Source organism: Spirillospora sp. NPDC052242 (assembly GCF_040679555.1).
Taxonomy (GTDB): Bacteria; Actinomycetota; Actinomycetes; order Streptosporangiales; family Streptosporangiaceae; genus Spirillospora.
Genome location: NZ_JBFAUZ010000010.1, coordinates 1 through 55,669, shown reverse-complemented (window position 1 = coordinate 55,669; position 55,669 = coordinate 1). Strand labels below are relative to the sequence as shown.

Sequence of the window (55,669 nt, the reverse complement as noted above, 5' to 3'; positions counted from 1 at the left end):
GCCCCGGCCAGGCGGCGCAGGGCGTCGTGGCGCGCGACCCAGGAGACGCATCGGCTCGCCGTCCAGAACGCCCGCCGGAAGGGTCTGCCGGACGACTCCAGGGCTCGGTCGAGTGTGGCGAGGTGCGACCGTTCGAGCGGGCCGGCGACCTCCCACCGGAGGTGGGTGTCGGCGCCCCTCAGGGTGCGGTCGATGTGCGTCCGGATCTCGCCTTCCAGCTCGATGGCGAGCCGGTCGAGGCTCTTCGGCAGCGGCCAGGCGGACGGACGGCCGGGGGGTTCGTCGCGGCGGGGCCGGTGGGCCGGCGGGACGGTCATGGCGGCCGTGGCCGGGGACGCCACCCAGTGGAAGCGGGGCGGGTCGTGCCCGATCCGCCGGTACAGCTCGGAGATGGCCGCTTCGGCGGCCGGTCGGTCGGCGGGCTCGGTGGAGAGGAGGCGGCCCAGCCATTCGTCGCGGACTTCGGCGGCGTCACGCCGCGGGACGGCGCTCACCGCATCGGGGCGGTGCGCCCCTTTCCGTGGATCATGCCCGGATGCTGGCAGACCGGCGCGCCCGCTGTCCAGCGGGTTTCGCGGTAGGGGGTCAGCGCTGCTGGTGCGGCGGCGGCTGCTGCTGGTGCGGCTGCTGCTGCTGGTGCATCGGGGCGGGGACGTGCCCGGCGGGCTGCTGCCAGCCGCCCGGGGGCACCTGCGGCGCGGCGGCACGGGTGCCGGACGACAGCTGGAAGCCGAGGCCGATGAGGACGAACGTCAGCCCGGCGACGATGAAGTTCAGGCACGTGGCGAGCTGGATCTGGATCTCGGCCTTGTCCCCGTCGGGCTCGTCGCCCCGCGCGCCGGCGACGAGGGTGCCGAACAGGGCGAAGGCGATGAGGACGACCCCGATGCCGGCGCAGACCACGAAGAGGGGGCTGATCTTCTTTCCAGGCATTCCCGAACAATAGCGACTCGTCCCCGTACGCACCGTCAGGGCGCCTGTTTCGGACGGTCCGATTCACCGGCTCGCGCGCCCGGCCCGGGGCGCGGCGGCGCCGGACGGGCCGGTGCCCCGCCGGGGGCGTTTGCGAGCGTCCGGTTCGGGGATGCGGCGCCCATGCGCCGACCTCATCGTCTGATCATGGACAACACCCTCCTTCTGCTCGCCGAGGGGTACGCGTGGCTGCCCGGCCTCTTCCGGGGCACCGACCGGCCGGCCGTCCGCACCCGGCTGCTGGGCAAGCCGACGGTCGCGCTGCGCGGGCCGGACGCCGTGCGGTTCTTCTACGACGACGACCACGTGCGGCGGCGCATGGCCCTGCCGGAACCCGTGCTCAGCACGCTGTTCGGGCACGGGGGCGTCCAGACGCTCGACGGGCACGCGCATCGTGTCCGAAAAGAGCTGTTCGTATCGCTCCTGGAGGACCCGGAGGGCGTCGAGGGGCTCGTCGCGCACGTCCGGGCCGCATGGGACGAGCTGGTGCGGTCCTGGGAGGAGCGTTCGCGCGCCGTGGTGTTCGACGAGGCGAGCCGGGTGCTCGCGCGGGGCGTGTGCCGGTGGGCGGGCATGCCGCTGAACGACGACGCCGCCGACCACCTCGCCCGCGACGTCACGGCCATGGTCGACGGGTTCGCGACGCCCGGCCCCCGGCACTGGCGGGCGCGGGCGGCGCGGCGGCGGCAGGAGGCGTGGGTCGCGGGCCTGGTGAGCGAGGCGCGGGCGCGGTCGTCCGGGGAGGGCGGCGGCCCGCCGGCGCGGTCGGCGATCGCCGTGGTGGCCCGGCACCGGGACGCGGACGGGCGGCTCCTCGACCCCCGCACGGCCGCGATCGAGCTGCTGAACATCGTCCGTCCGACGGTCGCGGTCGCCTGGTTCGTCACGTTCGCGGCGCACGCGCTGCACCGGTGGCCGGAGCACCGGGAGCGGCTGGCGTCCGGGGACGACGCGTTCGCGACGGCCTTCGCGCACGAGGTGCGGCGGTTCTACCCGTTCGCCCCGTTCGTCGGGGGCGCGGCGGTGCGCGGCACGCGGTGGCGCGGGGAGACGATCCGGGGCGGGGCGCTCGTCCTGCTCGACCTGTTCGGGCAGAACCACGACCCGGCGCTGTGGGACGAGCCGTACCGGTTCGACCCCGACCGGTTCGCCGGCGCCGAGATCGACCCGGACGTCCTCGTCCCGCAGGGCGGCGGCGACCCCCGCACCGGCCACCGCTGCCCCGGCGAGACGATCACCGTCGAGGTGCTGAAGTGCCTCGGCGTCCGGCTGGCGCGCCTGCAGTACCACGTGCCGCCGCAGGACCTCGCCGTCCCGCTGCGGCGCGTCCCGACCCGGCCCCGCAGCGGGTTCGTCATCGCGGGGGTGCACACGGCCCCGGCCCCGCGCGGAACGGGCGCTCACCGTGCGTCATGAACAACTGTTTGACCTGCGGAATCTAGGTTAGAAGGGGTGAAAGCTCTCCAATTCCGAAGGGGGAAGTCATGGCGGAACGGAGAGAGACCTCGGCGCACGCGGCTCCGGGGGGCCGCGAGCTCGAACAGGACGAGTTCCACGTGTGGGAGGACCGGACGCGGGTGTTCCTGCAGCCGGTCGCCGCACCGTCCATCCTCGGACTGTTCGGGTTCGCGGGCGCGACCATGATGGTCGGCGCCTGGCAGGCCGACTGGTACGGCAATCCGACCACGCCGCTGGTGCTGTTCCCGTTCGTCCTCATGTTCGGGGGGCTCGCGCAGTTCCTGGCGGGAATGTGGTCGTACCGGGCGCAGGACGGCCTGGCCACGGCCATGCACGGCATGTGGGGCGCGTTCTGGCTGGCGTGGGGGCTGATGTGGCTCATGGTCTCCGCGGGCGTGTTCCCCGTCGAACTCGTTCCCGCCTTCGGTGAGTCGAACGCGGCGTTCGCGTTCTGGTTCGTCCCGCTGGCCGTCATCACCGGCTTCGGCGCGTTCGCCGCGCTCGGCCGGAACATGATGCTGACGCTGCTGCTGGCGGCGCTGGCCGTGGGCGCGGGGTTCACCGCGGCGGGGTTCTTCGCCGGATCGACCTGGCCGCTGCGCATCGGCGGCTGGCTGTTCGTGGTGTCCGCGGCGATCGCGGTCTACACGGCGGCGGCGATGATGATGGAGAACACCGTCGGGCGGACCGTCATGCCGCTCTTCAAGACCCGCCGGGGCAAGTACGTCCCGGAGGGCCCCGGACCCAGCAGGCCGCTGGAGTACCGGTACGGCCAGCCGGGCGTCAAGATCGGCCAGTGACCCGGCCCGACTCCATGCCGCTCCTTCCCGGTTGCGGCATGGAGTCCCCTTTGTCGGGTTTACCGTCCCCCTCCCCTATCCTGGGCCGCACATGACCCACGAGGCCCAAGGGGAGCGGTATGCCGATCAAGGTCCGGCGGACGGCACGGCGTGCGTGGCGGCGGGTCGCCCGGGCCTACCTGCAGGCCTGCGCCCGGGACGACGCGGCCGGCCGCGGCGTCCAGGTGCCGAGCGGCGTGTGGGTCTGCGAGCGCTGCGAGCACGCGGTGCTCGAACTCGCGGCGTTCCGCGAGCACCTGCGCGTCGTCCACTCCCTGTGACGCGCGCCGACGCCGCGCGCGGCAACGGTGATCGGCAGCGCGCCCCTACCGTCGGGACGGCGGTCTGTGCCAGGATTTGATCACGATTTCATGGTCATTTCTCATCATTTCTTGAGACTCATCGCATAGAACCGGATACATGCGCTTCACACGTCGAAGGTTCCTGGTCCTGGGCGGCGCCGTCGGGCTCACCGGCGGGGCGGCACTGGTCAGCGGCACGGCCCCCCTCCGCGGGGCCGAGGCCCCCGCGGCCCCCGCGACCGGTCCGTACGTGACCATGCCCGAACTGCGGCCCCCGCAGATGAGCGCGCGCCGCGGCGGCGTCCCCGAGAAGGGGCTGGTGTTCCTCGGCCCGTTCCGCGGCACCGCGCACGCCGACGGGCTGATCGTCGACGACGAGGGCGAGCCCGTCTGGGTCAACACGTCCCTGCAGACCATCACGGACCTTCGCGTGCAGACCTTTGAAGGGCGGCCCGTCCTCACCTACTGGGAGGGCGAGCGCCGCACCGGCGGCTACGGCTGGGGCAAGGGCGTCGTCCTCGACGACGCCTACCAGAAGATCGCCGAGGTGCGGGCGGGCGGCGGCGAAGGCGTCCAGGTCGACCTGCACGAGTTCCAGCTCACCGACCGCGGCACCGCGCTGATCGTCGCGTACCCGCTGGTCCGCGCCGACATGCGCGCCATCGGCGGGCCGCGGGACGGGCACGTCTTCGACAACCGCGTCCAGGAGATCGACGTCCGGACCGGCCGGGTGCTGTTCGACTGGAGCGCCCTCGAGCACATCGACATCGCCGAGACCGTCACGCCCCTCGCCGACAACGCCGACGGGACGGACGGCAAGCCGTTCGACCCCGTGCACGTCAACTCCGTCGAGGCCGACGGCGACGCCCTCCTGCTCTCCGCCCGCAACACCAGCGCCCTCTACCGGATCGACCGCCGGACGGGCGCGATCCGCTGGCGGCTCGGCGGCACCCACGGCGACTTCGAACTCGGCGAGGGCGTCGAGTTCAAGTGGCAGCACGACGCCCGCCGCCGCCCCGACGGGACGATCACGCTGTTCGACAACGCGATCACCGAGGCCGAGACCGGCTCGTCCCGCGGCATCATCCTCAAGGTCGACGAGCGCGCCCGCCGCGCCGACCTCGTGTGGGAGTACACCGACGGCGTCACGTTCGCCCACTACATGGCGAACATGCAGATCCTCCCCGGCGGCAACGTGTTCCTCGGCTACGGCTCGACCGCCTCCGCCATCGAGTACACCCCGTCCGGCGAGGTCGTCTTCGAGCTCGAGACCGGCCAGTCGTCCTACCGCGCGTACCGCCAAGCGTGGACCGCCCAGCCCGGGACGCCGCCGCTACTGGCGTCCCGCTCCACGGCGAGCGGCATGCGCCTGTACGCGAGCTGGAACGGCGCCACCGAGGTCGCGGCCTGGCGGTTCCTCACCGGGCCCGACTCGTCCCGGCTGTCGGCCGCGGCGACCGTCCGCCGCACCGGTTTCGAGACGTCCGCGCACGTCAAGCGGGCCGCGACCGCCGTCGCCGTCGCGCTCGACGCGGACGGCGCCGAACTCGCCCGCTCGATCCCGCTCAACACCCGCAACAAGGCCGCCTCGGCCTGACGGCGGCCGGTTCAGGCGCCGAACCCGGGGATGCGCGGGCGCAGCGACGCGGGCGGCTCACCGATCCCGCCCGACGCGAACCGCACGACCACACCGCCCTCCGCCTCGCCCGCCAGCTGCATCGCGAGAACCCCCGTCTGCTTCTCGGGAGCGGGCGGGGCCCCGCCGGACACGCACATGGAGCCGCCGCCGAACTCGTGGAAGGTGAGCGTGCAGCCGCCCTGGAGGTCGCCCGAAGACTCTCCCCCGCCTTCCGTCACGGTCGTGAAGCTCAGCCCGGACGGCCGGACCTCCGTCACCGACACCGCGGCGATCGTCCCGTGACCGCCCACGGCGATCTCGACCGGGCCGGTCACGAGGATCTCGCAGTTCCCGTCGGCGCAGGCCGCGACGCTCGTCCCGTCCGCCGCGGTCGCGGGCGCGGCCTCCGGCGTCCCGCCGCCGCAGCCGCCCGCCGCCGGGACGACGAGCAGGGCCGCGGCCACGAGCGGCAGCGCGCGCGGATTCCGTGGCCGTACCGGCGATGTCCGCTCAGTCATGCCGCACTGCCCTCCTTTTCGACGGGCGGCCAGCGTAACGAGGTCCCCCCGGGAGGGGTCCCGCGCTCGCGGAAACGTGCACCATTTCGGCATTATTCGGCGGTTGGCCGGTCATGGACAATCAATGTCGCGTTTCCCTTTCGCCCGTTCCACGGTGCCAAGATCGCCGTATGCGGCGCGGTCTTCTGATCCTCATCGGCGGCGCGGTGCTGGTCTGGGCGACCCTCCGCTGGGGCTGGATTCCCGTCCTCGTGGCGGCCGCCGTCCTCGGCGGGCTCGTCCTGGCCCGCAGGCGCGCCCGGCCGCCGCGGGGCCACCCGGGCGACGGCATCGGCGTCCGTCCCGTGGCTGGCCGGCTGAATCCCCCGGCCCCGGGTGCGTGACCCGCGACCCTATTCGCAGAACCCCGGCATCGGGCCGTCAGTGTCGGCGAGCATCGCGTGCGCTGCTCTCCAGGGCGCCGGCGTTGAGGGCCCGCAGCCGGTCGAGCTCGCGGCGGTCGCGCTTGGTGGGACGTCCCGCGCCGCGCTCGCGCCGGGCGATCGGTATGAGCGCCTCGCGCGGCGGCGGAGGCGGGCTCTTGTCGGTCAGGCACTCGGCCGCGACGGGCGCGCCGACCCGCTTGCGGATGACCTTCCGCACCACCACGATCCGCTCCCGCCCCTCGAGCCGAAGCCGGATCTCGTCCCCCTCCTTCACGGACGTCGCGGCCTTCGCACGCTCGTCGTTCACCCGAACGTGCCCCGCTTTACACGCCGCCGTGGCCTGCGACCGCGTCTTGACCAGCCGCACCGACCACAACCAGAGGTCGACCCGCACCGACCCGCCTTCTGCCATGGTGACGACTGTAGCCAAGCGCCCACCCCACCGGTCACCCCATTTTCACCCCCCGCCGACCGCGCGGAACACCCCCACCGACCCACCTGACAACCTCCCCGCGCTCCCGAGCGCGGACAGCAGCTACCAACCGCTGGGGGCAGGTGTGGGGTGGGGTGGGGCCGGTCGTCCGGGTGGACGGCCGGCCCCGGGTGGGTGTCAGCGGGTTCGGGTGCGGAGGCCGTGGCCGTAGCGGAACAGGGGGTCGTAGTCGCGGTCGCCGATGTTGACGGGCTCCTGGGCCTCGCTGCGGGGCCAGGAGACGGGGAGCTTGCCGGTGAAGGGCTCGCGGCCGAACAGGACGTCCGCGACGCCGGCGCCCTCGCTGCCGGGCAGCCAGGACATGACGAACGCGTCCATCTTCGGCAGGAGGTCGGTGACGATCTGGGGGCGGCCCGCGACGTCCAGGACGACGCAGGTGTCGATGGCGGCGCAGACCTTCTCGACGTTCGCACGGTCGGCGGCCGAGAGGTTCAGCGTGTGGCCGTTGCCGACGTCGCCGACGCCCTCGGCGTACGGGGTCTCGCCGACCACGACGACGCCCACGTCGGCGCCGTCCGTGGGGGCGGACGCGTCGGCGCTGTAGGTGACGTCGTCCGCGTACTGCTCGATGCCCTCCAGGATGGTGGTGCCGGGGATGATGTCGCCGGACTGCCCCTGCCACGTGACGGTCCAGCCGCCCGCCTGGTTGCCGATGTCGTCGGCGTTCACCCCGGCGACGTAGATGTCGTCGCGGCGGTCGAGGGGCAGCGCCCGGTCGTCGTTCTTCAGCAGCACCTGGGATTTCGCGACGGCCTCGCGGGCGACGGCGCGGTGCTCGCGGGAGCCGATATCGGACGCGTTGGAACGGTCGGTGTACGGGCGTTCGAACAGTCCGAGCTCGAACTTCGCGGTGAGGATGCGGCCCACGGCGTCGTCGATGCGGGACACCGGGACGCGGCCCGCCTCGACCTCGGCGATGAGCGTCTCCACGAACTGCGGGGCGCTGTAGGGCTCCATGAACATGTCGACGCCCGCGTTGACGGCCGTGCGGACCTGCGTCGGGAAGTCGCCCGGGATCTGGTGGATCGCCTCCCAGTCGCTGATCAGGAAGCCCTCGAAGTCCATCCGGCCCTTGAGGACGTCGGTGAGGAGCTCCTTGTGCGCGTGCATCTTCAGCGGGTTCCCGGTGCCGTCCTCGGTCCAGTCGACGCTGGAGAAGGACGGCATGATGCTGCCGACGTCGTGCTTCTTGATGGCCCGGACGTACGGGACCAGGTTCGTCTTCCAGAACGTCTTCCGGTCGGTGACCGTGACGCCCTGGTCGATCGTGTAGGTGCCGGTGGTGGACGACCCGAACCTCGTGTCGCCGTCGCCCGCGTAGTGCTTCACGGTGGCGAGGACGTGCTCGGGGTCGTCGAGGTCGCGGGACGGGCGGCGGCCCTGGTAGCCCTCGACGGCGGTGGTCATGCGGGTGACGAGTTCGGGGTCCTCGCCGAAGCTCTCGTACGTGCGCCCCCAGCGGACGTCCCGGGTCACGCAGACGCACGGGGCGAACGTCCACTGCGGGCCGGTCGCGCGGGTCTCCTCGGCGGTGATCTCGGCGGCCCGCTGGACGAGGCGGGGGTCGCGGGTGGCGCCGAGGCCGATGTTGTGCGGGAAGACGGTGGCGCCGACGAGGTTGTTGTGGCCGTGCACCGAGTCGACCCCGTACAGCAGCGGGATCTTCAGCCGAGTGCCGAGGGCGCGGGACTGGAACCCGTCGACCATGTCGGCCCAGCCGTCGGGGGTGTTCGCGGCGGGGGTGGAGCCGCCGCCCGACAGGACGGAGCCGAGGCCCAGCCGCGTGACCATCTCGGGGTCGCCGGCGACGGCGCCGCGTTCGGCCTGCGTCATCTGGCCGACCTTCTCCGCGAGGGTCATCCGGCCGAGCAGGTCGTCGACGCGCTTCTCGACGGGCAGGCGGGGGTTGAGGTAGGGGGCGGTCCGCTCCTGGGCCACCGCGGGCTGTGCCGCGATGGCGGACGGCACGGCGGCGGTGACCGCCAGCGCGATCATGATCCGCCCGATCCGGGGGGCGGGTCCGAGGGGGTGTCGCAAGTCGTCCCTCCGTGGGTCGCTTCGGCGACGCCGCGCGGCCCGGCGGACCGCGCGGCCGGCGACCGGGGGGCACGGCTCGCCCGGACGGCCGTGCACCCCTCACCGGCTCTGCGTCACCGCGAAGGTCCCCCGACGGAGATCATCTGTCAAGAAGGGAGGCGGGTGCGGAGCGCGGGACGGCGTGGCCGGAGTCGGCCGCCGCCGTCCCGGGCCGGGTCAGCTCTTCCGGCCGCCGCCGGTGTGCCGCCCGCCCGCGGTGTCGCGGGACCGGCCGGCCTCGCCCTCGCGGGTCACCTCGACGCGCTCCTTGCGCAGCTCGCTGCGGACGGTCTGCTCGTCCTGCACCTGCTCGGTGCGGACTCGCACCCGCTCGACCGGCACGGCCTGCTTGGTCACGACGGGCCGCTCCTCGTAGAGGACGATCTCCTTGTCGTCCTCGGTGATCGTCACGCGGGTGCCCGGCTGCACGTCGGTGATCGGCTCGCGGTCGATCTTGATCTCGTCGTGCGTGCACGGCACCGTGCGCTCGACCGTCTCGGTCTCGATCCACTTGCGGACCCGGACCCGTCCGGCCTCGTGCCGCTCGGTGCCGACGTGGATCTGCTCCTCGCACCGGACGATCTCCGTCAGCCCGCCCTCGGCGGCCGTCTCGGCCTCCGTGCGGGTGCGCTGCTCGGGCATCGTGCGTCCGGCGGCCGCGTCGGGCGCCGTCCGCCCGGCCTGCTCGCCGCGCTTCGTCCGGTCGGGGCGGACGGCCATGCCCGCCGCCCCGGCGGTGCCCGCGGCGCCCGCGGTGCCGGTCGTCCCGGACGGTCCGGCCGGTGCGGCGCGCCCTTCGGCGCGGCCGGTGTCGGCCGTCCGGCCCCGCTCGCCCGTCCGGTCCTGCTCGCCGGCCTGACCGCCGGTGCGGCCGCCGGCCGGGGGCCGCACGCCGTAGTGCCGGTACAGGTCGACGATCTGGGCGTGCGACAGGTGCTCGTCGGCGTCGACGTTCGGGGCGCCCTTGATGGTCTCCTTGTCGTAGGGGACCTGGAGCATGTCCGCGTCCTTGTGCGAGCCCGTCAGCGGGACGAAGCTCTCCCGCATCCCGAACCAGCCGGTGTGCACGGTGATCCACTCCGGGGCGCCGGAGTCGTCGTTGAGGTAGACCTGCTTGATCGTGCCGACCTTGGTCCCGTTGGTGTCGGAGACGCTCATTCCCATGAGCTCCCGCACCTGTGTCTGCGTCTGCACGTTGAACACCTCCGCTTCCGCGTCCGCGTCCGGCCGGCGGGCGGGACGGCCCTGCCGGTGCGGCGGCGCGCCCGGCGCGCGTCACTCGGCCGCGGCGATTCCGAAGTCGGGCGCCGGCGCCGGACCCCGGTGCCCTTCGTTGTAGTTGATCCCGGGTTGCCGGATTTCACCACGGGGGTAACCGCATGGGACGCCGGTAAACCTGTTGACGTAACTCTCGGTGACTATCTACCAGATTCTTACCTGCCGCTCTCTGGCGAGCACCCCGCCGCGATCTACGCTGCGTCACCGAGAATGAATCCCACAAAAGGGACGAACAGCCATTTATTGGTGGCGAAAAATCCCCGGATGGAGATCATTTTATGAAGCCGCAGTTTCCCTTTTCACGTGTCACGCAAGACTGTCGAGGGGAGCGCCCGGTGATCGGAGCGCGAGGACGCCTGCGACACATCGGAGATCAGCTATGGACGACTTCTCACCCGCGCCCCGCCGGCGACGGGCGACACCGACGTTCGGGCGGGGCGCGGCCCGCACCGGCGGCGGGCACGGCCGCCCGCGCGGCACCGGCCCCGCCGTCCGGCGCCCGCGCGCCGCGCTGGTCGCGGGAGCGCTGTCGGCCGCCGCCGTCGCCGCCGCGGGCCTGGCGGGCGCCGCGGCCGCGACCGCCGCCGCCCCGCCCACGTGGTGCGCCGAGAAGGGCCCGCTCGCCGCCCGGACGATGCCGAACACCATCGACATCGCCGAGTGCGACCTGCGCGGGCGCGTGGTGACCGGCGCGGGCGGGCTCACCGCGACCGTCCCCCGGGACGGCACCTCGGTGGCCGCGCACTCGATGCGCACCGACGGCGCCGCCGAGCTGCGCATCGAGGTCGACGACCGGGCCGGGCAGATCATCATCAGCACCGGCAGCGTGCGGAGCCCGCAGGGCCGCCCCCGCGACGTCCGGGCCCCGCTGGAGGCGTGCAAGGACGGCCGGTACCGTGCGCAGCCGAGCAAATGGCCGAAGGGCGCGACCGTCGAGTGGCGGTACCACGCGGGCGGCACCGGACGGCCGAACACCACCATCGCGAAGGGCGTCTCCAACGCCGTCGACGCGCACACCGACTGCCGCAGCGACGGGCAGTTCAACCCGCCGCCGAACGTGTACGAGAAGTACCTCGGGGAGGCCGCGCAGCCGCCGAACCTGACGGACGCGGCGGCCTGCGGGCGGCGGGACGGCGTCAACACCTTCGGCTGGCTCGCGATGGCCGGGGCCGAGGGCAACGTGCTCGCCGCGACGTGCTCGTGGTTCGCCGGGCCGACCACCGTCGAGACGGACATGGCCCTGCAGGCGCGGGGCCGCGAATGGTGGTCGGGCGAGGGCGCCTGCCCGCAGGGCGCGTTCGACACGACGGCGGTCGCGACGCACGAGACCGGGCACGTGCTCGGCCTCTCGCACGTCGAGGGCACCGGCCGCTCGAACCTCACGATGGCGCCGAGCGTCGGCCCGTGCGACGACGGGCCGTCCACGCTCGGCAAGGGCGACTACGACGGGCTGATCGCGCTCTACGGCGCCCGCTGAGCGCCGCCCGCCGGGCCCGTCAGCCCTTGGGGGCGAGTCGCCCGACGACGATGAGGCGGCGCTCGTCCGTCCCCTTCGGGTGGCAGGTGATCAGCGTGACGTACGCGCCGTCCGGCGGGCTCCACGGCCGGTACGGGACGGGCTCGAGCGCGTCGCGGTCGTCGGGCATCGTGATGCGCTTGTCCTGCACCCGGTAGGTGTACGTGCGGCCGCCCGCGCGCAGCTCGATCGCGTCGCCGGTCTTCAGCCTGTCGAGGTCGAGGAACGGGCGCAGGTGGGTGGTCCGGTGCCCGAGCAGGACGGTGTTGCCCTGCTCGCCGGGAAGCGCCGTCCCCGGGTAGTGCCCGACGCCGTGCTGCAGCACGGGCTCCGACACGCCCTCCAGCACCTTCGCCTTCACCGCGATGCGGTCGATGGCGATGCTCCCGATCTGCTCGCCGCCGCGTGCACGGCCGACCGCGGCCGTCCCGGGCTCCGCGGCGGTGCTCCCGGTGCCGGGAGCCCCCGGACCGGCGGGTTCGGCCCGGCCCGGGTCGAGTTCGAGCACGGACGTCACCGACGACACGGCCGCGACCGGGCCGGCGAGCGCGCCGGGACGGGCGGGACCGGCGGACGCCCGCGCGCCGGGGGCACCGGCGGCGGTGGACACGGCGGCGGTGGACACGGCTGCGGTGGACACGGCGAGGACGGCCGCCACCGGGACGGCCGCGGGGATCAGCTTGCGCACGGACATGTCGTCTCGTTCCTCTCGCTACGGCGGGCGGCGGCACGGCCGCCGCGTCCGGTGACGGCACGGAGGGGACGGCACGTCTGCCGTCCCCTCCGGGCGATCGATCGATCGTTCCGATCCGCGGACGCCGCGACGCGACCTGGCCGCCCGACGCCCCGCGGTGGCGTCCGGTCGCCCGGTCCGCCGCCGCACCGGCCGCGGATCGTCAGCTCCGGGTCGTTCCCGGACCGGCCGGCGCGGAGCCGCACCGCACCGTCCCGTCCGTTCCGGACCCGGTCACTCGGGTCTCGCTCAGTTCGTCGCCGGCGAGTTGATCTCGACGGGCATCTCGTCGAGCGGCAGGCGCGGGCCGACCTCGCCCGGCTGCACGCCGACGGCCTCGGTGACCGGCGCCGTCTTCTTCAGCGAGCCGACGAGGTTCCGGACGGTCTCGGCCACGCGGTTCCGGTTGGCGGCCTTGGCCGGCTTGGCGGCGCGCTGGTTCGCGGCCGGCTGCGCGACGGGCTCGGCGACCCGGGTGACGGCGCCCTTGGCGACCGACTCCAGCGTGGTGGTGACCTGACCGGTGATCTGCTCCGGCCCCGGGGCGGCGGCGGTCCGGGCGGCGCCGCCCTTGCGCAGGGTCGGCGGCAGGTCGTGGTCGTCGCCGTCACCGACGGACGCGCCGCCCTTGCAGAACGCCTCGGACACGCCCAGCACCGCGACCGAGTTGCCGCACACGTTGATCGGGACGCTGATCGGCGCGTAGACCTGGTTGCCGCCGAGGATGGAGAAGTTGCCCGAGGTCTTCATGTCGGGCTTGCCCGACCGCTCGACCTCGGCGCCGCCCTTGCAGTGCGCCCGGGACAGGCCGAGCACCGCGACGGAGTTGCCGCACACGTTGATCGGCGCCGAGATGGGCGCGTACACCTGGTTGCCGCCCAGGATCGAGAAGTTCCCGGCGGTCTCCATGTCGGCGCCCTTGTCCGAGCCGCCGTGGCCGTACCCGCCGTCCCAGCGGTCCGCGGACGAGGCGCGGTAGCCGTAGTCGTGGTGGCCGTGCCCCTTGTCGTGGCCGTGGCCCTTGTCGTGGCCGTGGCCCTTGCCGTGGCCGTGGCCCTTGCCGTGGCCGTGGCCCTTGCCGTGGCCGTGCCCCTTGCCCTTGCCGTGGCCCTTGTCGTGGTGGCCGCCCTTGCCGTTGTCGAACTCGACCTCGGCGCCGCCCTTGCAGTACGCCTGGGAGAGCCCGAGGACGGCGACGGAGTTGCCGCACACGTTGACCGGGATGCTGATCGGCGCCTTCACCTGGTTGCCGCCGCCGATGGAGAAGTTCCCGGAGGTCTCCATGCCGCCGCCGCGCCCGTGGCCGTACCCGCCGTGGCGCCCGTTCTCGAACTCGACCTCGGCGCCGCCCTTGGAGGCGGCCTGCGACGCGCCGAGGATCGCGACGGAGTTGCCGCTGACCTCGACCGGGATGGAGATCGGCAGGTAGACCTGGTTGCCGCCGAGAATGGAGAAGTTCCCGGCCGTCCGCATGTCGGCGTGGGCGACCGCCCCGGTGGCGCCGAAGCTCGCGCCGACGGCGACCGCGCCCGCGGCGACGAGCGCGGCGCGGCTGGTGTTCTTGGTCCAGTTGCGCATTTGTTGCTCCTGTCTTTTTCGGCGATTCGATGAATCGGTGGATCGGCTGCACGACATCTTCCGGATGTGCGCAGTGCGCAACGGCCGGACGAGGCCGATGCTCATTCGGATTCGCTTTCTTCGCCCGTCCCGATGGATCGGGCGCCATGAGGAAAGCGGTGTGGACGGTGATTTCTCGGGCGGCCGGGAACGGCCGCGGAGGCCCAGCGGCGGGACGCACTCACCGGTGCGCGGCCGCCGGGGCGGGGAATCGCTAGTCGGGGACGACGGCCGGGCGGCCCGGCGCGGCGATGTCGGTCAGGGACGTGCGGCGGAAGGCGCGCAGGTCCATGCCGAGGGGCGCGGCCGGGTCGACCGCGGTGGCCAGGTCGGCGAACGGCGCGAACGGGTGCCCGCCGGGGGCGGATCCGCCCCGCGGGTTGCCGTCCTGGCCGGGCAGCACGGGCGGCGTGTCGGCCGGGCCGTGCCCGCCCCGGCACCCGGCGCAGCCGCCGGGCTCGGGCAGGTCGTCGGCGTCGACGGCGCCGGCGAACTGCGCGGGGACGGCCTTGCCGTCGCCCACGTGGACGGCCTTGCCGGTGTACGCCGGCTTCTCGGGCTCGCCCTGCTCGTCGTGCTCGGCGCCGTCCTGTGCAGCGGCGGGCGCGTCGCCCGCGGGCCGCGGCGGCGCCGCGGGGTCGGTGACCCCGCGGACGATCTCGGTGAGGGTCGGCCGTCCGGTCTCGCCGCCGTCGCGGACCCGCACCTGCGGGACGCCCGCGGCGTCGCCGAGCTCGCGCACGGCGCGGACGGCGGCGTTCTTGTCGCGGACGATGTCGCGCCCGCGCTCGGCCAGGTACCCGACCGGACGCTCGCGCACCTCGTCCACGTCGTCGGCGACGACCTCGGCCGTCTCCCGGGGCGACCAGTCGCGCTGCAGCTTGAAGTGCCGCAGCGTGGCCAGCCCGGGCTCGTATCGCGCGGCCGGGCCCGCGGCGGGGCCGGAGGCCGGGCCGTCGGCGGGACCGGCGTGCGGGCCGTTGATCGGGCGGGAAGGCCGGGCGGGGCCGTCCTGGACGGCGGGGCCGGCCGGGCCGGCGAGCGGGCCGGCGAGGTCGTGCGGGGCGGCGCTCCGCGGCGTCCCGTCGTCGGCCATCGCGGCGTCGTTCAGCGCCGCCAGCACGATCCAGCCCGCGAGCGCGAACCCGGCGACCGCGACCAGCCGGGCGACCGAACGCACGACGTGGGCATGCCGACCGCGGAGGCCGTCGGCCTCGCGCCGGATCGGTGCCGCGTCCACGTCCGGATTCCCCCTTCGCCCGCGCATCCCGGTTCCCGTTCGGGACCGGTTCCTGATCGGTCGAGAGCGACGGTAGCACTTTCCGGCGCGCGATCACGGGACGATTTCAATTTCCGCCCAGCGTGTCTCTCGGCGAATCCCGGAAGCCGCGCCCGCCTTTTCCGGCCCGACACCTTCCCGGGGCCGGCACACCATTACTCCGTTATTAGTCCGATTCTGGGGGATATGTCGAGACTCGTTCTTCGGGACATGTATGCCGACCGGTATCGGGCTGCGTTAGATTCGGCGGACCCGGCCGTCCCGGCGAGGAGTCCCACGATGACCGACCCCGCTTCCCCCGTCGCGCCCGCGGGCGACGCCGCGCGCGCGTTCCGCCGGGGCGTGCGGCGCCTCCCGGGCGTCCCGGCTCCGCGCCCGCGCCGCCGGACCGTCCGCCGGGTGCCCGAGGCGCGGCTCGTCGCGGCGCCCCGCACCCGTCCGTCCGCGTGGACGCTCTACGCCCGCTGGGAGTGGCGGCGGGCCGACCGCCGCTCCTGACCGCCGCCCCGCCGTGCGCCCGTCCGCCGGACGGCCGATGCCGGCGCGCCCTCGTGCGGGTGCGCCGGCATCGGCGTTCGGCCGGGTCGTTCGGCGGGGTCGGGCCGCCGTCAGGTGCGGAGCGCGTCCGGGCCGGGGACGGCGCCCGGACGGCGGAGCGGCGTGCGGCCGCGCGGGGTGGTGCGGATGATGTGCCCGGAGATGCGGCGCGCGGCGAAGCCCGAGCCGTGCACGAACCGCATCACCGGCCCGAACGTCGCGGCGGCCGCGAGGCCCGCGAAGTACAGGCCCGGCATGGACGACTCGAAGTCGCGGGACAGCACGGGCGACCCGAGCCGGGACTTCACGCGGGCGCGCAGGTCGGACGAGAGCACGGTGAGGCGCGCGAGGTCCGGGACGAAGCCGGTCGCGCAGATGACGTGCTCGACCTCGACGACGTCGCGGCGGCCGTGCCGGTCGGTGGTGGTGACGGCGATGCCGTCGTCCTGCTCGATCGCCTTCAGCAGGTGCACGCCGGTGGTGACGCGGACGCGCTCGTCGCAGCGGTCGCGCAGCCACCAGGCCCCGGCGGGCGGGAGCGTCTCGCGGACGAGCCGCTGCCGCGTCGCCTCCGGCAGGTGCCGGACGAGCCCGGGCCGTTCGGCCCACAGCCAGGTGCGGTAGCCGCTGCCGAGGCCGGAGCGGGGGCCGCCGCGCAGCTTCTCCGGCAGGGAGCGGCGCTCGTTCGGGCGCGGGTTCCAGTCGAGGCGGACGCGGCGGGCGAGGACGTGCGGGCGGGCGCCGAGGTCGGCGAGCAGGACGGCGGTCTCGAGCGCGGACTGGCCGGAGCCGACGACGGCGACCTCCTTGCCGCGGAACAGCCCGAGGTCGTTGTGGTCGGTGCTGTGCGAGACGAGCCACGACGGCATGCCGGTGAGCTCTTCGGGGACGTGCGCGAACGGGCCGACGCCGACGGCGACGACGACCGTCCGGGTGGGGATCTCCTCGCCGTCGGCGAGGGCGACGACGTACCCGGGGCCGCCGCGCTCGACGTTCACGACCTCGCCGGGGGTCGTGCAGGGTGCGCACACGGACGCGAACCAGCGGCCGTACGCGACGAACGTCTCCAGGGGGATCGGCTGGCCGAGGCGCCACCCGGGGTTGCGGTCCGTGAACGCCATGCCGGGCTGCGGCGCGCCGAGGCTGGACGCGAACGGCTCGGACTTCAGGTACATGCCGGGCGGCATGCCGACGTCCCAGAACTGCATCGGCGTGCCGATGACGCGGACGTCCAGGCCGATGTTCTGCAGGTGTGCGGCGGTCGACAGCCCGTAGGGCCCGGCGCCGACGATGACGACGTCGATGGCCGAGTCGCTCATGTGCAATTCCCCCGTTGAGTTAGGTGCGGTTCAGGCTCGGGACGGACGGTCCCGGTGCGCGTCGCGGAACCGTTCGGCCGCGCGCAGCGCGCTCTGCCGGCCCATCGCGAGGAAGGGCCGCAGGTCGTCGCCCGCGTACCAGGCGAGTTCGTCGGCGGCGCGCAGCGGGCGGAGGGCCCCCGTGCGCGGCCGCCGGCCGATCGCCTGCCCGAGGTAGTGGTTCTCCACCAGCAGGTTGCGCCCGATGACCGGCCGGGCGGCCGGGACGGCGCGGCCGGACTGGTCGAGGTGCAGGGCGCGGGCGAGATCGAGGCCCCGCGCGTCGGTGAACAGCCGGAACTGGGCGCCGATGCGCGGGTTGAAGTCGAGGAGGCGGTAGTCGCCGGTGGCGGGGTCGCGGCGGAAGTCGAGGTCGACGAGGCCGCGGCAGCCGAGCAGCCGGACGATGCGGACGGCGAGGTCGTGCACCTCGGGGTTGTCGACCCACTCGCCGGCGACGGTGTGCCCGGCCTGCGGCGGGTGCGCGAGGTGCTTGCGGCCGACGCCGCCGTACAGGCAGGCGTGGGCGGCGTCGAAGTAGCCCTGGAAGAACCAGTCGCCGCCGTCGGGCGGGATGCGGCGCTGCAGGACGAGCGGACCCGCGTCGTGGTCGGCGCCCGCCGCGAACAGCCGGCGGACCTCGGCGGCGTCGTGGACGAGCGTCGTGCTGCGCAGCCCGCGCGGGAGCAGCCAGGGCCGCGCCCACTTCGCGATGACCGGCAGGTCGAGCGCCTTGACGGCGTCGTCGACCTCGCCGGGCGTGGCGGGGACGCGGGCCTGCGGGGCGGGGACGCCGTGCTCCTCGCAGGCGGCGAGGAGGCGGGCCTTGTCGGCGACGCGGCGCGGGACGTCCGGGTCCTGCGGCGGGACGACGAAGCGGGGGGCGAGCGCGTCGGCGTACTCGGCGGCGAAGATCGCGCCGGCGTCGTCCATCGGCAGCAGCAGCGCGGGGCCGTCGGGGATCCGTTCGCCGATCATGCGCAGGTGGCCGAGGAGCGCGGACGGGCGCTGCGCGGGCGGCGCCCACGGGTGGCCGCGGTGCAGGTAGCGGGAGCGGGCCACCGGGCTGCGGCGGCTCTCCAGGATCGCGTGGACCCGCACTCCGGCGCGTCCGAGGGAGCGGATCACGCCGAGGGTGCCGTGGTGGAAGTGGTTGTGGTCGGTGCGCAGCAGCAGGACCGGGAGGGCGGGGTCGAGGTCGGGCCGGGCCCCGCGCGGGTCGGGCGCGCCGGGCTCGGCGGGCGCCCCGGTCAACGGGCCCGTTCCTGCGGGTTGCGGCGCACGGCGGCCTTCCTTGTCACTGGGTAAAATTTTCCATCGAACACTTTGCTGATTTGTTCGGGTTGTGCCCGACCGGGCATAAGGATACGCATGCGAGCAACGGATATCCATTCATCCGGACGGTCGTCACAGCGAGCACGTAAACGACCTATGCCGTTCTGCCCGCTCTCCGTCGCGCTAACCACGACGGTGGCGCTCATCGCACTGAACGCGTCCTCCATAGTCCCTTTTCCGGCGCTTCCGACATTCCTGCGGGCGGAGTCGTCGGAGACAAAGGAGAAATACGTTCCGCTGGGGGCGTTCCTCGGCTCGGGCCCGGAGGGCGTCGCGCGCGTCCCGCACTTCGCCGAGTGGCTCGGCTCGACCGTGACCGTCGGCCACACCTACCTGCCGGGCGACAGCTGGGCCGCCATCGAGGGCCCGGCGGGGATCATCGAGCCGTGGGCCGAGTGGACGAACGCCGACCCCCGCCGCATGCTGGTGCTCAACGTGCCGATGATGGCGGAGAACGAGGAGTGGGTGCCCTACCCGGTCATGTCGACGCTCCTCCGGCAGGGGGCGAGGGGCCGGTTCGACCGGCACTACCGGACGCTCGCGAAGCGGCTCGCCGCCGCCGACGCCGGGGACGCGATCATCGTCCTCGGCTGGGAGATGAACGGGAACAGCTACACCGGCCGGTGCGCCCCCGACCCGAAGGCGTGGCGGGCGTACTGGCGCAGGATCGTGGAGGCGATGCGGGCCGTTCCGGGGACGAACTTCCGGTTCGATTTCACGCCGACCCGCGGGCGCGACGCGATTTCGTGGACGACGTGCTACCCGGGCGACGACGTCGTCGACATCATCGGTTCCGACAGTTACGACCAGCCGCACGGGGCGACGTTCGAGGACTACGTGAACGAGCCGTACGGGCTGCGCGACCAAGCGGAATTCGCGCAGGCCCGCGGAAAGCCCATCTCGTTCGCCGAATGGGGCCTGTTCCGCAATTCCGACAATCCCGAATACATCCGGGGGATGCACCGCTGGATCATGTCGCACGACGTCGTCTACCAGACGATCAGCGACTACTGCCCGCACGGCGTGTGGAACTGCCCCGAGAACCCCCGCTCGTCCCGCGCCTACCGGGAGCTGTTCGGCGGCGTCCCCGCGCCCGCGAAGCCGAACCCCAGCCCGTCCCCGTCCGCGCCGGACGCCCCCGCGAGCCCCAGGCCGTCGCCGAGCCGGGACTCGACGCCGCCCGCGACGCCCCGTCCGTCCGGTGCCTGGTCCGCCCCGGCGACGGCGCGCGTGACGGCGGCGAGCGCGTCGAGCGTGCCGGACAGGTCGTAGTCGGCCGCGACGTCCGCCGCCTCCCGTCCCTCCTTCTCGGCGATGCCGGGGACGAGCAGCCGCGTCGCGAGCTCCGCGGCGAGCGGCGCGGGCTCGTCCGGCGGCACCAGCGCCCCCGTCCCGGGCCGGATGATCTCGGTGAGGCCCGGGACGCGGGTGCCGACGATCGGCCGCCCGGTGGCCATCGCCTCCAGCGCGGTCAGCGGCAGCCCCTCCCAGCGGGACGGCAGCGCCACGACGTCGGCGGCGGCGAACCAGTCCCGGGTGTCCGCCACCGCCGGGACGAACCGGACGTTGCGGGCGCCCGCCGCGCGCAGCCCGGCGAGGTCCTCGCCGTCCCCCACGATCGCGAGCCGCGCGTCCGGGCACCGCGCCAGGACGTCCGGCCACGCCGCGACCAGCACGTCCTGCCCCTTCTGCCGCGTGAGCCGCCCGACGCACACCGCGAGCGGGACCGCCGCGGGGATCCCGAGCCGCGCCCGCGCCGCCGTCCGCCCGGCGGCCGACGCGAACCCGAACCGGGTCCGGTCGACGCCGTTGCGGACGAGCCGGTACGCGCCCCGCACCCCCGCCTGCACGCCCTCCCCCAGCTCCCCCGCGCCGACGCACACCAGCGCGTCCGCGCGGCGCGCCGCGAGCCGCTCCCACGCGAGGCTGAGGGCGCGCTGCCGTCCGGTCGCCGCGAGCCACGACCACCCGTGCGGCTGGAAGATCACCGACGTCCGGCGCGGCCCGGGCAGCAGCCGCCCGGCGAGCCCCGCCTTGGACGAGTGCAGGTGCACGACGTCGGGCCGGAACCCGGCCACGAGCCGCCGCAGCGCCACCGCCTCCCGCACGGCCGCGGGCCCGGGCGCGCGCCCCGCGTCCCAGTTGAACCACGGCACCCCGGCCGCCGCGCAGCGCCCCGGCAGGTCGCCGTCCGGCGGGCACGCGACCGCCACCTCCCACCCGCGCCGCCGCTGGTCCCCGGCCACCGCCCCCACGTACACCGCCACCCCGCCCGACGTCGGCTGACTGACGTGCAACACCCGCAACCCCCGCCCGCCGCCGGACCACGAGGGGGCGGTCGGCCCGGGGAGGCCGGCGGGGTCGGTGGGGGGGCGGTAGTCAGGCATGGGCGTGCGGGTCGGTGCGGCGGTGGGCGGAGAGGGCGGCGCGGGCGCGGGCGAGGGCCGCGTAGGCGGGGGCCGTGCGGGTCCGGGCGAGGATGAGGCGCTCGTGGCGCACCGGGTCGGGGCGCCACTTGAGCTTGTAGGGCTCGCGGCCGCGCAGGAGGCTGAGGCCGCGGCCGTCCGCGACGGCGAGGTCCTCGCGGAGCAGCATGAGGCCGACGTCGACGTGGTCGCGGAGTTCGGGGACCGCGCCGTAGAGGTAGGCGCCCGCGAAGCGGTGGCCGAGGAGGACGAGGTCGGCGGCGACGAGGCGGCCGTCCCAGTGGTAGCGCAGGACGGCGGCGCGGCCGTCGCGGGCGAGGCCGTGCGCGGCGGCGGCGAGGTGGCGGCGGAACCGGTCGCGGGTGTGCTCGGGGTTGAGCGGGCGGCCGCGCCACTGCCGGACGTGCAGGTCGAGCAGTTCGCGGACGGCGTCGGGCACCTCGTCGGGCGGGGCCGGGCGCACGGTGATGCCGCGGCGGTCGATCTTGCGGAGCCGGGCGCGGGTCTTCCCGGCGGCGCGGCCGGGCAGGCGGGCGAGGACGCCGGACACGTCGGCGTCGGGAAGGTCGAGGCAGACCGAGGACGGCGTCCGCCAGGTGCGGCCGGGCCAGTGCCGGGCGAGCCGGTGCGCGGCGGCGCCGGGCCGGACCTCGGGGAGGTCGAGCGCGGCCCAGCCGGGGTCGGCGAGCAGGGCGCGGGCGAGGCGCGGGGCGGCGGCGTCGGCGTGCGCGGGGTCGAGCAGGAGGTCGGTGACGTCGCTCTGCGGCGCGGCGAGCGGGACGAGCACCGGCAGCCCGGCGCGCCGGACGAGCGTCAGCGGGGCCGCGGCGACGAGCCGGCCGCCGTGCCGGACGGTCGCGAGGCGCAGCCGTCCGGGCGTCCCGTACTCGTCCCACCAGGGCCGCAGCCATTCGTACGCCTGGAACGGGGTCGCGGCGGGGCAGCGCCGGTACAGGTCGCGGAGGTCGTCGGCCAGCGCGGGCAGCGCGGCGTCGTCGCGGCGGACCTCGGCGGTCCAGCCGGGCGTCTCGCGCGGTTCGCGGGCGCGCGGCGCGGGGACGGCCGCGTGCAGCGGCCGGACCGGGCCGGGCGCGGGCATCAGCGGACCTCCACCGGTTCGGCGGCGGGCGCGGGCACCTCGGGGGAGCGGCGGCGGGCGCGGGCGGCGTCGGGCAGGCCGCGGCGGCGGCCCTGGCCGTTCAGGACGGCGGCGCTCAGCCCGGCGAGCAGCATCCCGGACGCGGTCCCGACGGCGATGTTCAGCGGCGGGTTCGGCGACGTCGGCGCGTCCGGCGGCTGCGCGACGCCCATCAGCGCGACGCGCACGCCGGTGTCGGCGCTGTGCGACCGGCCGTACCGGACGAGCGCGTCCGCGGCGGCGTTCGCGAACGCGGCGGCGTCCCGCGCGGTCGCGGCGCGGCCGGTGAGCTTGATCAGCGGCGTGTCGGGCGAGGTGGACGCCTGGACGTGCTCGTGCACCTCGCCGGGCGGCGCCTTCGGCAGCGGCCGCTGCGACCAGGCGAGCGTCTCGGGCAGCGGGGCGAGCCGCCCGTACGCCTGCGCGTAGCCGACCGCGCCACCGCCGGCCTGCTCGTTCTCGTTCTCGACGACCAGGACGAACGCGGTCGCGGTGTAGCTCGGCGGGGTGAACAGCGTGTAGGCGGCGCCGCCGAGCAGGCCGACGAGCCCGAACGCGATGGGCACCGCGTACCGGTGCAGCAGCGCGGCGACGCGGCGCCGGACGCCCCGGACGAGCGCGGCCGGCGTGCCGGTGCGGTGGCGGACCGGCTGCTGGACTCCATCACTGTTCGACATGACATGCCCCTTTTCAGGTCGGTATGACTTCCCGGGTGGTCGGCACCCGGTCGGCGCCGCCGGCCGATCCGCCCGCGTACAGCCGGGCGAGCCGGGCCGCCTGGTCCGCGACGGCGTGGTGGCGGGCGACGGCGGGGGGCACCGCCGCACGCGCCCGCGCACCGGACGGCAGGAGGCGGGCGAGTTCCGCGCTCCAGCGGTCCGCGTCGGCGGCGGGGGGCAGCCGCCGCGCGCCCGGGGCCGCGCCGGACGGCAGGTCGTCCAGCGCCGGGCAGGCCGTGTAGAGGACGGGGAGCCCGGCGGCGAGGCCCTCCAGGACGCCGAGGCCGAAGGTCTCCTGGACGGACGGGGCGGCGAGGACGTCCATGGCCGCGAGGGCGCCCGCGACGTCGGCCGTCCCGCCCGCGAGGACCACCCGGCCCGCGACGCCGCGGGCGGCGGCGATCCGGTCGAGCGCGTGCCGCTGCGGGCCGTCGCCGACGATGAGCAGCCGCACGCCGGCGAGCGCGGGGCGCGCGAGGGCGTCGACGAGCAGGTCGAAGCGCTTGGTGGGCACGAGGCGTCCGACGGCGCCCACGACCGGTTCGTCCGGTGCGAGGCCGAGCGCGGCGCGGGTCGCGGTCCGGCGGGCGGGGTCGAACGCGAACGCGGCGGCGTCCACGGCGTTCGGGACGACCGCGACCCGTCCCGGTGCGACGCCCCACGCGTGCAGGCGGCGTGCGACGGTCGGGGACACCGCGATCGTGAGCGATCCGAGCCGTTCGGTCGCGAGGTAAAGGGCACGGACGCCGCGCGTGGTTCGGCGTCCTTCCAGGTGCCCGTCGCCCAGCGAGTGTTCGGTCGCGATGATGCGGGGCGCCGGTCGCCCCGGCCCGATGCCCGCGAGGCGTGCGGCGATCCGTCCGTACACGCACGCCCGGTAGAGGTGCGTGTGGACGACGTCGTACCGTCCACGGCGGATCAGCCGGACGAGCCGCGGCAGCGCCGACAGGTCGCGGTTGCCGCCCATGCCGAGTTCGTGCACGGGCACGCCGGTGGCCGCGATCTCCGCGCCGACCGTCCCGGTCCGCGTCAGCGACACGACCTCGCACGCCACCTCCGGAGGCAGGTGCGGCAGCAGCAGCGCGAGCTGCCGCTCCGCGCCGCCGTGCTCCAGCCCCGTGATGACGTGCAGCACCCGGATCACCCCGCACCCCCGGACGGGCTGCGGCGGACCGGCCCGGCGGGGGTCATATGCGGCTCCGTTGGAGGAGTTCGTGGCGGAGCAGCTTCGCGCGGAGGCGCAGGGGGCCGTCGGCGTCGCCGACGTACGTGCGCGGGAGCGCGTGGCGGGACGCGGCCTCGGGCGCGATGTGGCACGCGTAGCCGTAGCCCGCGGCGCGCACGGCCTCGACCTCCCGCTCGCCCGCGCGCCCGTACGGGTAGGCGAACCCGTTCACCGGGCGGTCGAGGATCTCCTCGAGGGCCGCCTTGCTCTCGGCGAGCTCGACGCGGAGCGCGTCGTCGTCGGAGTCGGGGAGCGGGACGTGCAGGCGGCCGTGCGAGCCGACCTCGACGCCCGCGCCCGCGACCGTCCGGATCTGCTCGGCGGTCATCAGCGGCTTGCGGGGGCCGCGCCCGTCGGGGCCGTCGCTGTCCCACGCGTTGTGCTCGCCGATCCGGCCGGACACGACGAACACGGTCGCGCCGAACCCGTACCGCAGCAGCACCGGGACGGCGCGGGTCGCGAAGTCCGCGTACCCGTCGTCGAAGGTGAGGCCGACGAGCCCGCGGGCGCGTCCGGCGCCGTGCGCGTACAGGAGTTCCTGCATGCCGACGCCGCGCAGGCCGCGGGCCCGCAGCCAGGCGAGCTGGCGCTCGAACCGGCGCGGCGACACGGTGACCAGGTGCGGGTCGTCGTCACGGCGATCGATCGAGTGGTACATCAGCACCAGCGGCGCCCGGCGGGTCCCGCCGGACTCCGGTATCTGCGCCGGGCCCGTCAGGCGGGCCGGTTCGGTCGGCTGTGTCACTGGTCTCCCCCGAGTCGGAACGGCCGCGGCGGGCGGGCCGCGGCCGGAATGTGAACCGTGTGCCGGCCCCGCGGCCGCCGGGCGCGCGCCCGGCGGACCACGGCGCGACGAGGTCGCGGCCGGCGAGGACGAGCAGGAGCGCGAACGCCGCGACCGTCGCGAGGCCGCCGGCGGCGAGGACGAGCGGTGCGGGCGCGTCCGGTCCGAGCGCGCCAGCGAGGGCGTTCGCGGCGAGCCGGCCGGCCGCGCCGGCGCCGACGGCCGCGAGCAGCAGCCGTCCGGTGTCGGCGGCGATGCCGCGCAGCGCGACGGGCGCGACCTTGAGCCGCAGCCCGGCGAGCAGCAGGACGGAGGCGAGCGTGATCCCGGCGGCGTTCGCGGCGGCGAGCGCGATCGTCCCGGCGGTGGCGGCGAACGCGGCGCCGATCGCGGCGGTCACGACGAGCCCGGCGGCCAGCACCCCGGCGGGGCTCCACATCGGACGGCCGCGCGCGAAGAACGCGCGGGCGCAGAGGCCGACGGCCATCTGCCCCCACAGGCCGAGCGCGTACACGCGCATGATGGCGGCGGTGTCGCGGGTGTCGGCGGCGGTGAACTCGCCGTGCTCGAACAGCACCTCGATGACGGCGGGCGCGAACGCGACGAGGAACGCGGTCGCGCACAGCACCATCGCGCCCGCGGCGGCGAGGTCCTGCCGGATGCGGCGGGCGACGCCGCGCACGTCGCCGTCCGCGGACGCGCGGGCGAGCCGCGGGAACGTCACCGTGACGATCATCAGCGACATGATCATCGGGACCTGGGCGACCTTCTGCGCGTAGTTCAGGTGCGAGATCGACCCGGCCTCCAGGCCGGAGCCGAGGAACCGCTCCACGAACACCTGCGCCTGCCGCGTCACCGTGTACACGACGACGGGCGCGACGGCCGCGACGCCGAGCCGCAGTTCGTCCGCCGGGAGCCGCTGCGGCGGCGCGTCCCGCAGGCACCGCACGAACGCGGGGGCCTGCACGGCGACCATGAGGACGCTGCCGACGGCGACGCCGATCGCGGCGCTCGTCACCCCGACGATCCCCGCCAGGCCCGCGATCAGCGCGAGGATGCCCACGTTGTACGCGGCGTAGATCGCGGCGGGCGGGCCGAACCGGTGGTGGGCGCGCAGCGTGGCGCTCATGAACCCGGCGATCCCGAACGTGACGACGGTGATCGCGGTGAGCCGGACGCACAGCACCGCGGGCCCGTGCCCCGGCAGGCCGGGCGCGAGCAGCCCGACGACGGCGGGCGCGGCGAGCGCGAGCGTGACGGTCACGACGGCGAGGACCGCGACCATGCGCGGCAGGGTCCGGCCGACGAACCCGCGCAGCCCGTCCCCGCGGGCGAGCAGCCGGGTCACGACCGGCACCATCAGCAGCGCCATCGCGTCCTCGATGAGCAGCGGCGACACCGTCTCCGGGATCGTCCAGGCGACGAGGAACGCGTCGGTGCCGCGGCTCGCGCCGAACTGGTGCGCCATCACGAGGTCGCGCAGGAACCCGAGGCCGGTCCCGGCGGCGACGAGCGCGCCCGACAGCGCCGCCGCGCGCCCCACGGACCCGCCCGCCCCGGCGGCCCCGGCCGTCCCGGACTTCCCGAACCGGCCGAACCGTCCGGCCGTCCCGCCGGGCCGGGGGCCGCCGGGACCGCCCGTCCCCTTCGCGGTGCGCGCGGTGGCGGTCATGGCGCCCCGTCGAGCGCGTGGGCGTCGAGCCGGTGGACGCGGAAGCCGTGCCGGTCGACGAGGGCGGGGGCGGGGCGGCGCGGCCCGAGGGCGCGGGCGGCGGCGACGCCGAGCAGGACCGCGGTCAGCACGGTCGTCGGCCCGCCGAGGTCGGCGTAGCAGAAGTTCGTCAGCAGGAAGGCCATCGCGCCCGCGGCGGCGAGCCAGAGCGGGTCGCGGGGGCGGCGGCGCCGCCACAGGCCCCGGACGATCGCCGCGAGCATCGCCAGGAACCCGGCGAGGCCCACGACGCCCTGCTCGGCGAGGACCAGCAGGTACTGGTTGTGCGGCGACAGCAGCGGCTGCCGCATGTACCCGTTGACCGGGTCGTGGGTCTCGCTGCCCGACGACAGCTCGATGCCGGCGTAGGTGTCGCGGTACTCCGCGAAGTTCTTCACGCCGACGCCGGTGAGCGGGCGGTCCCGCCACATCCCCTGGGCGGCGGACCACAGGTGGTACCGGTCGTTCACCGACCGGTCCGGCTCGGTCACCGACCCCACCATGGACCGCGCGCGCGCCGTCACGGCGGACGAGTCGCCGCCCGTGAACAACCCGAACAGCAGCATCAGCGCGGCGCCGCACGCGACGGTGCGCACCGCGACCCAGCGGTCGAACAGGAAGAGCATCAGCACGACCGCGGCGCCGAGCGCGAGCCACGTCCCCCGGCTGAGCGCGAGGACGAGCGCCGCGCCGAGCACGGCCAGCCCGCCGAGCGCGGCGGGCACGGTGCCGCGCGACCGCCGGACGCCCGCCAGCGCGAACGCCGTCAGCAGCACGAACGCGAACGCGACGACGACCGACATCGCCATGACGTCGACCGCGCCGAACGTGCCGACGGCGCGGATGTTGGCGCCGCCGATCGACGCGCCGTTGCCGGTGGCGGCCTGCCAGATCCCGTACGCGGCCTCCGCGACCCCGAGGCCGAGCACCGCGCCGCAGACGATGCCGAGGTCGCGGCGGTCCCGGCACACCAGGACGACCGCGAGCGGCACCAGCACGAAGATCTGCAGGTCGCGCAGGAACCCGGGCAGGCTCGCCGCGATGTCGGACGAGCAGACGGTGGTGACGCCGAGCGTCGCGATCAGCGGGCCGAACGCCCACAGCGCCGCGCGCGGCACGCGCGTCCGTCCGCGGACGACCAGGAGCGCGGCGGTCGCCATGAGGACGACGCTCGCGACGTCCCCGGTGGTGACCTGGACGCCGGAACCGAACGCCCGGCCGCCCTGCGGGACGCCGACGCAGGCGACGGTGGCCGCCGCGATCCAGCTCGGGCGCCCCCACCACGCCTCCGTCATCCGGAGTCCCTCCCGAGGACGGCCCGGGCGGTCAGCAGCAGGATCTTGAGGTCGGCGCCGAACGACCAGTGGTCGATGTAGTGGTTGTCCAGGCGCGCGCGCAGTTCGATGGACGTGTCGCCCCGGAAGCCGTGCACCTGCGCCCAGCCGGTCATGCCGACGGGGACGCGGTGCCGCAGCATGTAGCCGGGGCAGGTGCGGGAGAACTGCTCCACGAAGTGGGGGCGTTCCGGGCGGGGGCCGACGAGGCTCATGTCGCCGCGCACGACGTTCCACAGCTGCGGCAGCTCGTCCATGGACGTGTTGCGCAGGAACCGGCCGACGGGGCCCATGCGGCGGTCGCCCTGCACGGTCCAGCGGGTGTCGGACTCCTGCTCGTCCGCGGGCTGCAGCGTGCGGAACTTCAGCAGCACGAACTCCTCGCCGCCGAGGCCGATCCGCCGCTGCCGGAACAGCACGCCGGGCCCGCCCTCCAGCCGCACCGCGACCGCGCACGCCGCGAACAGCGGCGCCGCCAGGACCAGCAGGACGGCCGCGACGGCGACGTCCAGCAGCCGCTTCGCGTACCGGCGGGCGGGGTCGCGCAGCCGCCAGTCCACGCGCGCGCACGGCAGCCCGGCGAGGTACTCGCGGCGGCCCGGCTCCACCGGGACGACCGCCGCCGGGGGCTGCACCAGCAGCGTCTCGCAGGAGAGGCCGAACGACAGCCGCAGGACGGCGTCGAGCTGCTCGGGCGCGACGTCCTCGGCGACGACGATCAGGGTGCCGACGCCGTGCTTCTCGACGAGCACCGGCACGTCGGCGATGTCGCCGAGGACGGGCAGGGCCGGTTCGTCCGCGCCGGGCCGCTCGGCCGGTCCACCGGGCGTCCCGGCGGCGGGCGCGCCGGCCGCCGCGTCGCCGGACGCGGGCGCGGACGCGGGCGCGGCGATCGTCGCGGCGGGCAGCCCGGCGGCGACCTGGCCGACCGGGGCGAGCCCGAACTCGCCGCGCACCCGCAGCAGCTCGACCAGCTGCCCGGACGTGCCGCCCACCCCGACGACCAGGGCGGGACGGGACCGGGAGCGGCGGCACCGGTAGGTGCGGGCGGCGCCGTTCGCGAGCGCGCGGGACGCGACCGGGACGGCCGTGGCGAGCGCGAGCAGCCACAGCCAGGCGAACGGGTCGGCCGCGAGGAGCACCGCCGCGACCGTCCCCACCAGCAGCACGCGGACCAGCAGGGCCCGCAGGTCGGTCAGCAGCGACGGGCCGCGCCGCGCCCGGTACAGCCCGCCGCCCGCGTTCAGCGCGACGATCGCCGCGGCGGCCGCGGCGGGCAGCGCGCCGTCCGGACGTCCGGGCTGCGCGGCCGCGACCGCGGCGGCCATCGCCCAGCCGTCGGCGACGGCGAGGCACACCGGGTAGACGGTCGGCAGCAGCCGCGGGCCGGGCGTCCGGCGGCGGTACGGGACGAGCGGCGTGCCGGGGGCGGGCGCGGCGGCGTCGCCGGGGGCGGCGAGATCCGCGCGGGCCCCGGAGTCGATGGAGGGACTCAGCCCCTGGGCACTCATCTCGCGCGTCCCTTCATACCGAAGACTCACCCATGCCGAGGCCTCGCCGGGCGACCTGACGGGCCCGGGTTCGCGCGTCCCCTCCGCCGCTGACGAGGACGTTCGCGCAGGTGGCCACGGTCCAGCTTCGCAGGGCGGATCGGCATGGACCGCCGCCTTTAACAAGGTGCTCCCCACTCTTGAGCAGAAGATCGAGTTCCGCCCCTGACCTGCGTGAATGCCGAAAATTCGCCCCTGTTCGCCGATGTTCCCCGGAAACGCCGGGCGGGCTTCGGGAAATACCTGATGACGGCCGAACCCGAGCGGGAGAATCGTCGTCACAGATCATCGGACTCGATCCCCCTGACAAGAGGAGAACGGTGCGAGGCAAGAAGGCCTTGGCCATGGCGCTGGTCCTCGGACTGGCGACGGCGTGCGGCGGCGGGGGCGGGGGCGGCGTCACCGCCAAGAAGACCGAGGCCGCACCCCCGGCGGTGACGATCACCCCGGCGAACGGCAACGCGCGCGCCCGTCCGGACCAGGGGGTCGTCGTCAAGGCGTCCGGCGGGACGCTCGGCGCGGTCGCCGTGACCCTCAAGGGGAAGCCGGTGCCGGGCGCGCTGTCGCCCGACAAGACGACGTGGCGGTCGTCCTGGACGCTCGCACCCGGCGGCAGCTACCAGGTGCAGGCCACGGCGACCTCGGCGGAGGGGCGGACGACCACCGCGACCAGCGCCTTCCGCACCACCACCGCGGTCGCCGCCACCCGGATCAACAACGTGGTGCCGAGCCCCGGCGAGACCGTCGGCACCGGCATGCCGATCTTCGTCCAGTTCAACAAGGACGTTCCCGAGCAGGCCAAGCCGCTGATCGAGAAGAGCATCGAGCTGTCGTCCACGAAGCCGACCGTCGGCTCATGGCGCTGGCTCGACAAGGGCCACTCCTTCAACGGCCTCCCGTCCCTGGTGTTCCGCCCTAAGAAGCCGTGGGCGCCGAACCAGGAGGTGTCGCTCACCGTCCACTACGCGGGCCTGAAGATCGGCGACGACGTGTTCGGCGCGAAGGACGTCACCCGCCGCTTCAAGATCGGCGACGCGCACGTCGTCGACATCAACGCGAAGACGCACAAGCTCACCGTCCGGGAGAACGGCAAGACCGTCCGGAGCTGGGGCGTCAGCCTCGGCTCGGGCGGCGACGTGTGGGCCGACGGCGTCGACCACCTGCTCACCACCAGCGGCGTCCACCTCACCATGGACCGCAGCCGCATGGAGCGGATGGTGTCCCCCGGCAAGAAGAAGGGCGACCCCGGCTACTACGACGAGCAGGTCCCGTGGGCGACCCGCATCTCCAACAGCGGCGAGTACATCCACGAGAACACGTCCGACCCGTCCTGCCTCGGCAACCGCAACTGCAGCCACGGCTGCGTCCGGTCGCCCGCCGAGGACGCCAAGTGGTTCTACCACTGGTCGTACCGGGGCGACATCGTCAACATCACCGGCACCGCGCGGAAGCTCGACTGGTGGAACGGCTGGGGCTACTGGGAGGTCCCGTTCGACAAGTGGTCGAACACCACCGACCGCGCGCCCGTGACGACGTCCCCGCTCACGTCCTGACCCCCGCGGCGCCCGCTGGGGCGCCCTCCCCCGGCCGCCCGTCGTCCGGCGCGGGGCGGGACGCGGGGATGAGGGCGGTGGCGACGAGGCCGAGCACGACGCAGGCCGCGGCGGCGTAGGAGCAGAACGCGACGCCGTCGGCCATCGCGGCCCGCGCCGCGTCCGCGACCGGCGCCGTCTCGGGACGTCCGGCCAGCGCCCCGATCGCGGCCCCGGCGGACTCGGTGACGGCGTCCGCGTGGGCGTCCGCCCGCCCCTCGGGGACGCCGTCCGCGGTGAGCCGGTCGCGGATCCGGGCGCCGAGCGCGGTGAAGAACAGCGTGGTCAGCAGGGCGATGCCGAGCGCGGACCCGAGCTGCCGGAACGCGCTCTGCACGCCGGACGCCTGCCCCGCGCTGCGCGGCGGGACGTCCGCGAGCACGACGTTCGTGACCTGCGCCGTCGCGAACCCGACGCCGACGCCGTAGCCGAACAGGGCCGGCGAGATCGACCACCACGAACTGTCCGGGGACGCGACGAGCCCGAGCCACACCAGCCCGGCGACCTCCAGCGCCAGCCCCAGCCGGACCTGGCCGAGCGGCGAGACCGGCATGCCGAACGCGGCGCCGCTCGCGACGAAGCTGCCCGCCGCCAGCGGAACGAGCGCGAGCCCCGCCTCCAGGGCCCCGTACCCGAGGGTGAACTGCAGCCACAGCGGCAGCACCGCCAGCACCCCGAACTCGCCCACGCCGATGATCAGCGTGACGACGTTGCCGTTGCGGAACGACGCGACGGAGAACAGCCGCACGTCCATCAGCGCCCGTCCGGCGTCGCCGCGCCGCGCCGACCGCACCTGCCGGTGGACGAACGCGGCCAGCAGCAGGCCGGCGAGCACGAGCGCGGCGAAGGCGGGCGACGGCCCGGCGTCCCAGGTCGCGCCGGGGAGGTCCAGCGGCCGGACGCTCGCGAACCAGCCGTAGTGGCGGCCCTCGACGAGCCCGAACGCGAGCAGCCCGAGCCCGAGCACGGACAGGACGGTGCCCGCCGCGTCGACCCGGCCGCCCGCTCGGGGCGACGGCGCGAGGAACAGCAGCGCGCCCGCGCACAGCAGCGCGGTGAGCGGCACGTTGATGCCGAACGCCCAGCGCCAGGACGCCTGCTCGGTGAGCCACCCGCCGAGGACCGGGCCGAGCGCGGACGCGGCGCCGATCGTCGAGCCCCAGACGGCGAACGCGCGGCCGCGCGCCGCGCCGGTGAAGGTCGCGTTGAGCAGGGACAGCGACGTCGGCAGGATCATCGCCGCGCCCGCGCCCTGCAGGAACCGCGCGGCGACGAGCAGGCCGCCGTCCGGGGCGGCGCCGGCGAGCACGCTGGTCGCGCCGAACGCGACGAGCCCGGCGACGAACACCCGGCGGGCGCCGACGATGTCGGCGACGCGTCCGGCGAGCAGCAGGAACGCCGCGAAGACGATCGCGTACGACTCCTGCGTCCACTGCGCCTGGACGGAGCCGATCCCGAGGTCCTCGATGATCGACGGGACGATCACGTTGACGATCGTGGCGTCGACCACGATGAGCGCGACGCCGAGGGAGATCGTCACCAGCCCGAGCGCGCGCCGCGGGGAAGAGGGTTCGGACACTCTACATGCCTCCATGGTGAAGTATCTTTATGATGGAGTTACTTCACGAGGAAGGTAGAGTGGGGCGCGACCGGTTGTCAACGCGAACGGAGGACCACATGGACCGCGACGCCGTCGCCGACCAGCGCGCACGCCTCGTCGAGGGACTGCGGGCCTACGGCGCCGAGTTCACCGAGCTGGGCCGCCGCTTCGCCACCGTCCTCGGCGTCCACGCCACCGACGCGTTCGCCCTGCTGGAGATCGCCTCCGCCGAGCAGCGCGGCGCCCCGCTCTCCCCCGCGCTCCTCGGCCGCCGCATCGCGCTGTCGTCCGGCGCCATGACCGCGCTGCTCAACCGCCTGGAGGAGGCCGGGCACATCACCCGCACCCGCGAGCGGGCCGACCGCCGCATCGTCACGCTGCGCATCGGCGACCACGCCCGCACGATCGCCGAGGACTTCTTCGGGCCCGTCCAGGCGCGCGAGGACGCCGTCCTCAGCGACTACCCGCCCGAACTCCTCGCCCAGTTCGAGGCCGTCCTGGCCCGCCTCCGCGCCGCCATGGACCCCGACACCCCCGAGTGACCGGCGGCCCCCGGCGCGGGTCAGCGGAGGGGGTTGAAGGGGGTCAGTTCGGGCGGGCGGCGGCCCGTCGTGATGGTGTCCGCGAGGAGGCGGCCGGTGGCGGGGCCCAGGGTGATGCCCCACATGCCGTGGCCGCCGCCGACGAACACGCGCGGGGAGCGGGTCGCGCCGATGAGCGGCAGGCCGTCCCGGGTGCACGGGCGGGACCCGACCCACTCGTCCCGCCGGTCGTCCAGCCGGACGCCGCGCAGCATCGGGCGCGCCGCCTCGACGATCGCGCGGACCCGGCGGCGGTCGAGCGCCGCGTCCGGGCGGCGGAACTCCATCATCCCCGCGACGCGCAGCCGGTCGCCCAGCGGCGTGCAGGCGACGCGCTGCGCCGGGAGGTACACCGGGCCGGACGGCGCCTCCGCCACCGGCACGCTGAAGCTGTAGCCGCGGCCCGCCTGGACGAGCGCGCGGACGCCGAACCGGCGCGCGAGGTCCCCGAGCCACACGCCGCTCGCGACCACCGCCGCGTCGAACGTCTCGCCCTGGACGGTCACCCCGCCGGGGCCGTCGCGCAGCTCGCCGACGGCCGTCCCGGTCCGGACGGCGCCGCCGCGCGCCCGCACGGCGGCGGCGAGGGCGTGCACGAACCGTCCGGGGTCGATGTACCGCTGGCCGCGCAGCAGGATCGCGGCGCCGACCCGGTCCGACAGCAGCGGCTCCAGCTTCCGGGCCTCGTCGCCGTCGAGCGCCTCGTACTCCAGCCCCTGGCCGGCCGCCCGGATGTGCTTGACCTCCTCCAGCAGGACGCGGCGCTCGGCGGCCGTCCGGTACGCGGCGACGAACGTGGCGGCGTCCCGCGTCTCCGCCTCGACCCCGCCCTCGACCAGGGCGTCGAAGGCCGGCAGCGCCAGCCGGTTGACCGGCACCAGCGCCTCCATCGCGCGCCGCCACCGCGCGGCCGTGCTGTGCCGCGCGAACCCGGCGAGGAACCGCAGCAGCCGCGGGTCCGCGCTCGGCGGCACGTACACCGGCGACGACGGGCTGAGCACCGCGCGGATCCCGTACCGCAGGACGGCCGGTTCCGGTAGCGGCGTCGCGAGCCCCGGCGTCAGCCAGCCCGCGTTCCCCCACGACGCGCCCGCCGCGACGTCCCGCCGGTCGAAGACGGTCACGTCCACGCCGCGTTCCTGCAGGAACCACGCCGTGGACAGGCCGACCATCCCGGCGCCCACGACGGCGACACGGCGCGGCTCACCGGACACGTTGCCGACCATCCCACGTTCCCCTCTCCACGGACCTCGCTCACCTCCGATGGTGGGACGTCTCGTCGCGCGCGGCCTCGTCCGGTTCGGCCAATCGCATGCATCTGTCTTGTGCGATTCGCACAATCGATCGGCGACACTGGGGGCATGGCGATCAGCGTGGCGGACCTCGCCGGATCCCTCGGGCCCGGGCTGCTCCGGGTGCTCACCGACGGCCGCGCCGGGCCGGTGGACGACGTCGTCCTCGCCGAACCGGGGGAGCCCGCCGGGCAGCCCGGCGACCTCGTCCTCGGCGTCGGCCTGCCCTCGGCCGCGGCCGCGATCGCGCTGGTGGAGCGGGCCGACGCCGCGGGCGCCGCCGCCGTCGCCGTGAAGGCCCCGCTCGCCGCGGCAGCCGCGCCCGCCGCGCGGACCCGGGCGCCCGCGCTCGTCGAGCTCCAGCCGGACGCCTCGTGGGCCCACCTCGTGTGGCTCGTCCGCGGGGCCGTCGACCGGGCGGGCGCCCCGCTCCCCGGGTCGCCGGGCGCCCACGACGACCTGTTCGCGCTCGCCGACACCGCCGCGGAGATCGCGGGCGCCCCCGTCACCGTGGAGGACGCCCGGTCGCGCGTCCTCGCCTACTCGGGCCTGCAGGACGCGACCGACCCCGCACGGGTCTCGACGATCGTCGGGCGGCGCGTCCCGCCGCAGGTCACCGCGCACCTGCGCGCCTGCGGCGTGTTCCGGAGGATGGCCCGGTCGAGCGACCCCATCGCCGTCCCCGCCGGGCCCGACGGGATGCTGCCGCGGCTCGTCGTCCCGGTCCGCGCGGGCGGTGAATGGCTCGGCTCGATCTGGGCGGTCGCCCGCACGCCCGTCCCGGACGCGCGGGTGCGGCGGCTCACGGAGCTCGCGTCCGTCCTCGCCCTGCACCTGCTGCGGCTGCGCGCCGAGTCGGAGGTCGCGCGGCGGGTGTCGGCCGAGCACCTGCGCGCGGCGCTGCGCGACGGCTCCCCGCTCGCCGTGCCCGACCCGGCGCCGTGGCGGGTCGCGATCCTCGGCGCCCGCGGCGGCGGCGACGCCCGCCGGGCCCTCGACCTGTGGGAGGCGATCGCCCGCCGGTTCGGCTGGCGCCGCCCGCTCCTCACCGACCTCGACGGCGCGCTCCACGCCGTCCTCACCTGCCCTCCCGGGCCCGGCGGCCGCCCGCACGAGCCCGGTTCGGCGCCGTGGCTGGCCGACGTCCTCGCCCGCGTGCGCGACCCCGACCTCTACGCGACGGTCGGCGGTCCCGCCGCCGCCCCGGCCGACCTGCCCCGCTCCCGGGCCGAGGCCGCCGAACTGGACGGGCTCGTCACGTCCGGGCGGCTCGCGGCGGCGGGCACCGTCCTGCTGGAGGACGCGTGGGACGCCGTCGTCGTCGAGCGCGCCCGCAGGGCGATCGGCCCCGACACGCTCGGCGGCCCCCTGGGTGCCCTCCGCGACCACGACGCGGCGCACGGCACGTCCTACCTGCCGACGCTCGCCGCGTGGCTCGACCACTTCGGCGACCCGAAGGGCGCGGCCGCCGAACTCCGGATCCACCCGAACACGCTGCGGTACCGGCTGCGCCGCATGGCCGACACGGCGACCCTCGACCTCGCGTCCTCCCGGGTCCGGCTGGCGCTCCGCCTCCAGCTCGCCGCGCTCCCGGACGACGGACGGGCGTGACGCGCGTCCGGGCGCCCGTTCGGCCGGCGGGGGAGCGGCGGCTCCGGCCCGCTCCGGCGGACGGACGGCCCGGGCGCCGCGAGCGGGCGTTGCGGGTCCTCCGCTCGCAGCGCGCCATCACCAGGCTCAGCCGCTCCGCGCCCGGCGGCGCCACGGCGCGGCATTCCGCCCCGCCGGGCGGAGTGTCCGCCGTCCTGACGGCGTGACCGCGGTCGGCGTGCGCGGCGAGGACGTACGCGTCGACGGGGCGGGCCAGGGGGACCAGCGGGAAGCGGGCCGAGGGGAAGATGCCCGCCAACGCGGCCAGCAGGTCGAGGACGTCCTTCCACGCGCTGCGGACGGTGTACTTGAACGCGACCTTGAACTCGCTGCCGAGGCTCCACGAGCGCCGGACGATCGGCGCGGTCGTCCCGCTCCCGTCGCCGTCGCCGCCCGCCAGGTGGATCGGCTCGCTGTGGAAACGGGTGCGGTACTTGCCCGTCTTCACGTCCGTGTAGCCCTGGAGCCTCCCCTTCGCGTCGAGCGTCGCGCCGAAGTCCGGGGGCTGGACGGGCAGCAGGCGGGCGGTCAGGGAGACGCGGCCCTCGGCGGCGGGCCCGGGCGTCGGCAGGTCCTCGGCCGTCCCGGCGGAGAACGAGCCGCCGAGGCCGAACCCGCCCTCGAACGTGAGCGTCGCGCCCCCGTCCGTCGTGACGACCCGGAGGCCGCCGCCGATGCCCCGGTAGAAGCTGAACTTCAGCTCCGAGCCCTGGACCCTCCCCAGCACGCCCATCGGGCGGGGACTGAGCGGGGGCCGGTGCTCGGGCAGGTCGCTCACCTCGGTGACGTCCGCCGAGAGGCGCGCGGACACGCAGCCGCGGGCGGGCGCCGGTTCGACGGCGCGCGCGAGCGGCTGCGCCGAGGGGCTCGCCAGCACCGCGATCAGCGCGAGGATCTGGACGCACGCGCCGCAGACGACTCCCTCCATCGCGTGCTTCCACTCCCCCGGTCGCCTGTACGGACACTGGCGTCAAAACCGGTCGGCTTCCCCCGACGGCAGTGACAACATGTCGCACGTTATAACACTATGGAGCGGTTAGATGACAAACAGTGACCAAGGTTCCGTAGGTCAAGTTGGACGGCTCCGCCCGCTCAGGGCAGGCGCAGCGCGGCGGGGGCGCCCGCCGGGACGGACGGCGCGTGCGGCGCGACGCGGTCGATGCGCCGGTACGGCTCGCCGGGGGCGGGGCGGGGGTCCTTCTCGCCGCGGTTCGGCCAGAACGACATCGCCCGCTCGGCCTGCGCGGTGATGGTGAGGGACGGGTTGACGCCGAGGTTCGCGGTGACGGCGGAACCGTCCACGATGTGCAGGCCGGGGTGCCCGTGGACGCGGTGGTAGGGGTCGATGACGCCGGTCTCTGGGGTCTCGCCGATGGTGCAGCCGCCGATGAAGTGCGCCGTCGTCGGGATGTTGAACAGGTCGAACCACGTCCCGCCCGGGGTCGCGTCGAGTTCCTCGGCGAGCATCCGGACGGCCTTGTGCGCGACGGGGATCCACGTGGGGTTCGGCTCGCCCTCGCCCTGCCGCGCGACGAGGCGTCCGCGCCGCTCGGTGACGGTGATGGAGTTGTCGGCGGTCTGCATGACGAGGGCGATGACCGTGCGGTTCGCCCAGTCCTTCAGCGACAGCCCCCGCAGGATGATCGTCGGGTGCCGCAGGGCCAGCCCGGCGAACTTCAGCCAGCGCGGCGCCCGCCCGCCGCCGTCCACGAGCAGCGTCCGGATGAACCCCATCAGGTTGTTGCCGGTGCCGTAGCGGGTCGGCTCGATGTGGGTCTTGTCGTCGGGATGGAACGACGAGGTGATCGCGAGGCCGGTGCCGTGGTCGACGTGCTTCGCGCGGTGCCAGACGGTCATCCGCTCGACGCCGAGGAGCGCCTCGGAGTTCGTCCGGGTCAGCTCGCCGAGCCGCGCGGACAGGTGCGGCAGGCGGCCCGCGTCGCGCATCCGGTGCAGCAGCGTCTGCGTGCCGTGGGTCCCGGCGGCGAGGACGACGTGCTCCGCGGTGAGCGTCCGCCGATGGCGCCGCAGGGACCCCGTGCGCCGCACCGTCACCCGGTAGCCGCCGGACTCGACCGGGTCCAGCGCGGTCACCGTGGTGTCCGGGACGACCCGGACGCCCGCCTTCTCCGCGAGGTACAGGTAGTTCTTCGTGAGCATGTTCTTCGCGCCGACGCGGCAGCCGATCATGCACGAGCCGCACGCGGTGCACGTCGTCCGGCGGGGGCCCGCGCCGCCGAAGTACGGGTCGTCGTGCGTCGCCCCGGCCTCGTCGCCGAAGAACACCCCGACCGGCGTCGGATGGAAGGTGTCGCCCTTGCCCATCCGGTCCGCCACCCGCTTGATCGCCTCGTCCGCGGGCGTGACCAGCGGGTTCGTCACGACCCCGAGCATCCGGCGGGCCTGGTCGTAGTGCGGCTTCAGCTCGTCCTGCCAGTCGGTGATGTGGCCCCACGCCTTGTCGACGAAGAACGGCCGCGGCGGCTCGTACAGCGTGTTGGCGTAGACGAGGGAGCCGCCGCCGACGCCCGCGCCCGCGAGGACGAGCACGCCCGCCTTCCCCCCGACGCGGTGCATCCGCTGGATGCCGTGCAGGCCCAGCCGCGGCATCCACAGGTACTTGCGCAGCCGCCACGACGTCTTCGGCAGCGAGTCCTCGTCGAACCGGCGGCCCGCCTCGAGCACCGCGACGCGGTACCCCTTCTCGGCGAGCCGCAGCGCCGCGACGCTGCCGCCGAACCCCGAGCCGACGACGATGACGTCGAAGTCGAACGCCTTGCGGGTCATGCGCACCACCTCGTCCACACGAAACGGACCCCCGACTATCGACCCGCGCACCCGTCGCGCGCCACGCATCCGGACGCGCGATTCGGCGGGTTTCTTATCAACACGTTGACAATGTCTTCGTGACCAGCCGGGCGTGCAGGATCAGCTCCATCTCCAGGCAGCGCCGCGGGTCCGACAGGTCGTCCCCGAAGAGGTGCCGCAGGTGCCGCAGCCGGTACCGGACGGTCTGCGGGTGCACGCGCAGGCGGCGCCCGGCGTCGGCGGCGTTGAAGTTGTGCTCCAGCAGCGCGAGCAGCGTCTCGGCGAGCCGCTCCCGCCGCGCCGGCGGCACCGCGCGCAGCGGCGCGAGCCGCGTCGCGGCGGCGTCGTCGATCAGCTCCCCGGCGCGGGACACCATCAGCGCCGGGACGTGCTCGGCGCTGCGGATCGGGCCGGTGTCGGGGATGACGCCGCGGCCCGCGAGCGCGAGCGTCTCCCGGGCCCACCGCAGTGAGCGGGCCGCGCCCGCGAGCGGCACCGCCGGCCCGATCGCGACGACCCAGTCCCGGACCAGCTCGGCGGGCAGGACCGGACGGGCGCCGTCCGGGGCGTCGGGGAACAGCAGCGCCGGCTCCGGCGCGGCGAAGTCCGCGAGCGCCCCGGCCGGCGGGTGCGGCGGAAGCACCCCGTCCCGGCGGGGCCGCGCCGCGGCCGCCGCGACCGTCCGCGGCGGCGGCCACCGCGCCTCCCGGGCGAGCGCCGCGACCCGGTCCGGATCCGCGGGCGGCTCGGCGAGCAGCAGCTGCAGCAGCCGGGCGCGGCGCCGGACGTCCGGGTCGCCCGCGGGCCGCGCGGCGCGCTCCTCCCGGTACCCCGCCGCGATCACCTCCGCGACCGCGTCCATGTAGGCGAACTGGGCGTCCACCACGAGCCCCAGCGCGGCGCGATCGAGGTCCAGGCCGCCCGGGACGGTCGCGAGCGTGCGCCACGCGGCGAGCACCGACCGGCGCAGCGACTGCTGGATCTCGTCCGGGTCCCGGCCGTCCCGCGCCAGCGCCCGCCCGACCCGCAGGTAGAACGCCCGCACCCGGTCCCAGCCGGCGTCCGGGTCGTCCACCAGGTCGCAGAAGTGCCGCAGCCCCGCCGCGACCCCCGACCGCACCCGCCGCGCCTCGTCGCCCACCGGCACCGCGCCGCGCTCGCCCAGCTCGCGCATCAGCTCGTCGGCCGCCCGGTCCACCCGGGCCCGCAGCCGCTCCGCCACCCACGCCGGGACCTTCTCGAACGCCGCGACGTCTGCCATTCGCCATTCCCCCTCACGACCGAATGCTCCAAGGATCGTGGATCGGGGCCCATTCCGGTTGTCGCCGGAATAACTCGTTCGGCAAGGTTTTCTCGGGCGAGGTGACAAAAACACGAGCGAACCGCCGAATGGCGCCCGCTTTTCCCTGGCGGACGCGCGAAAAGGTCACCCGAAGGTGTCGAGGCCCGCGATGCGCCAGCGACCGTCCCGGCGGACGGCGTCCACCGCCAGCATCGCGGGCGCGTGCGAGCTCCGCCCGTCCGACGTGCGGGTCGTCCGCTGGTCCGCGAACACGAGCAGCCGCGCCCGTCCGTCCCGGAGCGACACCACGGCGCTGTCGGTGACCCGCGTGCTCAGCACGGCCTCCCGTTTCGGCGCCTCCTCCCGCACCTTTCCGAACACGCCCTCGTACTGCCCCGCCGCGTCGCCCGTCAGAAACTCCGCCGCCGCTTTCCGGGTGCGCTCCGGGGCGGCGTGGTCGTAGGAGAAGAGCCGCCCCACCATCTCGGCGACCGCCCCCTTCACCTCGCTCGTCGCGGCGCCGTCCGTCAACGCCGCGTTCCGCACGACGGGATCGTCCCGCAGGCCCGCCGCCTCCTGCCGCGCCCAGACCCCCGACGCCGCCAGCAGCACCGCCACGACCCCCAGCGCGACCGTCCTCACGACGCCTCCCCCGACGCCCGCCCGAGCCCGCTCACCTTCCAGCCGCCGCCCGTCCGGTCGAGCCGCGCGACCAGGCGGTCCTGCTTCACCACCGGGTCGCCCTCCGGCGGCGTCACGGTGATCTCGACCGCCGCCAGGACGCGCGCCCGCCCCGACCGCACGTCCAGCTCGGCCACCGCCGCCTCCAGCACCCTCCCCGACGTGACCGTTCTCGCCTTCCGTACCCGGTCCACGAACGCCGCCCGGCCGTCGGTGATCTCCCGGTGCAGCTCACCGGTGGTCGACTCCCGCCACGTGCGCAGATCCGGCTCGACGGTCCGGTAGTCGAGCGTGTTCAGGTTCTGCACCGACTGCTCCCCCGCCCGCAGCACCTCCGCGCGCACCCGCGAGTACGCGTCCCCGTCATCGTGCGCCGCGGCATACCAGGACCAACCGCCCCAGAGGGCGAACACCGCCGCGAGAGCGACCAGCGCCGCCGCCGTCCGCCGCACCGGATCCTCGTCCATCAGACCGCCCGCAGTTCTTGGATCGTCCACCGGCCCTGCACCCGCCGCGCCGTCACGACCAGCTGCGCCGCCGCCGGAGTGCCCACCGGCTCCCCCGCGCGCGTCGCCGTCTGGTCGAGGAACACCAGCACCCGCGCGTCCGCACCGACCAGCGACACCACCCCGGCCCGCACCACCCGCGTCACGAGCGTCACCCGCTGTCCCGGCGCCTGCCGCTTCACCTGCCCGAACAGCACGCGGTACTGCCGCAGCGCCGGGCCCTGCAGCACCTCCGCCGCGGCCCGCTCCGTCGCCGCGACGTCCCCCGCCTCGTAGCTGAACACCGCGACCAGCCCCCGCGACACCGCGCCCGTCACCTCGGCCGCCGCCACGTCGTCGAACGCGGGCCGCTCGTCCCCGCGCACCCGGTCCGCGACCGGGTGCAGCACCAGCCCGACCAGCACCAGCCCGACCGCGACGGCGAACGGGCGATACAACCGCAGGACCCGCCTCATCGCGCCCCCACCGGGACCGACGCCAGCGCCGCGAGCTTCCACCCCTGCGGCGTCCGCACCAGCTCGGCCGCGAACCGCTTCCGCTGCATCGTCGGCTCCCCGCCCCGCAGCGTCAGCCGCACCTGCACCGCCGCGATCACCTCCGCCTTCCCCGCCGCCTCGTCCAGCGACGTCACCGCCGCCCCCGTGACCCGCGCGTCCGCGTCCGTCCCCGACGCCCCGATCTTCCGCCGGTTCGACGCCTCATCGCCCCGCAGCTGCGTGTGCAGCGCCCCCGTCGTCGCGTCGAGCCACCCCCGCAACCCCGCGTCCACGTGCGCCCCGTCCATCGAGTTCAACGTCGCGATGTGCCGCTCGGCCGCCTGCAGGACCGCCGCCCGTCCCCCCGAGGGCCCCTGCACGCCCGGGTCGTCCCGCCACGCCGCCCACCCCGACCCCACGAGGAACACGAACGCCGCGACCACGACACCCCACCCCACGAGCCCCCACCCGGCGAGCAGCGTCCGCGTGCGAGGCCGCGTCCGCGCGCGCCGCACCCCCGCGGGCTCACCGCGCGCCCCGCCCTTGCGCGCGGGCCGCGCCTCCTCGCCCTCGGCCCGCAAGGCCCCACGCCACGCGCTCTCCACCGCCTCGTCCGCCCCGTTCTTCTCGTCGCCTCCGCGCACGACCGCCTCACGCTTCACGCCCACGCCCCACTTCCACGCCGCACCGCCCGGACGAACTTCCCGCGCTCGTCCACGCAGGCCGCAGGGAGCACGCGTCCACCCACCCGTCCGCCCCACATGCAGCCACGCGCCGGGACGTGCCGGACGGACGCAGGGCCAGCGGGCACGCCGTCCACCGGCACACGCCACACGGGCACCCGACACGCGGGCGCACGCCGCGAGGGGTGGGGTGGGCCAGGACTGCGGGCGGTCACGGGTGGGCCTTCGGGAGTGCGAGCAAGGTGCGGAGGTCGGCGGGGTCGTTCGGGGCGCTTCGTGCGGTGGGCAGGGCGGGGAGTGCGAGCGCGCCGGGCAGCGTCGGGTCCGGTGCGGCGCCCAGGACGGAGCCGGCGCGCGCGGGCTCGGGGACGGGCGGGCGCGGGGCGTTCGCCGCGCCGCGGACGTTCGTGCCGCTCGACGGGGGCTCGGTGCAGGCGGCCGCGGTGTTCAGCGGGGCGCCCGGGGACGTGTCGAGCCCGTTGCGGTACCGCGTGCCCTCGTAACCGGACGTGCAGTGCGGGGGGTCGAAGAAGGTGGTGACCATTCCGAAGGTGAGCCGGCCGTCGTGCACGACGGACGTTCCGGCGGCGACCGCGGCCGGCAGTTCCGACAGGAGCTGTTCGAGCCCGGAGGTGCGGTGCGCGAGGAGTTCGGACGTCGTCAGCAGGTTCGCGACGAGGACGCTCATCGAGGGGTCGAGGTCGCGGACGAGGGCGCGGAGTTCGGTGGCGGCGTCGGGCGCGGTGGTGACGAGGTCGCGGAAGGCGGGGTCGGATTCGCGCAATTGAGCGGCGAGCAGGCGCGCGTCGCGGCCGAAGGACGCGAGGGCGGCGGCTTCCTCGTTCTGGGTGCGCAGGACGTGTTCGGCGTCGTCGATGAGCGTGCGGGTGGGGGCGACGTTCGCGTCGGCGGCCTTGGTGAGGGCGCGGGTCTCGTCGAGGAGCGCCTGGAGGTTCGGGCCCTGGCCGGCGAGGGCGACGCCGAGTTCGTCGACGACGGTGCGCAGCGCGCCGGTCGGGACGGATTCGGCGAGGGCGTTGACGCTGGTCAGCAGGTCGGTGACGGGCGGGGGCGTGGCGGTCGCGGAGCGGGGGATGACGGCCCCGGCGGCCATGAACGGGCCGGACGCGGTGGTCGGGCGCAGGTCGATGTACTGTTCGCCGATCGCCGAGCGGTTGGCGACGACGGCCTCGGTGCCGACGGGGATGCGGGGGGCGTCGTCGTCGATGCGGAGTTCGGCGACGACGCCGTCGGCCGTGAGGTGCAGGGCGCCGACGCGTCCGACGGACGATCCCCGGTAGGTGACGTCGGCGTTCTCGGCGAGGCCCCCGGCTTCGGCGAGTTCGGCCTCGATGACGTAGTGGTCGGCGAGCCCGACGTGCTTGCCGAGGTCGGCGTAGTTCAGGCCGACGTGGGCGACGGCGTAGAGGCCGACGACGAGGAAGACGAGGTTCTTGATCCTGGTGCCGAGGGTGAGCATCAGTCCCCCTGGACGGCGGGGAGCGGGGCGATGGGCGGGACGATCGTGGTGCCCGGCTTCGCGGTGACGGTGAGGTACACGTTCAGGTAGTCGCCCTTGATCGCGGGGAGGACGGCGTCGGTGAACGGGTAGGTGAGCAGGACCTCGAGGGCGTTCGGGAGGTCGGTGCCGGCGTCGGAGAGCTTGCGGAGGGTGGGTTCGAGGGCCTCCAGGTCGGCGATGAGGTCCTCTTTGCTGCGGTTCATGGTCGTCACGGCGACCTGCGACAGTTCGTCCAGCGACGACAGCATCTGGACGAGCGCGCCGCGCTGCTCCTCGAGCACCCGCAGGCCGGGTTCGAGGTCGGTGAGGGCGACGTCGATCTGCTCGTCGCGGGCGCGGAGGGTGGCGGAGAGGCGGTTCAGGCCGTCGAGCGCGTCGATGATCCCCTGGCGGTTGGCGTCGAGGGCGCCGACGAGCCGTTCGGCCTGGTGCAGGAGCGACCGGATCTCGGGTTCGTTGCCGTCGAGCGCCCGGTTCAGTTCGGTGGTGATCGTGCGGATCTGGGCGATCCCGCCGCCGTTGAGGAGCATGGACAGGGCGCCGAACACCTCCTCGACCTCCGGGTTGCGGCCGGTGCGCGACAGCGGGATCACCGCGCCGTCCGCCAGCCGCCCGGCGGACCCGGTTTGCGGCGGGGCGCTCAGTTCGACGAACTTCTCGCCCAGGAGGCTCGACTGGCGGACGTTCGCGCGGGCGTCCGCCGGGAGGCGGACGTCGCCGTTGACCTGCATGGTGACGACGGCGGTCCAGCCGTCGTCGGGGAGCCCGACGGCGGTGACGCGGCCGACGGCGACGTCGTTGACCTTGACGGCGGACTGGGGGACGAGGTTGAGGACGTTCGCGAACCGGGCCCGCACGGTGTAGGGGTGGTCGCCGAGGTCGGCGCCGCCGGGCAGCGGGAGGTCCTGGAGGCCGGTGAAGCCGCAGCCGGACGCGAGGGTCGCGGCGGCGAGGGCGGCGAGCGCGCGGCGGATCACGGGGCGCCCCCTTCCGGCGGGGCCTGCACGGGGCGGCCCGTGACGGGGAGCGGGGTGAGTTCGGTGAGGTTCTGGCGGCCCATCAGCGACTTCGTGGCCGGGTCGTAGGCGTTGAGGACGTTCACGACGTTGATCGCCTGGACGTCGAGGGCCTCGGCGAGCGAGCGGCGCTGCTTGACGAGGGTCTGCGTGATGTCGGCGAGTTTGTGCACGTTCTCCCGCACCTGGTGGCGGTTGTCGCGGATGAACCGTTCGACGTCGGCGAGGGCGCGGGTGAGCAGCCGGATCGCGGCGTCGAGTTCGTGCCGGTCGGCGGCGAGGAACCCGCTGACGTCGGCGAGCTGCCGTTCGGCGAGCCGCACCTGCCCGTCGTTCTCCCTGAGCATGGACGTGAAGGTCTGCAGGGAGCGGATCGTCGCGAACAGGTCGCCCTGCGAGCCCGCGAGCGTCTTGGCGGCCTGCGCCATGCGTTCGGTCGTGGTGCGGATGTCCCGGCCGTTGCCGTCGAGGTTCTCCGCGCCGGTCTCGAGGGCCCGGGAGAGCGCGCCGTCGGCGTTGGCGCCGTCCGGTCCGAGGTCGGCGGCGAGCCGCTTGATCGCGGCGTAGACCTGGTCGAGTTCCATCGGGGTGGCGGTGTTGCGCACGTCGATGACGGCGCCGGACCGCATCGCCGGGCCGCCCGTGTAGGCGGGGGTGAGCTGGACGTACCGGTCGGCGACGACGCTCGGCGCGACGGCGACGGCGCGCGCCCCGGACGGGACGCGCACGCCGTGGTCGACGGTCAGGACGGTCCGGACGCGGGGCCCGTCGGGGGTGACGGAGTCGACGGCGCCGACGCGGACGCCGAGGACGCGGACGTCCGACCCGGCGGAGATGCCCACGGCGCTGCGGAAGTACACGGTGATGCGGGTGCCGTCCGGGCCCTGGGCGCGGACGAGCGCGAGCGCGGCGGCCAGGACGAGTGCGGCGCCCAGCGCGACGAGCGCGGCGGGACCGCGCAGCCTGCGCAGCATCAGCCACCGCCCTTCCGGGGCGGCATGCACCCCTCGTCGGGGGCTTCGCGGCCCTCGGGCAGGTACTCGGGCGGGACGAGCCCGCAGAGGTAGCCGTCCATCCAGCGTCCGTTGCCGAGGGAGTTGCCCAGGAGGCGGGTGTAGGGGCCTGCGGTTTTCAGCGCACGGTCCAGGTTCGCCTGGTTCTCCTCTAGGAGGTCGGTGACCTGCCCGAGCGCACGCAGGGTGGGGTCGAGTTGCTCTTGGTTGTCCTGGACGAGTCCGGAGATCTGCCGGGAGAGGTCCTGGGTGCCGAGGAGGAGGTTGTGGATCGCCTCCCGGCGGCGGCGGATCTCGGCCAAGAGGAGGTTGCCGTCGCGCAGGAGCGCTTCGACGTTCCCGCTCTGTTCGGCCATCGTGCCGGTCACCTGGCGGGTGTTCGCGAGCAGGCGGGACAGTTCGGCGTCCCGCGACGCGATCGTCTTCGACAGGGCGGACAGGCCGGTGAGGGCCTCGCGGACCTCGGGCGCGGTGTCGTCGAACGTCCCGGACAGGACGTCGAGGCTCTGCGCGAGCCGCGCGCTGTCGAGGCGTCCGACGGTCCCCGCGAGGTCCTCGAACGCTTCGGTGACGTCGTACGGGGACGTCGTCCGGTCGAGCGGGATCCGGTCCCCCGGGTCCTGTGCGCGCGCGCCGAGCGGGTCTACTGCGAGGTACTTGTCGCCGAGCAGCGTCTTGATGGCGATCGCGACGGTGCTGGCGTCCCCGATCCAGGTGTCGCGCACGCGGAACGACACCGCGACCTTCGCGCCGTCCAGCCGGACGCCCGTCACCTCGCCGACCTTCACGCCCGCGACGCGCACCTCGTTGCCGGGGCGCAGCCCGGCGGCCTCGCCGAAGTCGGCGGTGTAGCGGGTGCCGCCGCCGACGACGGGCAGGTCCTTGGCGTTGTAGGCGAGCAGAGCGGCAACGGTCAGCAGGGTGATCGACACGACGGCGACCACGATCGGGTTCCGCTCCCGCACCGGCTTGAGCCGCGGCCGCCCCACCGGCCGTCCCCTCGACCGTCCCCGCGCCTTGCGCGGCGGCCGCTCCGGGCGGCGGCGTTCCTTGCGGGGGGTCATGCGCCGCACCTCGCGTCCGTGGCCGGGACCCCGGTCGGGGGCGGGTGCTCCTCGCCCGGGTACTGCTCGTAGGCGACGCCCGTGACGGCCGCCTCGCACATGTAAAGGTTCAGCCACGAGCCGTAGGAGGCGACGCGCCCGATGGCCTCCATCTTCACCGGCAGGGTCTCCAGGAACCGGCCGACGGTGTCCGACTCGTCCGCGAGGTTCTTCGACAGGCGGCCGAGCTGCTCGATGTCGCGCTTCAGCGGCGCGCGGCCGTCCCGCAGCAGGCCCGCGGTGGTGCCGGCGAGGTCGTCGAGGGCGCTGATGGCCTCGCCGATCGCCGTCCGGTCGGACGCGAGCCCGGACACCAGGCGGCGCAGCGTCGAGACGAGCGTGCCGAGTTCGTCGTCGCGCGCGTTGACCGTGTCGAGGACGGCGTTCAGGTTGTCGATCACCTGCCCGATGACCTCGTCCTTCGCGGCGATCCCGCCGGTCAGCGAGCCGATCGTGGACAGCAGGCCCTCGACCGTCCCGCCCTCGCCCTGCAGCACCTGGACGAGCGACCCGGCGAGCTTGTTGACGTCGCCGGGCGACAGCGCCTGGAACAGCGGCTGGAAACCGTTGAACAGCTGCGTGAGGTTCAGCGCGGGCGTCGTCCGCTCGACCGGGATCGTCGCGCCCGGCCGCAGGGTGCCGGCGGCGCCGGTGCCGCGGTCGAGGGCGACGTACCGCTGCCCGATCAGGTTCAGGTACTTGATCGTCGCGGTGGCGGTCGCGGGCAGGGCGCGGCCCCGCTCGACCGCGAACGTGACCTCGGCGGTGCGCCGGTCGACGACGTCGATGTCCTCGACGCGGCCGACCTCGACGCCCGCGATCCGCACGCCGTCGCCGTCCCGCAGCCCGGACGCGTCGGTGAACCGGGCCTTGTACGAGACGGTGTCGCGGGCGCCGAACCGGCCGATGCTGAGCGCCAGCAGCCCGGTCGCGAGGACGGTCACGACGACGAACGCGAGCGACTTCGCGAGCGGCCGGGCGAGGCTCGTCCGCTTCACTTGAGGGTCACCTCCGTCCCCCGGTAGAGCGGCCCGACGAGGACGCTGCTCCAGCCGGGCAGCGCCTCCGGGACCTCCTGGACGGACGGCGCCACCAGCTCGTTCACCATCCGGTTCTCCTGCGGCGAGTTCGGCAGGCCGAGCGCGCCGGGCGCGACCGCGACGGGCGTGGCGGCGTCCGGCGGCGCGGCGGCGACGGTCTCCGCGCCGCCGCCCGTCCCGTACGGGACGGGGTAGCAGTGCGGCCCGTCGGCCTCGGTGTGCCGGGGGCGGTCGCGCCCGGGCACGTACTTCCCCTTGGACGGGACGGTCGTGACGTTCACCCGCAGCCCGGGGCGTTCGGTGCCCTCGCCGAGGACCTCGTCCATGAGGGGCACGAAGTCGGTGAGCATCTCGAGGGTGCAGGGGAACGCGGGCGAGTACTCGCGCAGCAGTTCGAGGGTCGGGCGGCCCTCGGCGGTGAGCCGGATGAAGTTCTCGCTGTTCTCGTGGAGGAAGTCGGAGAGGTTCCGGGACGCGTCGGTGAGGGACGCGTAGAGCCGTCCGAGGTCGTCGCGCTGGGCGGCGATGCTGCGGCTGGTGTAGGAGAAGTCGTTGAGCGCCTGGAGGATGTCGGGCGCGGCCTGCTCGTAGTGGTGCGCGACCTGCACGAGTTCGCGGATCCCGCGGTTGAGCGCCGGGACGGACGGGTTGATCTCCTTCAGGTACGCGTCGAGTTCGACGAGCGTCGCGCCGAGTTCGGTGCCGCGCCCGTCCAGGGCCTGCGAGACGGCGGTGAGGGTCGCGGCGAGCTTCGCGGGCTGGACGGCGGTGAGCAGCGGGTACAGGTTGTCGAGGACGCGCTGCAGCTCGATGGCGTTCGCGGACCGGTCCTGGCTGATGACGCTGCCGCCGTCGAGGCGCGCCGCGACGGGGCGTTCCGGCGGGATCAGCGCGACGTACCGCTGCCCGAACAGGGTCGTGGGGAGCAGCTGCGCCGACACGTTCGCGGGCAGCATCGGCACCCGGTCGGGGTCGATCGCGAGCCGCAGCGTCGCGACCCGTCCGTCCGAGTCGATCTCGCGGACCTCGCCGACGACGACGCCGCGCAGCTTCACGTCCGCGTGCGGGTGCATCTCGCTGCCCGCGCTCGCCGTCCGCAGCGTCACCCACGCGACCTCGGTGAACCGCTTGTCGTACACCGCGATCGACAGCCCGATCAGCAGCGCCGGGACCAGCAGGAACGCGACGCCCGCGAGCCGCCTGCCGAGGACGGGCGGGACGGCGCGGCGCCGCCGCCCGGGCGCCCTGCGGGCGCTCATCCGGCGACCTTCACCGTCGTGGTCGTCCCCCACACCGCCAGGCTGAAGAAGAAGTCGCTGACGCTGATGAGGACGATCGAGGTGCGAACCGCGCGGCCGACGGCTCGGCCCACCCCAGCGGGGCCGCCGGCCGCGCGGTAGCCGTAGTAGCAGTGCGAGAGGATCACCAGCACGCTGAACACCAGCACCTTGAAGAACGAGAGCACGACGTCCACGGGCGACAGGAACAGCCCGAAGTAGTGGTCGTAGGTCCCCGCGGACTGCCCGTTGACGTGCACCGTCACCGTGCGGGACGCCAGGTACGCGCACAGCAGCCCGACCGCGTACAGCGGGACGATCGCGACGGCGCCCGCGATGATGCGGGTCGTCACCAGGTACGGCAGGCTCGGGATGCCCATCACCTCGAGCGCGTCGACCTCGTCGCCGATCCGCATCGCGCCGAGCTGCGCGGTGAACCCGGCCCCGACGGTCGCCGACAGCGCGAGTCCCGACACGACCGGCGCGATCTCCCGCGTGTTGATGTACGCGGACGCGAACCCGGTGAACGCGGACGTCCCGATCTGCTGGAGCGCCGAGTAGCCCTGCATGCCGACGACGACGCCGGTGGCGAGGGTCATCGCGACCATCACGCCGATCGTCCCGCCGATCACGCCGAGGCCGCCGCTGCCGAACGCGACCTCCGCCAGCAGCCGCTGCACCTCGCGCCAGTAGCGGCGGACGGCGCGCGGCGCCCACAGGAGCGCCCGCACGTAGAACAGGCCCTGGTCGCCGGGGGCGTCCAGCCAGGCGAACCAGCGGGACGGGCCCGCGCGGAGCGTGCCGAGCACGGCCATCGCCGCTCACCCTCCCTTCGGCGGGACGACCTGGAGGTAGATCCCGGTGATCACGAGGTTGAGCAGGAACAGCAGCAGGAACGTGATGACGACCGACTGGTTGACGACGTCCCCGACGCCCTTCGGCCCGCCCTTCGGGTTCAGGCCCCGGTACGACGCGACGACCCCGGCGACGAACCCGAACAGGATCGCCTTCGCCTCGCCCACGTAGATGTCGGGGAGCTGCGCGAGGGCGGAGAAGCTCGCGACGTACGCGCCGGGCGTGCCGCCCTGCATGAGCACGTTGAAGAAGTAGCCGCCGGCGACCCCGACGACCGACACCAGGCCGTTCAGCAGGAACGCGACGGCGACGCAGGCGAGGACGCGGGGGACGACGAGGCGCTGCACGGGCGAGACGCCGAGCACCTCCATCGCGTCGAGCTCCTCGCGGATCGTGCGGGCGCCGATGTCGGCGCAGATCGTCGAGCCCGCCACCCCGGCCACCAGCAGCGCGACGATCATCGGGCTGGCCTGCTGGATCACCACCAGGACGCTCGCCGCGCCGGTGAACGACTGCGCGCCGAACTGCTGCGTGAGCGATCCGACCTGCAGGGACGTGACGGCGCCGAACGGGATCGACACGAGCGCCGTCGGCAGGATCGTCACGCTCGCGATGAACCAGAACTGCTCGACGAACTCGCGGAACTGGAACGGGCGGCGGAACGCCATGCCGAGCACGGTCGCGCCGAGCGCGAACATCCGGCCGGCCTCGCGCAGCGCGTTCAGCGGGTATTCGATGACGGGCGTCGGCACGGCTCGGACCTCCTTTCGCGCTTTTCCCGTATTCCGGGTTCGGACGGCTCAAGCTACTTCGGCGCCAATTACTCCGACAAGGCGGAGAAGTGTACGAATTCGCGATTACCGGCATTTCTAGCGGCCGGTGACATCTTCGGGCGGCGGCGGGCCGCGGTTTTTCATCGGCGGGCGAGCATTTTCCGGGGGCCGCGCCGCCCGCGGCCGTCCGTTGTCACGCGCGTGACAAGGCGCGGGCCCCGATCCTGCGCGGCACGACAAAGCCGCCCCCCACCGGTCGGCGCATAATGTCCGGATTGCACCCGGCTTGCGGCCGGACGCCCACCGATCGGGTCCCACCCTGCCGAGAGGAACCACCCGTGAACCGACGTCATCTCGCGGCCCTGCTGCTGGTCCCCGCGCTCGCCCTCACGGCGTGCGGCGGGGAGGACGACTCCGGCGGCGGGTCGTCCGCGCAGAACCCGGGGGCCGGCGCGCCGTCCGGGCCGGGCGCCGGGCAGCCCGGCGCCGGCGGCGGCGCGGGCGGCGGCCAGGGCGGGAGCGGCACGGGCCAGGGCGGCGGTGCCGGTTCCGGCACCGAGGGCGGCTCCGGCGCGGGCGGTTCCGGCGGCGCGGGCGGCGGAACCGCGAACGGCGCCCCCACCGGGCCGCCCCCGGCCGCCGTGAACGCCTTCGCGAAGTGCATGCGGGACAAGGGCATCGACATCCCCGCCGACATCCGGCAGTGGCAGCCGCCCGCGACGCCGTCCGGCGACATGCAGCGCGCGATGGCCGTCTGCATGCAGGTCATGGCGTCCGCCGCCCCGCGCGGCTGACGCGCCCGCCCGCGGCCGGCGCGCCCCGCTCCCGGCGCGCCCCGCGGGCGACGCACGCGCGGCCCCGTCCGTCCACCCTGCCACCGGTGGACGGACGGGGCCGCGCGGCTCACGCGCTCACTTCGCGCACGCGCTCACTTCGCGCACGCGGGCGCCTTCGCGAACGCGGCCTTCAGTTCGGCGTTCTTCGCGAAGTCCTGTTCGGGCCCCTGATACGTCTGGAAACGGCCGAACACCTCGCCCATCTGGCCCACGGCCTTCTGCAGCGATTTCTCGTTCTTCACGTCGGCCTTCTCCAGCCGCAGCGTCGCCGTCGAGACCGTCGAACGCGTCTGCATCAGATTCGTCATCGCGTCCTTGTACAGCTGCTCGCCGCCGGTGACCGGCGGGGCGCCGAGCTCCTGCATCTCCGTCTCGAACGTCCGCATCCGCTGCGAGATGTCGTCCAGCATCTGGACGAGCGACTTCTTCGACGTCGCCGCGTCCGCCGCCTGGAGTTCGGGCACCTTCATCGTGGGGAGCCGCGCGGAGATGTCGCACAGCTTCCCCGCCCAGGCGATCTCGGGCGGCTCCTTCTTCTCCTCGGATCCGCAGCCGGCGGCGGCGAGCACGGCCGTCCCGGCCAGCACCGCCCCGGCGATCACACGCCGCACCATGTCCGTTCTCCTTCGTTCACGCGCAGTTCGAGGTGGCGGGCTCGCCCGCGAAGCGGTCCGCGAGGAACGCCATCGCGTCCTCGTTGCCGCGGTAGACGAGCGTGATGTGGCCGACGCCGTCCCACGTCTTCCAGGTGACGGGGGCGCCGAGGGCGCAGTAGTCGCGGTGCAGCCGCTCGGCCTGCCCGAACGCGACGATCTCGTCGGTCTTCGAGTGGTACTGGAACACCGGGGCGCCGGGCGCCCGCGCGCCGAGCGTGTTCTCCGCGACCCGCTCCAGCCACGGCGTCGACGCGTACGGGCTGGTGGCGAAGTAGTCCGGCACCGTCTTGCCCTGGTGGTCGAGCAGCAGCTCCAGCGTGCACGTGTCGTTCTCGAACGCCGCGAGCATGGCGCGTCCGGCGTCGTTGACGTACGACTCGAGGTCCAGCTCCGGGTAGGCGTTGTCCATGCCGACCATGGAGTAGAGGAGGAACCCGAACGGGTCGGCGCCCTCCAGCGCGATGCCCACGGCCGCGAGGTCGGACGGGACGCCGCCGCCGACGATGCCCGCGACGTCCAGTTCGGGGGCGTACTCGGGCTGCTTCTGCCCCGCCCACATCGCGGCGGCCCCGCCCTGCGAGTAGCCGCGGAACGCGACCTTCCCGGCGTCGGGCAGCCCCGCCTCGTCCAGCCGCTGCGCGGCGCGCACCGCGTCGATCAGCGCGTTCCCCATCGAGTGGACGATGTAGGTCGTCTCGGGTTTCTGGTGGTAGCCCTCGTAGTCGGTGACGGCGACCGCGTACCCGGCGGCGAGCATCTCGTTCAGCGCGGCCTGCTCGTAGAAGGCGCCCTGGTCGATGAACCGGGACGGCGCGCAGCGGAACGACGGCCCGCTCGTCCCCGGCCCGAACCCGACGACCGGCAGCGACGCCGGGTCGCCCGCCTTCGGCACGAGGACCATCCCGGTGACCGCGACGGGCGCGCCGAGCGCGTCCGTCGACAGGTACATGACCTGCCAGGCGTCCGCGAGGCCCCGCGCGGTCGGCGGCCCCGCCTTGGCCGGGCGCGCCCGGATCACGTCGCCCGCTTTCCCGGCGGGCAGCGGGGCGGGCGGCGTGTAGAACGCGTCGCCGGGCGGCCCCGGATCGGTCGCCGCGGCGGGCGCGGCGGGCGCGGCCGGGGACGCGGCGCTCGCCGGGACGGCCGGGGCCGCGGCCAGCGCGAGGACGAGCGCGGCGGTGCCGCCGAGCACCCCCCGGCGACGACGTGCGGTGAAGATCGGCATCTCCGCCTCCTACCTGTTCCTGTCGTCCGCCGGGGGATTCGCCGGGGTGAGGGTCAGTTCGACGGTGGTGCCGGGGGCGGTGACCGCGTCGCCGAGCAGACCGGTCAGCGCGCCGCAGCCGGTGAGGGCAGCGAGGTCGTGCTCGCCGGTGAGGCGGCCGCCCGCGGCCGGGTCGAAGCCGGGCGCCGAGGTGAGCTTCAGCTCGGACGGCTCGGTCGTGCGGCACCCGTCGCCGCCGCCGATCGGGACGACGCCGAAGACGCGGAACGACGGGAAGGCGGCCGTGACCGGGGACGTCGTCGTGAGGACGCCGTCGCCGAGTGCGGCCGTGCCGCCGTCGCCGTCGTCCAGCCGCATCTCGGCGGTGACCGGCAGGAACCCGAACAGGTCGAGGTCCGCGGTCGCCGGTTCGAGCGCGAGGTCGGCGCGGGCGGCGTCCCCGGCGGCGCCGAGGGCGAGGGTCATCCCGCCGGTGAGCGGCGCGGTCCCGCCGGACGCCTGCAGGACGGTCGAGCCCTCGACCGCGTACGCGTGGTCGCCGCCGCCCGTCGTGTCGACGATCTCGAAGGACGCGAGGACGTTGTCCTGCCCGGGGTCCTGGACGCACTCGGACTCGAACGTGCCGAGGCCGCCGGGGCCGCCGTCGTCCGTCCGGGGCGTCAGCGTCAGCACGAGGTTCCCGACGGCGATCGTGCCGGGGCCCGGCCTGGTGAACGTGAGGTCGGGCGCGGTGCCGCTCCCCCGCACGGTGAACTCGCCGGACGCGGGCACGTCCGTCCGGTCCAGCGCGACGTCCACCTGGACGGGCAGGCCGCCGGGCATCTCCGGGACGGTGAGGGTCGCGTCGGCGCGGGCGCCGCCCTCGAGGGTCGCGGTGCCGAGGGCGGCGAGCGCGCGCGTCGACGCGGCGCCGACCGTCGCCACCGAGTCGACGGCGATGCCCGGCATCGTCTCGCCGACCCGCACGGTCTCCGGGACGTCCGCGGCGAGGGACACCCGCACCGGCTGCGGGCCGATCAGCGGGAAGGTGCAGTGGTAGCCGAGGTCGAGGGTCGCGGGCGCCGCGGCCGCCGCCGGTGCGGCGACGGCGGCGACGGCGAGCCCGGCGGCCGCCGCGGCGAGCCCCGACGCCGCCGCGACGGCCGCGCGGACCGCGCCCCGGCGTCCCGCTCTTCGTTTCCTGGTCAACGTTCGCCTTTCGGGGTGGGGGCGAGGTCGCCGGCGGGCCCGACGGGGACGGCCCCCGCCGCACCGTGGGGGGTGCGGCGGGGGCCGCGGATCGGCCGCCGGCCGGTCCGGGCCTGGATCAGGCCTGGGCGGGGGTGAGGGTCAGGTCGATCGTGTTGCCGTCACCCGCGGTGAACAGGTTGAGGATCCCGGTGAGCGGCCCGCAGTCGGTGATCTCCGACAGCGAGTACTCGCCGCTGATCGTGCCGCCCGCGTTCGGGTCGAAGAACTCGCCCTCCGCGGACTGCAGCGTGATGTCCGACGGCTCGGCGGTCTGGCAGTTCTCGCCGCCGCCGATCGGGATCATCCCGAACACCTTGAACGAGGACAGCTTGGTGATGACCTTGGTGTTGGTCGTGAGCTGCCCGCTCTCGTAGACGCCGGTCGTCTCGCCCTGGGTGGCGAACCCGATGCCGGCCTTCACCGGCAGGAACCCGAGGATCTTGAAGTCGCCCTCGGTCGGGTCGAGCCGCAGGTCCGCGACGACGTCCCCGGTCATGAGGTCGAGGTCCGCGCCCACGGAGCCGGTCAGCGGCGCCGTCCCGTTCGGGGCCTTCACGAAGGTCTCACCGGAGATCGTGAAGTCGAAGTGCTGCCCGGGAGGGGTGGGGGTGGGCGTGGGAGTCGGGGTCGGGGTGGGCGTGGGAGTGGGGGTGGGCGTGGGGGTGGGAGTGGGGGTGGGGGTCGGGGTGGGGGTCGGGGTGGGGGTCGGGGTAGGCGTCGGCGTGGGGGTG

The 55,669-nt window shown here is 75.0% G+C and carries 50 protein-coding genes and 2 pseudogenes (1 of these 52 cut by a window edge); 13 read left to right on the top strand and 39 right to left on the bottom strand.

Features of this window, described 5'->3' with window-relative positions:
* Window positions 1-494 carry the 5' portion of a DUF6745 domain-containing protein gene (locus AB0L25_RS10665; protein ID WP_500170702.1) on the bottom strand. Its footprint begins 583 nt before the window's first position, so 494 of the gene's 1,077 nt are visible here — the first part of the coding sequence; it begins with the start codon at window positions 492-494; its stop codon lies off the left edge, out of view.
* Window positions 495-585: 91 nt separating this feature from the next.
* A complete protein-coding gene (locus AB0L25_RS10660; protein WP_500170700.1) occupies window positions 586-933 on the bottom strand; it encodes a hypothetical protein in 348 nt (115 codons plus the stop codon).
* A gap of 186 nt (window positions 934-1,119) precedes the next feature.
* Between AB0L25_RS10660 and AB0L25_RS10655 the strand changes: the two genes are divergently transcribed.
* The 4 genes from AB0L25_RS10655 to AB0L25_RS10640 all read left to right on the top strand — a co-directional run bounded on the left by AB0L25_RS10655 (window position 1,120) and on the right by AB0L25_RS10640 (window position 5,168).
* Entirely contained in the window at window positions 1,120-2,388 is a 1,269-nt protein-coding gene (locus tag AB0L25_RS10655) for a cytochrome P450 (protein ID WP_500170698.1), read from the top strand.
* A 68-nt stretch (window positions 2,389-2,456) separates the two neighbouring features.
* Window positions 2,457-3,230, top strand: a complete 774-nt coding sequence (locus tag AB0L25_RS10650; protein ID WP_500170696.1) for an acetate uptake transporter — start codon at window positions 2,457-2,459, stop codon at window positions 3,228-3,230.
* A gap of 119 nt (window positions 3,231-3,349) precedes the next feature.
* Window positions 3,350-3,550: a hypothetical protein gene (locus AB0L25_RS10645; protein WP_500170694.1), complete on the top strand. Its 201-nt coding sequence runs from the start codon at window positions 3,350-3,352 to the stop codon at window positions 3,548-3,550.
* A 139-nt stretch (window positions 3,551-3,689) separates the two neighbouring features.
* Complete coding sequence (locus tag AB0L25_RS10640; protein WP_500170692.1) at window positions 3,690-5,168, top strand: arylsulfotransferase family protein; 1,479 nt, start codon at window positions 3,690-3,692, stop codon at window positions 5,166-5,168.
* 11 nt (window positions 5,169-5,179) lie between these two features.
* Here AB0L25_RS10640 and AB0L25_RS10635 read toward each other — a convergent pair whose 3' ends face one another.
* Complete coding sequence (locus tag AB0L25_RS10635; RefSeq protein ID WP_500170690.1) at window positions 5,180-5,707, bottom strand: hypothetical protein; 528 nt, start codon at window positions 5,705-5,707, stop codon at window positions 5,180-5,182.
* 170 nt (window positions 5,708-5,877) lie between these two features.
* On the opposite strand from AB0L25_RS10635, the gene AB0L25_RS10630 reads away from it, so the two are divergent.
* On the top strand, window positions 5,878-6,090 hold the full coding sequence (locus tag AB0L25_RS10630) for a hypothetical protein (protein ID WP_500170688.1): 213 nt from the start codon (window positions 5,878-5,880) through the stop codon (window positions 6,088-6,090).
* 37 nt (window positions 6,091-6,127) lie between these two features.
* On the opposite strand, the gene AB0L25_RS10625 is transcribed toward AB0L25_RS10630, so the two are convergent.
* The 3 genes from AB0L25_RS10625 to AB0L25_RS10615 all read right to left on the bottom strand — a co-directional run bounded on the left by AB0L25_RS10625 (window position 6,128) and on the right by AB0L25_RS10615 (window position 9,895).
* Entirely contained in the window at window positions 6,128-6,544 is a 417-nt protein-coding gene (locus AB0L25_RS10625) for an RNA-binding S4 domain-containing protein (protein ID WP_500170687.1), read from the bottom strand.
* A gap of 198 nt (window positions 6,545-6,742) precedes the next feature.
* Window positions 6,743-8,662: a glycoside hydrolase family 3 protein gene (locus AB0L25_RS10620; RefSeq protein WP_500170685.1), complete on the bottom strand. Its 1,920-nt coding sequence runs from the start codon at window positions 8,660-8,662 to the stop codon at window positions 6,743-6,745.
* Between the two features lie 216 nt (window positions 8,663-8,878).
* Window positions 8,879-9,895: a DUF2382 domain-containing protein gene (locus AB0L25_RS10615; RefSeq protein WP_500170683.1), complete on the bottom strand. Its 1,017-nt coding sequence runs from the start codon at window positions 9,893-9,895 to the stop codon at window positions 8,879-8,881.
* A 463-nt stretch (window positions 9,896-10,358) separates the two neighbouring features.
* Here AB0L25_RS10615 and AB0L25_RS10610 point away from each other — a divergent pair, with 463 nt between their 5' ends.
* On the top strand, window positions 10,359-11,456 hold the full coding sequence (locus tag AB0L25_RS10610) for a matrixin family metalloprotease (protein ID WP_500170681.1): 1,098 nt from the start codon (window positions 10,359-10,361) through the stop codon (window positions 11,454-11,456).
* Window positions 11,457-11,475: 19 nt separating this feature from the next.
* Here AB0L25_RS10610 and AB0L25_RS10605 read toward each other — a convergent pair whose 3' ends face one another.
* The 3 genes from AB0L25_RS10605 to AB0L25_RS10595 all read right to left on the bottom strand — a co-directional run bounded on the left by AB0L25_RS10605 (window position 11,476) and on the right by AB0L25_RS10595 (window position 15,085).
* Window positions 11,476-12,189, bottom strand: a complete 714-nt coding sequence (locus tag AB0L25_RS10605) for a class E sortase (RefSeq protein ID WP_500170679.1) — start codon at window positions 12,187-12,189, stop codon at window positions 11,476-11,478.
* A 288-nt stretch (window positions 12,190-12,477) separates the two neighbouring features.
* Window positions 12,478-13,806 carry a chaplin family protein gene (locus tag AB0L25_RS10600; RefSeq protein WP_500170677.1) on the bottom strand — a complete coding sequence of 443 codons (1,329 nt, stop codon included), beginning with the start codon at window positions 13,804-13,806 and terminating at the stop codon, window positions 12,478-12,480.
* A 253-nt stretch (window positions 13,807-14,059) separates the two neighbouring features.
* Window positions 14,060-15,085 (bottom strand): hypothetical protein, encoded by a 1,026-nt coding sequence (locus AB0L25_RS10595; RefSeq protein WP_500170675.1) that lies wholly within the window; start codon window positions 15,083-15,085, stop codon window positions 14,060-14,062.
* A gap of 318 nt (window positions 15,086-15,403) precedes the next feature.
* On the opposite strand from AB0L25_RS10595, the gene AB0L25_RS10590 reads away from it, so the two are divergent.
* The gene (locus AB0L25_RS10590) at window positions 15,404-15,622 is read left to right on the top strand and encodes a hypothetical protein (RefSeq protein WP_500170673.1); all 219 of its coding nucleotides are present in this window, start codon (window positions 15,404-15,406) and stop codon (window positions 15,620-15,622) included.
* Window positions 15,623-15,732: 110 nt separating this feature from the next.
* Here AB0L25_RS10590 and AB0L25_RS10585 read toward each other — a convergent pair whose 3' ends face one another.
* A complete protein-coding gene (locus tag AB0L25_RS10585) occupies window positions 15,733-16,980 on the bottom strand; it encodes an FAD-dependent oxidoreductase (protein WP_500170671.1) in 1,248 nt (415 codons plus the stop codon).
* A 30-nt stretch (window positions 16,981-17,010) separates the two neighbouring features.
* Window positions 17,011-18,273, bottom strand: a complete 1,263-nt coding sequence (locus AB0L25_RS10580) for a carboxylate--amine ligase (protein WP_500170669.1) — start codon at window positions 18,271-18,273, stop codon at window positions 17,011-17,013.
* A gap of 117 nt (window positions 18,274-18,390) precedes the next feature.
* Between AB0L25_RS10580 and AB0L25_RS10575 the strand changes: the two are divergent.
* Window positions 18,391-19,134: pseudogene (locus AB0L25_RS10575) on the top strand (glycoside hydrolase family 26 protein); the annotation flags it as partial.
* Window positions 19,135-19,415: 281 nt separating this feature from the next.
* On the opposite strand, the gene AB0L25_RS10570 reads toward AB0L25_RS10575, so the two are convergent.
* The 8 genes from AB0L25_RS10570 to AB0L25_RS10535 all read right to left on the bottom strand — a co-directional run bounded on the left by AB0L25_RS10570 (window position 19,416) and on the right by AB0L25_RS10535 (window position 29,202).
* The gene (locus AB0L25_RS10570) at window positions 19,416-20,654 is read right to left on the bottom strand and encodes a glycosyltransferase (RefSeq protein WP_500170667.1); all 1,239 of its coding nucleotides are present in this window, start codon (window positions 20,652-20,654) and stop codon (window positions 19,416-19,418) included.
* A gap of 79 nt (window positions 20,655-20,733) precedes the next feature.
* Window positions 20,734-21,879: a GNAT family N-acetyltransferase gene (locus AB0L25_RS10565; RefSeq protein WP_500170665.1), complete on the bottom strand. Its 1,146-nt coding sequence runs from the start codon at window positions 21,877-21,879 to the stop codon at window positions 20,734-20,736.
* Window positions 21,879-22,595: a Wzz/FepE/Etk N-terminal domain-containing protein gene (locus tag AB0L25_RS10560; protein WP_500170663.1), complete on the bottom strand. Its 717-nt coding sequence runs from the start codon at window positions 22,593-22,595 to the stop codon at window positions 21,879-21,881. The genes AB0L25_RS10565 and AB0L25_RS10560 overlap by 1 nt, the downstream gene beginning before the upstream one ends.
* Window positions 22,596-22,608: 13 nt before the next feature.
* A complete protein-coding gene (locus AB0L25_RS10555; RefSeq protein ID WP_500170661.1) occupies window positions 22,609-23,772 on the bottom strand; it encodes a glycosyltransferase in 1,164 nt (387 codons plus the stop codon).
* Between the two features lie 52 nt (window positions 23,773-23,824).
* Window positions 23,825-24,520, bottom strand: coding sequence for a polysaccharide deacetylase family protein (locus tag AB0L25_RS10550; RefSeq protein WP_500170659.1), 696 nt, complete (start codon window positions 24,518-24,520; stop codon window positions 23,825-23,827).
* A complete protein-coding gene (locus AB0L25_RS10545; RefSeq protein ID WP_500170657.1) occupies window positions 24,495-26,318 on the bottom strand; it encodes a lipid II flippase MurJ in 1,824 nt (607 codons plus the stop codon). Before AB0L25_RS10545 ends, AB0L25_RS10550 begins: the two co-directional genes overlap by 26 nt.
* Window positions 26,315-27,652 (bottom strand): O-antigen ligase family protein, encoded by a 1,338-nt coding sequence (locus tag AB0L25_RS10540; protein WP_500170655.1) that lies wholly within the window; start codon window positions 27,650-27,652, stop codon window positions 26,315-26,317. The genes AB0L25_RS10545 and AB0L25_RS10540 overlap by 4 nt, the downstream gene beginning before the upstream one ends.
* Window positions 27,649-29,202, bottom strand: coding sequence for an exopolysaccharide biosynthesis polyprenyl glycosylphosphotransferase (locus tag AB0L25_RS10535; protein WP_500170653.1), 1,554 nt, complete (start codon window positions 29,200-29,202; stop codon window positions 27,649-27,651). The genes AB0L25_RS10540 and AB0L25_RS10535 overlap by 4 nt, the downstream gene beginning before the upstream one ends.
* A 359-nt stretch (window positions 29,203-29,561) precedes the next feature.
* On the opposite strand from AB0L25_RS10535, the gene AB0L25_RS10530 reads away from it, so the two are divergent.
* On the top strand, window positions 29,562-30,794 hold the full coding sequence (locus tag AB0L25_RS10530; protein ID WP_500170651.1) for a L,D-transpeptidase: 1,233 nt from the start codon (window positions 29,562-29,564) through the stop codon (window positions 30,792-30,794).
* Here the strand turns inward: AB0L25_RS10530 and AB0L25_RS10525 are convergent.
* Entirely contained in the window at window positions 30,784-32,412 is a 1,629-nt protein-coding gene (locus AB0L25_RS10525; RefSeq protein ID WP_500170649.1) for an MFS transporter, read from the bottom strand. The genes AB0L25_RS10530 and AB0L25_RS10525 overlap by 11 nt on opposite strands.
* A 98-nt stretch (window positions 32,413-32,510) precedes the next feature.
* Here AB0L25_RS10525 and AB0L25_RS10520 point away from each other — a divergent pair, with 98 nt between their 5' ends.
* Window positions 32,511-32,975, top strand: a complete 465-nt coding sequence (locus tag AB0L25_RS10520) for a MarR family winged helix-turn-helix transcriptional regulator (RefSeq protein WP_500170647.1) — start codon at window positions 32,511-32,513, stop codon at window positions 32,973-32,975.
* A gap of 20 nt (window positions 32,976-32,995) precedes the next feature.
* Here the strand turns inward: AB0L25_RS10520 and AB0L25_RS10515 are convergent, their stop codons facing one another.
* Complete coding sequence (locus AB0L25_RS10515) at window positions 32,996-34,240, bottom strand: NAD(P)/FAD-dependent oxidoreductase (protein ID WP_500170645.1); 1,245 nt, start codon at window positions 34,238-34,240, stop codon at window positions 32,996-32,998.
* A 135-nt stretch (window positions 34,241-34,375) separates the two neighbouring features.
* Here AB0L25_RS10515 and AB0L25_RS10510 point away from each other — a divergent pair, with 135 nt between their 5' ends.
* Both AB0L25_RS10510 and AB0L25_RS10505 read left to right on the top strand, forming a co-directional pair.
* Window positions 34,376-35,917 carry a PucR family transcriptional regulator gene (locus AB0L25_RS10510; protein WP_500170643.1) on the top strand — a complete coding sequence of 514 codons (1,542 nt, stop codon included), beginning with the start codon at window positions 34,376-34,378 and terminating at the stop codon, window positions 35,915-35,917.
* Window positions 35,918-36,204: 287 nt separating this feature from the next.
* On the top strand, window positions 36,205-36,414 hold the full coding sequence (locus AB0L25_RS10505) for a hypothetical protein (protein WP_500170641.1): 210 nt from the start codon (window positions 36,205-36,207) through the stop codon (window positions 36,412-36,414).
* A gap of 634 nt (window positions 36,415-37,048) precedes the next feature.
* Here AB0L25_RS10505 and AB0L25_RS10500 read toward each other — a convergent pair.
* The 14 genes from AB0L25_RS10500 to AB0L25_RS10435 form a co-directional block, all read right to left on the bottom strand.
* Complete coding sequence (locus AB0L25_RS10500; RefSeq protein WP_500170639.1) at window positions 37,049-38,743, bottom strand: GMC oxidoreductase; 1,695 nt, start codon at window positions 38,741-38,743, stop codon at window positions 37,049-37,051.
* A 97-nt stretch (window positions 38,744-38,840) separates the two neighbouring features.
* Window positions 38,841-40,025: a PucR-like N-terminal domain-containing protein gene (locus AB0L25_RS10495; RefSeq protein WP_500170637.1), complete on the bottom strand. Its 1,185-nt coding sequence runs from the start codon at window positions 40,023-40,025 to the stop codon at window positions 38,841-38,843.
* Window positions 40,026-40,190: 165 nt separating this feature from the next.
* The gene (locus AB0L25_RS10490; RefSeq protein WP_500170635.1) at window positions 40,191-40,688 is read right to left on the bottom strand and encodes a hypothetical protein; all 498 of its coding nucleotides are present in this window, start codon (window positions 40,686-40,688) and stop codon (window positions 40,191-40,193) included.
* Entirely contained in the window at window positions 40,685-41,194 is a 510-nt protein-coding gene (locus AB0L25_RS10485; RefSeq protein ID WP_500170633.1) for an Rv1363c family protein, read from the bottom strand. The genes AB0L25_RS10490 and AB0L25_RS10485 overlap by 4 nt, the downstream gene beginning before the upstream one ends.
* Window positions 41,194-41,688, bottom strand: coding sequence for a hypothetical protein (locus AB0L25_RS10480; RefSeq protein WP_500170631.1), 495 nt, complete (start codon window positions 41,686-41,688; stop codon window positions 41,194-41,196). The genes AB0L25_RS10485 and AB0L25_RS10480 overlap by 1 nt, the downstream gene beginning before the upstream one ends.
* Window positions 41,685-42,377 carry a hypothetical protein gene (locus AB0L25_RS10475; protein WP_500170629.1) on the bottom strand — a complete coding sequence of 231 codons (693 nt, stop codon included), beginning with the start codon at window positions 42,375-42,377 and terminating at the stop codon, window positions 41,685-41,687. Before AB0L25_RS10475 ends, AB0L25_RS10480 begins: the two co-directional genes overlap by 4 nt.
* Window positions 42,378-42,603: 226 nt before the next feature.
* Window positions 42,604-43,872 (bottom strand): MCE family protein, encoded by a 1,269-nt coding sequence (locus AB0L25_RS10470; RefSeq protein ID WP_500170627.1) that lies wholly within the window; start codon window positions 43,870-43,872, stop codon window positions 42,604-42,606.
* The gene (locus AB0L25_RS10465) at window positions 43,872-44,891 is read right to left on the bottom strand and encodes an MCE family protein (protein ID WP_500170625.1); all 1,020 of its coding nucleotides are present in this window, start codon (window positions 44,889-44,891) and stop codon (window positions 43,872-43,874) included. The genes AB0L25_RS10470 and AB0L25_RS10465 overlap by 1 nt, the downstream gene beginning before the upstream one ends.
* Entirely contained in the window at window positions 44,888-45,904 is a 1,017-nt protein-coding gene (locus AB0L25_RS10460) for an MCE family protein (RefSeq protein WP_500170623.1), read from the bottom strand. The genes AB0L25_RS10465 and AB0L25_RS10460 overlap by 4 nt, the downstream gene beginning before the upstream one ends.
* Complete coding sequence (locus AB0L25_RS10455; protein WP_500170621.1) at window positions 45,904-47,007, bottom strand: MCE family protein; 1,104 nt, start codon at window positions 47,005-47,007, stop codon at window positions 45,904-45,906. The genes AB0L25_RS10460 and AB0L25_RS10455 overlap by 1 nt, the downstream gene beginning before the upstream one ends.
* Window positions 47,004-48,044: an MCE family protein gene (locus tag AB0L25_RS10450; RefSeq protein WP_500170619.1), complete on the bottom strand. Its 1,041-nt coding sequence runs from the start codon at window positions 48,042-48,044 to the stop codon at window positions 47,004-47,006. The genes AB0L25_RS10455 and AB0L25_RS10450 overlap by 4 nt, the downstream gene beginning before the upstream one ends.
* On the bottom strand, window positions 48,041-49,345 hold the full coding sequence (locus AB0L25_RS10445) for an MCE family protein (RefSeq protein WP_500170617.1): 1,305 nt from the start codon (window positions 49,343-49,345) through the stop codon (window positions 48,041-48,043). The genes AB0L25_RS10450 and AB0L25_RS10445 overlap by 4 nt, the downstream gene beginning before the upstream one ends.
* Window positions 49,342-50,178 carry an MlaE family ABC transporter permease gene (locus tag AB0L25_RS10440; protein ID WP_500170615.1) on the bottom strand — a complete coding sequence of 279 codons (837 nt, stop codon included), beginning with the start codon at window positions 50,176-50,178 and terminating at the stop codon, window positions 49,342-49,344. The genes AB0L25_RS10445 and AB0L25_RS10440 overlap by 4 nt, the downstream gene beginning before the upstream one ends.
* A 6-nt stretch (window positions 50,179-50,184) precedes the next feature.
* The gene (locus AB0L25_RS10435; protein ID WP_500170613.1) at window positions 50,185-50,970 is read right to left on the bottom strand and encodes an MlaE family ABC transporter permease; all 786 of its coding nucleotides are present in this window, start codon (window positions 50,968-50,970) and stop codon (window positions 50,185-50,187) included.
* Window positions 50,971-51,329: 359 nt separating this feature from the next.
* Between AB0L25_RS10435 and AB0L25_RS10430 the strand changes: the two genes are divergently transcribed.
* Window positions 51,330-51,785 carry a hypothetical protein gene (locus AB0L25_RS10430; protein WP_500170611.1) on the top strand — a complete coding sequence of 152 codons (456 nt, stop codon included), beginning with the start codon at window positions 51,330-51,332 and terminating at the stop codon, window positions 51,783-51,785.
* Between the two features lie 134 nt (window positions 51,786-51,919).
* On the opposite strand, the gene AB0L25_RS10425 is transcribed toward AB0L25_RS10430, so the two are convergent.
* From AB0L25_RS10425 to AB0L25_RS10410, 4 genes and pseudogenes are all read right to left on the bottom strand, one after another.
* Window positions 51,920-52,441, bottom strand: a complete 522-nt coding sequence (locus AB0L25_RS10425; RefSeq protein WP_500170609.1) for a hypothetical protein — start codon at window positions 52,439-52,441, stop codon at window positions 51,920-51,922.
* A gap of 16 nt (window positions 52,442-52,457) precedes the next feature.
* Window positions 52,458-53,708, bottom strand: a complete 1,251-nt coding sequence (locus AB0L25_RS10420; RefSeq protein ID WP_500170607.1) for a lipase family protein — start codon at window positions 53,706-53,708, stop codon at window positions 52,458-52,460.
* Window positions 53,709-53,717: 9 nt separating this feature from the next.
* Window positions 53,718-54,896, bottom strand: a complete 1,179-nt coding sequence (locus AB0L25_RS10415; RefSeq protein ID WP_500170605.1) for a DUF6801 domain-containing protein — start codon at window positions 54,894-54,896, stop codon at window positions 53,718-53,720.
* A 118-nt stretch (window positions 54,897-55,014) separates the two neighbouring features.
* Window positions 55,015-55,669: pseudogene (locus AB0L25_RS10410) on the bottom strand (hypothetical protein); the annotation flags it as partial.

What these genes read in the sequence shown, in the direction of transcription:
- AB0L25_RS10420 (WP_500170607.1), bottom strand. Translation starts at nt 53,708, where the DNA reads ATGCCGATCTTCACCGCACGTCGTCGCCGGGGGGTGCTCGGCGGCACC.
- AB0L25_RS10630 (WP_500170688.1), top strand. Translation starts at nt 5,878, where the DNA reads ATGCGGCGCGGTCTTCTGATCCTCATCGGCGGCGCGGTGCTGGTCTGG.
- AB0L25_RS10610 (WP_500170681.1), top strand. Translation starts at nt 10,359, where the DNA reads ATGGACGACTTCTCACCCGCGCCCCGCCGGCGACGGGCGACACCGACG.
- AB0L25_RS10635 (WP_500170690.1), bottom strand. Translation starts at nt 5,707, where the DNA reads ATGACTGAGCGGACATCGCCGGTACGGCCACGGAATCCGCGCGCGCTG.
- AB0L25_RS10590 (WP_500170673.1), top strand. Translation starts at nt 15,404, where the DNA reads ATGACCGACCCCGCTTCCCCCGTCGCGCCCGCGGGCGACGCCGCGCGC.
- AB0L25_RS10460 (WP_500170623.1), bottom strand. Translation starts at nt 45,904, where the DNA reads ATGCTGCGCAGGCTGCGCGGTCCCGCCGCGCTCGTCGCGCTGGGCGCC.
- AB0L25_RS10445 (WP_500170617.1), bottom strand. Translation starts at nt 49,345, where the DNA reads ATGAGCGCCCGCAGGGCGCCCGGGCGGCGGCGCCGCGCCGTCCCGCCC.
- AB0L25_RS10640 (WP_500170692.1), top strand. Translation starts at nt 3,690, where the DNA reads ATGCGCTTCACACGTCGAAGGTTCCTGGTCCTGGGCGGCGCCGTCGGG.
- AB0L25_RS10440 (WP_500170615.1), bottom strand. Translation starts at nt 50,178, where the DNA reads ATGGCCGTGCTCGGCACGCTCCGCGCGGGCCCGTCCCGCTGGTTCGCC.
- AB0L25_RS10495 (WP_500170637.1), bottom strand. Translation starts at nt 40,025, where the DNA reads ATGGCAGACGTCGCGGCGTTCGAGAAGGTCCCGGCGTGGGTGGCGGAG.
- AB0L25_RS10500 (WP_500170639.1), bottom strand. Translation starts at nt 38,743, where the DNA reads ATGACCCGCAAGGCGTTCGACTTCGACGTCATCGTCGTCGGCTCGGGG.
- AB0L25_RS10485 (WP_500170633.1), bottom strand. Translation starts at nt 41,194, where the DNA reads ATGGACGAGGATCCGGTGCGGCGGACGGCGGCGGCGCTGGTCGCTCTC.
- AB0L25_RS10650 (WP_500170696.1), top strand. Translation starts at nt 2,457, where the DNA reads ATGGCGGAACGGAGAGAGACCTCGGCGCACGCGGCTCCGGGGGGCCGC.
- AB0L25_RS10655 (WP_500170698.1), top strand. Translation starts at nt 1,120, where the DNA reads ATGGACAACACCCTCCTTCTGCTCGCCGAGGGGTACGCGTGGCTGCCC.
- AB0L25_RS10425 (WP_500170609.1), bottom strand. Translation starts at nt 52,441, where the DNA reads ATGGTGCGGCGTGTGATCGCCGGGGCGGTGCTGGCCGGGACGGCCGTG.
- AB0L25_RS10505 (WP_500170641.1), top strand. Translation starts at nt 36,205, where the DNA reads ATGCCCGCCAACGCGGCCAGCAGGTCGAGGACGTCCTTCCACGCGCTG.
- AB0L25_RS10520 (WP_500170647.1), top strand. Translation starts at nt 32,511, where the DNA reads ATGGACCGCGACGCCGTCGCCGACCAGCGCGCACGCCTCGTCGAGGGA.
- AB0L25_RS10535 (WP_500170653.1), bottom strand. Translation starts at nt 29,202, where the DNA reads ATGAGTGCCCAGGGGCTGAGTCCCTCCATCGACTCCGGGGCCCGCGCG.
- AB0L25_RS10515 (WP_500170645.1), bottom strand. Translation starts at nt 34,240, where the DNA reads ATGGTCGGCAACGTGTCCGGTGAGCCGCGCCGTGTCGCCGTCGTGGGC.
- AB0L25_RS10540 (WP_500170655.1), bottom strand. Translation starts at nt 27,652, where the DNA reads ATGACGGAGGCGTGGTGGGGGCGCCCGAGCTGGATCGCGGCGGCCACC.
- AB0L25_RS10600 (WP_500170677.1), bottom strand. Translation starts at nt 13,806, where the DNA reads ATGCGCAACTGGACCAAGAACACCAGCCGCGCCGCGCTCGTCGCCGCG.
- AB0L25_RS10480 (WP_500170631.1), bottom strand. Translation starts at nt 41,688, where the DNA reads ATGAGGCGGGTCCTGCGGTTGTATCGCCCGTTCGCCGTCGCGGTCGGG.
- AB0L25_RS10645 (WP_500170694.1), top strand. Translation starts at nt 3,350, where the DNA reads ATGCCGATCAAGGTCCGGCGGACGGCACGGCGTGCGTGGCGGCGGGTC.
- AB0L25_RS10550 (WP_500170659.1), bottom strand. Translation starts at nt 24,520, where the DNA reads ATGTACCACTCGATCGATCGCCGTGACGACGACCCGCACCTGGTCACC.
- AB0L25_RS10545 (WP_500170657.1), bottom strand. Translation starts at nt 26,318, where the DNA reads ATGACCGCCACCGCGCGCACCGCGAAGGGGACGGGCGGTCCCGGCGGC.
- AB0L25_RS10585 (WP_500170671.1), bottom strand. Translation starts at nt 16,980, where the DNA reads ATGAGCGACTCGGCCATCGACGTCGTCATCGTCGGCGCCGGGCCCTAC.
- AB0L25_RS10565 (WP_500170665.1), bottom strand. Translation starts at nt 21,879, where the DNA reads ATGCCCGCGCCCGGCCCGGTCCGGCCGCTGCACGCGGCCGTCCCCGCG.
- AB0L25_RS10560 (WP_500170663.1), bottom strand. Translation starts at nt 22,595, where the DNA reads ATGTCGAACAGTGATGGAGTCCAGCAGCCGGTCCGCCACCGCACCGGC.
- AB0L25_RS10660 (WP_500170700.1), bottom strand. Translation starts at nt 933, where the DNA reads ATGCCTGGAAAGAAGATCAGCCCCCTCTTCGTGGTCTGCGCCGGCATC.
- AB0L25_RS10455 (WP_500170621.1), bottom strand. Translation starts at nt 47,007, where the DNA reads ATGACCCCCCGCAAGGAACGCCGCCGCCCGGAGCGGCCGCCGCGCAAG.
- AB0L25_RS10510 (WP_500170643.1), top strand. Translation starts at nt 34,376, where the DNA reads ATGGCGATCAGCGTGGCGGACCTCGCCGGATCCCTCGGGCCCGGGCTG.
- AB0L25_RS10605 (WP_500170679.1), bottom strand. Translation starts at nt 12,189, where the DNA reads ATGTCCGTGCGCAAGCTGATCCCCGCGGCCGTCCCGGTGGCGGCCGTC.
- AB0L25_RS10625 (WP_500170687.1), bottom strand. Translation starts at nt 6,544, where the DNA reads ATGGCAGAAGGCGGGTCGGTGCGGGTCGACCTCTGGTTGTGGTCGGTG.
- AB0L25_RS10470 (WP_500170627.1), bottom strand. Translation starts at nt 43,872, where the DNA reads ATGCTCACCCTCGGCACCAGGATCAAGAACCTCGTCTTCCTCGTCGTC.